Source organism: Geobacillus sp. LEMMY01, from assembly GCF_002042905.1.
Lineage (GTDB): Bacteria > Bacillota > Bacilli > Bacillales > Anoxybacillaceae > Geobacillus > Geobacillus proteiniphilus.
The window spans coordinates 1-46,100 of record NZ_MVKA01000044.1 but is presented as its reverse complement, the minus strand read 5'-3'; the positions used below and the strand labels follow the sequence as shown (position 1 = coordinate 46,100).

The following is a 46,100-nucleotide window of genomic DNA, read 5'->3' as shown; positions in this document are numbered from 1 at the left end:
CCTCTGACTTCCCGAACGCTTGCATCGCCCCCTGAATCGCTTTATACAGCTGTTGAAACCCCTCTTTCGACTGGAAGATCGGGAACGATTTGCGAAGCACGCGCCCCCGGTCATCCACGAAGCAGGCGTAGTGGGTTCGTTTCGCGATATCAATACCCACGACAAGCGTTTGTTCGGTTACTTGATCAATTTTATAGTTTTGTGTACAATTCATCTGAAGTCCTCCTTGGTATGGTGAGTGATGTGGTTGACACCCCTGCATCATACCAAGAGGGCTTTTTTTGATCAAGTCCCCGGAAAAGCTCCTAACGGGAATGCTCCTTTCTGTACACACCAATTCGAATCATACTCCTTCTTTTTGAGGGAGTCAACGCAGCAAACGAAGCGATGGGATGTCCGCTGTCATCAGTTTGCCAAAGAAAGGTGATGATTCGGTGAAAAACGATCGGCGCGAAATGGACGATATGACGCAGTTGCTTGAAATCATCAACGCCAAAGGAGACGAAGGAGAGCTTCACGAGATCGTCTGCAGCGACGAGTTGTTTTGGAAAAGCTTGCGGGCGCAGGCGGAGGACAGTGCGAAAGGAGGGGAGTAAATGGAACTGTTGCGGGCGAAGCGAATTGCTGAAGCTGGGGAGATCGTTCCGGTGATGTATAAAGGGAAACAAGTGGTGATTCAGCACGTCGATGATGAGCGCGAAATGGCTCGCGTTTATTTCACCGATGAGTCGGAACACGAACAAGACGTACCGGTGCGACTGCTTGAGGAACAATGAGAGCTGTGCAAATTGTCGCCGTTTTGTCAAGGGAAAGACGATGACACCGTCCGTTCTTCTATGGTATAATGATTCAAGAAACGACGCTTGAACATTGGAGTGACAAACATGAACATCGGCTTTGGAGAAATTGCGCTCATCGTCTTTTTCGCTTTGCTCATTTTCGGACCGAAAAAGCTGCCGGAGTTAGGACAAGCGGCCGGGAAAACGCTGCGCGAATTTAAGAATGCGACAAAAGGCATCATCGACGATGACGAGACGACAAAAGCGCAAAAATAAGAGGTTGGGCATAGAGGCCTGGCCTCTTATTTTTGTATTTCGTCCGTGACCAGCCATTTCCTCCGCGATGCGGCAAAAAAGAGACAAGCTCTGCCGAAAGGCGCCATATACATATATATGGAGGCATGTTGGCTCGTTGGGATAAGCCGGTGGCGGAGGGGTTTCGTGATGATCAAAAAAATGGCGGCGATCATAGGAGGCAGTCTGCTTCTTGGCGTTGGCATCAACGTCTTTTTAGTCCCTCACCATTTGCTTGATGGAGGGATGATCGGGCTCGGGCTGATCGCCAAATACGTGTGGCACGTTCAGGCTGGGTTGACGATGATCGTCTTAAGCGTTCCGCTTTATGTAGCCGCATGGTTTTACTACCGCCCGTTTTTTTACAACAGCTTGCATGGACTTTTATTTTCCTCATGGGTGATTGACGTATTGTCTGTTTTGCGCGGCGTGGTGGTGTTGGATCCGCTTTTGAGCGCGGTCATCGGTGGGGTGCTGGTCGGCGCGGGCATCGGCGTGATGCTGCGCGAGGAGACGAGCACGGGCGGGACCGACCTGCTCGCCCAGTTTATCGCTAGATGGACGAACTGGAACGTCGGGATCATCATTTTTGTCATTGACGCCTGCATTATTTCAGCTGGGAGCATGATCATCGACTCAGTGCCATTTGTTTACTCGCTTGTCGTTGTCACGGTCGTCGGGGCGGTGACGACGATGTTGACGCGCAAAAAAACGATGGGGGTATAGCCCGAATCCCCATCGTTTTTCGTTTCAGCAGATAGGCGCTCCTCTATGGGAATGCGGCACCGCTTGCCGGCGCGGGCCGCTCGTCACCGAAGGCGCCGTTTCCAGCTGTTTGCTGACTTGATGCTGTGGGGGAGTTTTAACGTCGTTCGCACAGGGGATGAGAATCTTGTCCGTTTGATCTTTCGCAGCGACGGGTTCCCCAATGCCATCGGCGGAAGGAGCATCGGTTATCGCTTAGCCAGCTCGAGCGCGCGATAGACATTGATGAGCCCGTAGCCATAATACGGATCTTTTCCTCTCTCTCCCAAATCGTCAGCGCTTTCGAGAATAATGTCGCGCACTTCATCGTTCGAAAGCCGCGGGTTGACGGAGCGGATCAAAGCGGCGAGCGCGGTGACGTGCGGCGCGGCCATCGACGTGCCGGAAAGGGCGGCGTACCGGTGGCCGGCAAACGTGCTGGCAATGTTCGTTCCGGGTGCGACGACATCCACATAGTCGCCGTAGTTGGAATAAAGCGCATAGGAAAGATCCGGGTTGACAGCCCCAACACTGATCACTTCTGGATAAGCGGCTGGGAAGCTCGCCTGCGACGTGCTGTCGTTGCCAGAAGCGGCGACAAGCACGACATCATGGGCGTCGGCGTAGCGGATCGCTTCTTCGAGCACCGAGGACGGTTGGTAGTTGCCAAGGCTTAAGTTGATGACTTTTGCCCCGTGGTCGACTGCCCAGCGGATTCCTTTCGCTACATCAATGCTCGTCCCATAGCCGTCCGCATTTAATGCTTTGACTGCCATGATCGGGTTGAACCATGTCATGCCGGCGACTCCTTCGCCGTTGTTCGGCTGTGAGGCGATGATGCCGGCGACATGGGTGCCATGGCCGTTTTCGTCATCTGGAGAGCGGTCGTCGGCCAACACGTTATATCCGGGACCAAGGCGGCGGGTTAAATCGGGATGAGTCAGGTCGACCCCGCTGTCGATGATGGCGACAGGCACATTCCGCTTGCCGCGCGACAGCGTCCAGCCGGCTTCGGTATGAATGGCCGGCAAGTTCCACTGGTAGCGGGCGTAAAACGAATCGTTCGGCATTAGTATCGGCTCATCACGCTCGTTTTGCATGTAAATGTAGTTCGGTTCGCAATAATCGACCATCGGAAGAGAGCGGAAATAGCGGCGCATCTCTTCATACGTTTGCCTGCGCGAACGGAATACAAACACGTGATCGACCTGCTTGATGAGCTGGCCGGCGATGGCTGCCTCCATTTGTTTCAAGCGGCTTTCGGACGGCAATGCCCGAAAGCGGACCACGATCTCATTGATGAAATAATGGCTTCGGTCACCGCGGCGGTTATGGCGAATTTCCCGAATGCGCGGGTGCTTGTTCAACTGCTGTTTCAGTTGCTCGCCTGCGCTTAAGCTGTCTAAGGCGACAACGGTTGGATGGGTGGGTGCGACCTCGGCGTCAAACGGCTTCAGCCGCGGTGGAGCCGGGGCGTTTTCTTCTGGAGCCGGTCGCCCCAAGGCGGCTGCGGCAACGAGTAGAGCAACAACCGCGCTGGCCGCGGCCCATATTCGGTATCGGCGTTTCACGCTGTTCACCTCCTTCGTTGTTAGGATGGGCGATTGACGGACAAATCATGAAAAATGGGATTCACCTTTTGCCACGGCGAATCCCATTTTCTTCTTCAGCGGCCGACCGATTGCAACACTTGCTGCGCTGCTTGCAGATCGAGGCGCAGTTGCTCCTGAACGTTCGTCGGATGGTAGTACCCTTTGTTGACCATATATTGGCTGATCTGCTCATGAAACACGATCGCGTCATTCAAATGTTGTTTCAACGTGTTGCGCACTTCTGGGGTGGACGCTTCGGCAATGGCCATCGCGCATCCTTTAATGGCGTTTTTCGCGCTGATCAGGCAATCAGCGGCGATCATTTGATCGTTCAATACGCCGGTCGGTGTCATCGTTGCCTGCATCGTTGTCCCTCCTTTTGTCCTTATGACAGCAAGTTTTGCAAGTCGCGGATGTGTTGCTGTGTCTTTTGCATGTCTTGTTGAATGAGCGATTTCAATTGCGGATCGCTTGCCATTTGCTGCATGGCTGCACTTTTGGCAAGACAGGTGTTTTTAAACATAAGCAGTTCATGCAATTCGAGCGTTTCATGTGTTCCTGTCGCGTTCATTCCTCTCACCACCTTCCGTGACATAGTATGTGCCCGGCTGTTTGCTGTATGGGTGGGGAATGATGGAAAAAGCGGGTCGTGGCGCTTTGAACGGTCGCGACAATCAGGAAAAGAAGGAGTCCGTGTACTCAAGTTTTGCCTAGAGCGGGGCATACTATGGGCGCAATCCGCTTTATGAAGGAGGTAGGGAAACGGGTGAGAAAAACATTCATTGTGCTAAGCATTGCTGTTCTCCTTCTTTTGGCTGCCGGGGCCGTTCTTCTTTTGCGCCGAGGCGAGTATGCGTTTGTGCCGGATGGGAGCGATATTGCGCCGTATGAAGCGAGCAAACAGACTGGAATCGATGTGTGGGGGCGATGGATCGCAGCGGATGACCGCCGCATCCAAGCGTTGTCGGCTAGAAACGGGCATTTGCAAAAAGAGGAAGGGGCGGTTGTCGTCGATGACCGGTTGCTTCGTCTCGGCAAGGAGGTGTTTTATAAGGAGACGTTTGGCAATGAAGTATTTTTGACCGACATCATGGGCATTGTCGACGGGCCGCTGACGCTTGTCAATATGGCCAAAGCCATTGTCGCATTAAAAGGAGAAGGGACGACGAATTTGCGCGTGCCGCTTGCCGAAGATGTGACGATCGGCGGCCGCACATATAAAAAAGGCGAGTTGATCGACACGGGCATCGACGTGCCCAAAGGGTCATACTTGCCGCTCGGGATGCCGATCGTCACCGACGGCGGCCGCGTGCGCGTCGGCATCAGCTGCGCCGCCTGCCATGCGACCGTCGATCCAGTGACGAAAAAAGTGGTGGAAGGGGCGCCGAACAACGATTTGAATGCCGGAATGCTCATGGCGTTGGCGACGAATTCGAGCGCCTATTTTACTCACGCCAATATTCACTCGCTAAAAAAATATATCCGCTCGTTCGATCGGACGATCATCGATTCGCACGGGCGCAAAGCGGCGCTGCCGGATCCGGAGTTGCTTGAGCGGGACGTGGACCGCATTTTTGCCAGCTGGCCGCGCGGCAATTTTGATTCGACGATCGATATGAAAGCGAATCCGGCGCAAATTCCGGATTCGTTTACGCGCGGCGACCATCCGTACGGGTGGAGCGGCTTTGCCGCCGCCGGCTCATTCCATGGCTTGGCCGCTTTCAGCAACAACGTGCACGCGCAAAACGCCGATTCGCTCGCGCAGGCGGAAATTAGCGAAGCGCTGTTTGGCATTGATAAGGAAGTGTATATTGGCACGATTTTGCAAAACGCCGCCCATCCGCGTTTTCGCTATCAGCCGACGACAAAGGAGAAACCGTCCGCCTTTTTCGCGAAAGTCGACCCGACGCCGAAAACGGTCGGCGTTAATCAGTTTGTCGCGCCGCCGCAGTTTCCGAAAGTATCGCTCGTCGCTCCAGATGGGTTGATCGTCAGCGAGCCGGGTTATCGGTTCAATGAGCAAAACAATGCCGTGGCCGCTTGGCAAAATACGCTCAATCCTCCGCCGCCAAATGAACGGATCAGCGAGGAGCGGGCGGCGAGAGGAAGAGAGGTGTTTGTCCGCGCCGGTTGCATCCGCTGCCATGCTGGGGCGTATTTGACGAACAACCGCGTCGTGGCGGCGAATGTCATCGGCACGGAACCGTCACGGGCGAAAGCGCTGAAAAAGACAGAAAAAGTGTTCGGAGAGGCCGTGTTGTACGCTCCGGATACGCCGGTCCCGATCCCAAAGGGAGCGAAAGTATTGAACGTGCCGACGGACCATTTAGATCCAGAACAAATCGGGCTTGCCTTCGCCCACGGTGATTCGCCGGGCGGGTATAAAGTGCCGAGCCTCATCGGCCTGGCGTGGAGCTCGCCGTATTTGCACGACGGCGGCGTGGCGGTCGGGCCGAACGGGGAACTCGGGTTGACGGGCACGGTCGGAAACGGCATTGCTCCTGATGCGCGCAACAGCCTGCGGGCGCTGATCGACCGGACATGGCGCGAGCGCGTCATCGCCGCCAACGCCAAGGACTCCGACTTGCGGACGGTGCATGTGACCGGCGCCGGGCACCGGTATTGGATCGACCGTCAAGCCGGATTTACGAAGGAAGAGCAAGAGGCGGTATTGGACTATTTGTTGTCGCTCACCTCGCGCTGACCGCATCGTGCGTCGTTTATTCTGCGCTCATGCCGATGGGAATAGTTCCCTTGCAACGGCCGTTATAAGACGGCCCACACTAATAGGCAAGGGAGGGAAAGTGATGAGCGAAACATGTTTTTACTGCCAGTGCGAGTGCGATGACAAGGTGCATTACGTGTCGTTCCATACGAATGGCGAAGAACGCGAAGAAACGCTTTGCCCGGAATGTTACCAAGAATGGCTGCAGGGCATGCAAGGTTGACCTTCCTTCCTGCTTTCGTTTCGCTTGGAAGTGGGGCTTCTTCGCTAAATTATGATGAAAAAACCGCACCGTGATCAAACTGGTGCGGTTTTTTCCGAAAGTGGAGGGGTGGCGACGATATCCGCCAAATCACCGTCTTCGTCATAGGCGCGGTAGACAGCCGCTTTCGTCCGCGGAGCGTGGAACGACAAAAACAAAATCCGCTCCTTGCCTTCGCGGGTGACTTTCGTTTCCATTTTCAATGTCGCCTCATTCATGACCAGCGAGTAGAATCGGTACGTCAAGCCGAGCCACGTGCGCTCAGAGCGGACGGTGTCCGGATGGCGGCGGATGAGTTCAGCGAGTTCGGCGAAGGAGTGAGTTTCCTGCTGCAGCCATTCATGGATGGCGGTTGCCGCTTGTTCAAACCAGCTTTTCCAAGACGGTTTCATCAGCATCACCTTTTTTCATCCATCATGCCCATTTCCGCTGTTCATTATGCAGGGAGGCGGATGGAAAACGTCGTCACGTTGTCATCGGAAAAACAGCAGATATCCCCGCCATGGTCCTCGATCACTTTTTTGCAAATGTACAGACCGATGCCGGTCCCGAGTTTTTTCGTCGTAAAAAACGGCTCGAAAATCGTTTCAACAATGTCGGCAGGAATCGCCGGACCGTTGTTGGCGATTTCGATGATGATGCTTCCGTCTTGGCAGCGGGCGGCGATGTTGATCCGACGCGGCTTTTCCCTCTCTTTCACCGCTTCGATCGAGTTGAGCAAAATGTTCACCAGCACCTGGCGCAGCTGGTCTTTATAGGCAAACATATGTATGGACTCATCGATCGCCACCGAAAGGTCGACGTCGCTGTCGACGATCGTGGCGTATAAAAACTCGATAATTTCCTCCAACAGCTGGCGCAGGGAAAACGTTTCTTTTTCGCTTTCAACAATCTCTTTGCGTGAGGCATGCAAAAATTGCGAAATGCGAAATTTCAGCTGCTGCAACTCATGGTCGATAATGTCTAAATAGGGAATATATGGATGCTCAAATTTCAATAATTGAATAAAACCGATAATAGCCGTAAGCGGGTTGCGAAACTCATGGACAAAACTCGATGACATTTGCCCGAGCAACGTCAGCCGGTCTTGATGCGATCTGGCAATGAGCGCGTTTTTTTCATGCAGTTCTTTTTCCTTTAACTCATTGTATTTTGTGACTGCATGAAACAAAAATTGGTCAAACAGCTCGTTCAAATGGTCGATGAGCGGAGCCAGCTCGTCGACCGACAGCGGCGCGGTCAACGCGTGGTTGATGACCAGCCGCCGCCCAAGGTTGACGTTGTAGACGAGAGCGCCGATGCCGGCGTTCATTTCCGCACGTTCTTTAGCGATTTTGTTGGCTAATCGTTCGACCGTCTCGCCAGATAGCGACCGCAACAGCGCTTCTTTGACCAGCTCAAACACTGCTAAGCCGTTTTGTTCGACATGATCGATGTATTTGTCATCGTCGGCAATTTTCATATGTTGACGCCAATAGGCGAGAAAGTTCGGCAAATGGGCTTCTAAATGGGTGACGAGCTGCTGTGCCGCAGATGCCAAAAAAGCCACCTCGCTTTCCATCGTTTATTTTTTATTATAACTCACATTTCGCACCCTGAATAAAAATTCGAAATAAGCCCGATTTGACCGAATAAAAATTAATTATTTTACAATTTTTGTATAAAAAATTATTTTTATGCGAATATCCAGGTTGTTTTTTGTATATTATGCAAAGGTTGCGAAATATGAGTTATAAGGGGGAATATCGGACTAGAACAGGGGAAAAATCGCAATCGGTCCGGCCAAACGAACGTCCTTTTGCTAAAAACGATCGGAAAACGCCCGGTGCTGCGGGCGGGACAGACTGTTTGAACGAAAAAAGAAAAATCATTTATAATGAATGAGGCAAACAAATATTTTGCAAAAGGTTGGGGATGATCGTGAAATTGTATGACTCGATTTTAGATTTGATCGGCGGCACGCCGATTGTAAAGTTGCAGCGTCTTTCTGACCCGGACGGCGCGGATGTGTATATGAAGCTTGAATCGTTCAATCCGGGCGGCAGCGTCAAAGACCGGCCCGCTTGGGAAATGATCCGCCGTGCGGAGGCGGAAGGGAAAATTACGCCTGGAAAAAGCACGATCATCGAACCGACATCCGGCAACACCGGCATCGGCCTGGCCATGGTGTGCGCCGCCAGGGGTTATCGCTGTATCATTACGATGCCCGACAATGCGACGGTGGAGCGGGTGAAAATTTTAAAGGCGTACGGAGCCGAAGTCTATTTGACGCCGGCGGAGAAGCGAATGCAAGGGGCGATCGATGAGGCGAACCGGCTTGCTAGCGAAATCCCTGACAGCTTTATTCCGATGCAGTTTGAAAATCCGGCCAATCCGGACGCGCACCGGCATACAACAGCGGTGGAAATTTACGAAGCATTTGATGGGCAGCTCGATGCGTTCGTGTTAACCGCCGGCACCGGCGGAACGGTGACCGGAACAGGGGAGGAGCTGAAAAAGCGCATTCCGAATTTGCGCATTTACGTCGTTGAACCGTACGGCTCGCCTGTGTTGTCGGGCGGCAAGCCGGGGCCGCACAAAATTCCTGGCACGGGTCCAGGGTTTATCCCAAAAATTTTAAACCGCTCGATTTATGATGACATTTTTTTGATCAAAGATGAGGATGCCCAGCAGATGGCGCGCGAACTGGCGGCGAAGGAAGGCATTTTGGTCGGCGCCTCAGCGGCGGCGAGCGCTTATTACGCCATCAAAGTGGCGAAACAGCTCCCTAAAGGCGCCCGCGTCCTTTGCATGGCGCCTGATTCCGGAGAGCGGTATTTGTCATCCGATTTATTCGCTGATTAAGCGGACGGCCTACGGGCGAAAAAACGCGGCTGTTGGCCGTCCCGCCCGTTCTTTGTCGGGCGTACGAAGGCAAACATTCCTCAAGGGAGGGATGTTTTTGTTTTGGCGTTTTTCGGGTTGATAAAAACAGAGCCGGATTTCATCATGAACCATTTGGCATTCCTCCATTTTTGATGGCTTACTAAACAATATTGTAACGGATATGTTTTTGGTTTTTCTATTTTTTCTTCCTGTTCATACTGCCATCGCTGTGTGCATCGGCCATAGGTGGACGGATGCTTTCGTTATGTTCATGGGGGACAAAAGGCAGAAGGGATTGTTCAATGAAAGTAGTTCACTAAGGTGGAGAGGAAGTGTTCGCTTGGCTTTGGAAAGACAACAAGGGTGGAACAACATGACGCGCATCGCCTTGACGCTGGCGATTGCGTCGTTTGGGGGATGGATGTTTGCTTTGTTCGGCGTTCCGCTCCATTGGATGCTCGGTCCAGCAGCTGCGTTGCTTTTGGTTGGTCGTTTTTTGAAGGGAAAGTTGTATTGGCCGGTCGGCATTCGCAACGCTGCGCTCATTCCGATCGGCTATACGCTAGGGACATCGATGACGGCAGGAACGCTTATGGAGATGGGTCGGCAGCTGCCGGCGATGCTGTTGGCGACGGCGCTCATTTTGCTGTTTAGCTTTTTCGTTTCTTGCCTTGTGGCAAAATGGACCAGCATCCCGCTCCGTTCGATCATCACCGGCAGCATCCCCGGCGGATTGTCGCAAATGCTTGTGTTGGGCGAAGAGCTCGACGGTGTCGATGCAACGATTGTCACGTTTTTTCAAGTGATGCGCCTGATGGGCGTCGTTTTTCTCGTCCCGCTCATCGCCTTAAGCCCGTTCTTTTCCGGCGGCGCCGGGGCGGGGACGGGCGTGGGAAGCGGACAAGGGCCGGATTGGAGCGTCGGTCTTGTCTTGCTGTATTTGGTTGTCACTGTCGCCAGCGCGATCATCGGAAGGCGCATCAAACTGCCGACCGCCTATTTGCTTGGCCCGATCATCGGAACATCGGCTCTGGTCATTGCCGGGGCGCCGGCGCCGCATTTGCCAGCGCCTTTGTTGGATATCGCGCAAATCGCGATGGGGGCTTATCTAGGCTTAATGCTGAAACCGGCTCGCATCGCGGAAAAGGGAAGAGCCGTGCTGGCGGCTGCGGCAACCGGTCTTGCGCTCATTTTGTTTTCCATGGCTTCGGCATTTGTCTTAACGGCTCTGCATGGCGTGCCGTATTTGACAGCGTTCATCGCCTTGGCGCCGGGGGGCATGGATCAAATGGGAATTTTGGCGCGGGAAGCGCATGCCGACCTTGCCGTTGTGACAAGTTATCAAATGTTCCGCATTTTTTTCATTTTGCTTGTCGTCCCGCCGGTGCTGAAAAAACTGTTTGCCGCCCGCTGGTTTCGACGGATCGAACGGCGGCCCATCCGGCATGGTGGACGGTCCATGCAGCCAGCGGCAACCAAAAAGAAAGGGCTGTGACAAGAAACAGATATATGCTAAACTAGAAAGAAAAAGGAGGGGATTGCCATGAACCATTCGACCGTTTATCGTCCGCATAGCCCGGTGGCAAAGTTGGCGGTTTCCTTTTTAGCGGCGCTGGCTGTAGCGACCGCAGGGCTATACGCCGGGCAATGGGTGCCGGCTGGGATGTACTTGCCGCTGTATGGACTGGAACTCGTTTTGCTTTTGGTCATGATGTTCGCCCGCGTGAAAAAAGCCGTCGGCTATCCGCTGATGTTTGCGTTTATGTTTGTCTCAGGGGCGACGCTCTATCCGCTCATCGGCTATTACATTTCCATCATCGGCGCGGCGGCGGTGTTCAAAGCGTTTGCGCTGGCCGTTGTATCGTTTTCCGGCGTTGCCATTTACGCGGCGAGAACGAAAGAAGATTTTTCGTTCCTCGGCGGGTTTTTGATGCTCGGGGCGTTTGCGCTCCTTGGCTTGTTGATCATCCAATGGTTCATCCCATTCTCAAGCGTCGGGCAAATGGGCATCGCCGCTTTGGGAATTTTGATTTTCCTTGGCTTTACGATTTATGACATCAACCGTTTGGCCCGCTACGGTTTTACGGAAGCGGACATCCCGATGATTGTCGTCAATATTTACCTTGATTTCATCAACTTGTTTGTCTACATTTTGCGTTTTTTCGCCAGCGATGAGGATTGAGCGCCAAAAAGGGCTGCCCCCAAAGGAGCAGCCCTTTTTCAATGCCGGCGCCATCTGATCAAAGCGGCAAGTGAAATGGTGCGGCTGATTTTTTACGGCATTAAAGGTGAAACGCGGTGAGGCAGGAATCGGCCAAGGGTGGGGCGAATAAGAGAAAGAAATGGAGAAGAAAGGGGCCTCATGATGAAGTTTGCCGTCAATGTATCGACGATTTTCACGGAAGCGCCGTTTCTCGCCCGGTTTGCCAAGGCGAAGCAGCACGGGTTTTCGCACGTTGAATGCCAGTTTCCGTACGCGGTGGCGCCTGAGGCGATTGCTGATGAACTCGAACAACTTGAGCTGTCGCTTGTTTTGCTGAATTTGCCCGCTGGCGATTGGGAAAAGGGGGAGCGCGGGCTCGCCATTTTTTCTGACCGTCATGATGAATTCCGGCGTGCACTGGAGGAAGGAGTGCGTTATGCGCTCGCGCTCGGTGTACCGCATCTTCATTGCATGGCCGGGGTCGTGCCAAAGGACGTGCCGCGCGAGCGGGCGAAGGAGACGTATATGCATCGCCTTGATGAAGCAGCGGAGATGCTTGCCGTTCACGGCTTGACATTGATGATTGAGCCGATCAATCCGTTGGATATGCCGGGCTACTTTTTAACTGACATCGACGAAGCAGCGGCGATCATCCGCGAGCTCGGCCGGCCGAATGTGAAATTGCAATATGACGTCTACCATATGGCTCGGCTCAGACGCAATGTGACGGCGACGTTTGCCGACTACGCACCGCTCATCGCGCATGTGCAATTCGCTGATGCCCCCGGGCGGCATGAGCCGGGGACGGGAGAGCTTCCGTATCGCGAGATTTTCTCGTTTTTGCAAGAGCACGGCTACAATGGAGCGATTGGGCTTGAGTACATTCCATCAAGGGAAAGCAGCGAGAGTTTTGACTGGTATGATGAATACCGCGGGATGAAAGGGGGAGGCGGACGATGACTCGCGTCGGCTTTATCGGCTTGGGCGTGATGGGCTCGCGCATGGCCAGACGGCTGCTTGAAGCGGGATTCAATGTCACGGTGTACAACCGTACGACAGAAAAAGCGGTTCCGCTTGTCAGCCTTGGCGCCCGACAGGCGGCGACAGTGGCAGAGCTGGCGGGCGAGGCGGATGTCATTTGCACGTGTTTATCGATGCCGGATGACGTCATCGAAGTGTATACAGGCAAAGGCGGCGTCCTTAGCGCGGCCCGTCCGGGGACGATTTGCCTTGATTTTACAACCGTCGGTCCGAAAACAAGCCGGTTTGTCGCTCGGCGCGCCGACGAGCGCGGCGTCGCCTATTTGGACGCACCGGTAAGCGGCGGTCCGGAAGGGGCGGAGCAAGGGGAGCTGACGATCATGGTCGGCGGGGCGAAAGAAGCATGGGAGCGAGTGCGCCCGCTGCTTCGGGTGTTAGGAAAAACGGTTGAATATTTAGGGGAAAGCGGCGCCGGCAGTGCGGCAAAAGTGATCAACCAATATTTAGTTGCCGTCCATTCTGTCGCCGCGGCGGAAGCGATGGTCGCTGGCGTCGCCTACGGGCTGGATGCCGGGAAGCTGTATCGGCTGTTAAAAGAAAGCTATGGAGACAGCCGGATGTTGCGCCGCCATATGGAGCAGTTCGTTTTGCCGCGCCGATTTGCACCAGGCGGGGCGGTCAAATATGTGCATAAAGATGTGCGCTTGGCGAACGAGTTGATGGATGAAATCGGCCTCGGCCACCGTCTTGGCGTTCAGGCGGAAGAAGCGTTCGCTGAAGCGATCGCCGCAGGCCTTGCCGATTTGGATATGTCAGCGGTCATCCAGCCGCTCGAGCAGCGGGTCGGGGTAGTTGTGAAAGAGACGGAATGAACAAAATGGTTGATGAATTCGAAAAATTCGTTGAAAAAATGGATGAGCAATGGTTTAATAGAAGTAGCAGCGCCCTCGTTCAAGAGGGCGCCACCTGATGGAAACAGCCAAAGTGATTCGCTTTTTTTTGAAGATAAAAAGAAACATTGTTTCCTATTGCGGAACAAAGGAGGTCGCTCATGCTTTCAATGGCATGGATTGAGGAGCTGCAGGCGTTTTTGCATCCAGAACAAATCAAACGGAATGAATCGTTCCACCCCCTCGGCAATGATGGAGCGGTGACTGTCTATCCGCAAACGGAGGAAGAAATCGCTGCGGTGCTCCGCTATGCCGACCGTCATGGCAAAAAAGTCGTCATCGCTGGACGCGGCACAAAGCGGGGGTTTGGCGGGCAGCGGGAGCAGGCGGACATCTTGCTGTCATTGGAACACTATGCTGGCATTGTCGAACATGCAGCCGCCGATATGACCGTTACCGTCAAAGCGGGAACGGTGTTTGGCGATTTGCAGCGAGCGCTCGCTCCGTATCGGCAAAAGGTCGCCTTGGACCCGTTTTGGCCGGAGGAAGCGACGATCGGCGGGGTGATTGCGGCGAACGATAGCGGTCCGAAGCGGCTCGGCTACGGGTCGGCGCGCGATTCGGTCATCGGGCTGCGCGTCGTCTATCCGAACGGGACCGTCATCCGTTCTGGAGGCAAAGTGGTGAAAAATGTCGCCGGCTACGATATGAACAAGTTGTTCATTGGGGCGATGGGGACGCTCGGGGTGCTGAGCGAGATTACGCTCAAGCTTCGACCGCTTGCGAAATATGAAAGCGTTGTGTTGTTGTCGTTCCCAAGCGGCGATATTCATGACATTCGTTCGTTTTCCATTTCGTTCCTTGATACGATGATGGAGCCGGTTTGTTTTGAACTGCTCAATCCGGCGCTTTCCGAGCGGCTGACGGGACGGCCGGTTTATACGCTCGCGATCGGGTTTGAAGATGTGGAAAACGCCGTTCATTACCAAGAGCAATGGGTCGAACGACTGCGGCCGAAAGCGGCGGAAATGTCCATTTTAGCCGGCGAGGAGGCGGCGGCGTTTTGGCGGACGTTTTACACGATTGCACCGAACGGGCGTCTGGCGCGGGTGGAAAACGGTGTTGAAGCAGCGGTGAAAATCGGGGTCGTCAACTTGGATGTGCTCTCCATCTTGCGTGAAAGCGTTTTAATCGCTGACCGCTGTCATGTCCGCATCGAGGCGCACGGCGGGTTGGGTCATGGTCTTTGCCAGGCGTATATGCACGGCGGCGAAGAGGGGGTGTCGGCCGCGATCGAGGAGCTGCGCCAAACGGCGGTTCGCCTTGGCGGCTACGCGATTGTGAAGCATTTGCCGCTTTCGTTGCGCCAGCGCGTCGACGTCTGGGGCGGGAAGCCGTCGTACTTTTTCTTGCTTGAAGGCATTAAGCGGAAAATCGATCCGAACAAAACGGTCAACGATCAACGCTTTATTGGGGGGATTTAATGATGAGCACGATGGCCAATGAACGGGCGGACAGCCCGGCGTGTGCAACCGCGAGCCTTGGCAACTATCGGTTTGGCGATTTACCTGACCCGAGCAAGTGGGCCGATTGCGTCCATTGTGGCATGTGTTTGGAATCATGCCCGACGTACGAACAGACGGGTGAAGAACAGCACTCTCCGCGCGGCCGCGTTCATTTGATGAAGTCGGTCGGCGAAGGGAAGCTTGATTTAACGCCGGATTTGCTCGATCCGATTTTTACGTGCTTGGATTGCCGCGCCTGCACGACGGCTTGCCCGGCCGATGTCGATGTCGGCGGGCTCATTGAACAAGTGCGCGGCCAGCTCCGCCAGGCGGTGCCGCTTGCCGGTTGGAAGGCGCTTGTCAGCGGCTTGTTCTTAAAAGGCATTTTTCCGCATCCGTCGCGCCTCGATTGGCTCGGCCGCCTGCTGAAACTGTACCAAAAAAGCGGCTTGCAGACGGTGGCGCGCAAAACCGGATTGTTGCGGGTGATGCCCGATCACTTGGCTGAGATGGAGGCGATTTTGCCTTCGGTCGGCACGCCGGTGCGGAGAAAGTATAAGCATCAGCCGCTCATTAAGGCGAAAGGGGAAACGAAGCGGACAGTCGCGATTTTGACCGGCTGCGTCATGGATGTCATGTTTAGTGACATTAACGAAGCGACGATCCGTGTGTTGACCCATAACGGCAACGATGTCGTCATCGTCCCGAACCAGACGTGCTGCGGGGCGCTTCACGTTCACGCCGGCGACCGCGAAACCGGCCGGAAGCTCGCCAAGCAAAATATTGAGGCGTTTCAAGATGTCGACCATGTCATCGTTAACGCCGCCGGCTGCGGCTGCATGTTGAAAGAGTATCCGGAACTGTTCCGCAATGACCCGGAATGGCATGAAAAGGCGGAGCAATTTGCCGCCAAAGTTGAGGATGTGTCCAAATTTTTGCATGACACGGGCTTCAAACCGCCGAAAGCGGAATTGAACGTGCGCCTCACCTACCATGATGCGTGCCATTTGGCCCATGGCCAGGGCATCCGCCAAGAGCCGCGCGCTTTGATTGAAAGCATTCCGGGGGTGGAAATGGTCGCCATGCCAAACGCCGATCGTTGCTGCGGCAGCGCCGGCATTTACAACCTCACCCATCCGGACATGGCACAAGCGGTGCTTGAGAGCAAAATGCAACACGTGCCGCAAGATGTGGAGCTCATTTCGATGGGCAATCCAGGTTGCATGTTGCAAATGGCGCTTGGCGTCATGAAACATGGACGAAACCAAAAAATCGTCCATACGGTGCAGCTGTTGGATTGGGCGTACCAAAAAGAAGAAGGGAAGGACGTGCGCATATGAGAAAACGGCCGATTGCAACGAACGACCCGCACATTCAGGCGCTCGCCCGCATCGTCGGGGAACAGGCGATTTTATACCGGAAAGAAGATTTGATGGCGTATGACTGCGACGGCTTCACCGTCCATCGCCATTTGCCAAGGGCGGTTGTATTTCCAAACAGCACGGAGCAAGTGGCGACGATTGTAAAATACTGCCATGAGCATGACCTTCCGTTTCTCGCCCGCGGCGCCGGCACGGGGTTAAGCGGCGGGGCGATTCCGCTAAACGGCGAAGTCGTCATCAGCTTAACGCGGATGAAGCGGCTGCTGCACGTCGACCTCGAAAACCGACGCGCCGTCGTCGAGCCGGGGTTTGTCAACTTGAAGCTGACAAACTCGGTCGCCCACCGCGGCTATTACTATGCGCCCGACCCGTCAAGCCAATATTGCTGCACGATCGGCGGCAACGTCGCCGAAAACGCTGGCGGCGCCCACTGCTTAAAATACGGAGTGACGACGAACCATATTTTAGGGCTTGAAGTCGTCTTGCCGAACGGCGAAGTGATTGAAATCGGCGGAAACGGCGTTCCCGACCCGCCCGGCTACGATTTGCTCGGGCTGTTGACCGGGTCGGAAGGGACGCTTGGCATCGTGACAAAAATCACCGTCCGTTTGTTGAAAAATCCCGAGGCCAAACAGACGGTGCTCGCCTATTTTGACGAAGTGGAAGACGCGAGCCAGACCGTTTCCGACATCATTTCCGCTGGAATCGTGCCGGCGGCGCTCGAGATGATGGACCAAACGGCCATCGAGGCGGTCGAAGCGGCCGCGTTTCCGGTCGGGCATCCGAAAGACATCGCCGCGCTGTTGCTCATTGAAGTGGATGGCATTTCCGCCGGGATCGACGAACAAATCAACGATATTTTAACGATTTGCCGCCGCCATCATGTGCGCGAAGTGAAAGTCGCCCAGTCAGAGGAAGAACGGGCCCGCTGGTGGGCGAACCGGAAAACCGGCTTTGGCGCCATGGGGGCGATTTCGCCTGACTATCTAGTGCAAGATGGCGTTATTCCGCGCAGCCGTCTGCCGGAAGTGCTGCGGGAAATCGCCGATATCAGCCGCAAGTATGGACTGAGAATCGCAAACATTTTCCACGCCGGCGACGGCAATTTGCACCCGCTTGTGCTGTTTGATGCGAGCAAGCCTGGGGAGACGGAGCGGGCGCTTGCCGCCGGAAGCGAATGCCTCAAGGCGTGCGCGGCGGTCGGCGGATCGATTACAGGGGAACATGGCGTTGGCATTGAGAAAAAAGAAGAGATGCGCTTCATTTTCACTGACGAGGAAATTTTGGCGCAAACGGCAATCCGCGACGTGTTTAACCCGAAAAACTTGCTCAACGCCGGCAAGCTGTTCCCGACGCCGGGGCGGTGCGTCGAGACGAAACAAGCGTCGTCGACAGTTAAATGAAAATTTTGCAAAAACGATTGCCAGTCATTTCGTTTCATGGTATCATCTTTTTAGAGCAATTAAGAAACGATGTTTTGTAATAAGAAACAAGAAAGGAGAAGAGAACGATGGGCGAATACGTACAAAAAGGGAACATCCAAGTCGCCAAAGTGTTGTACGATTTTGTCAACGAGGAGCTTCTGCCGAACAGCGGGTTGGATCAAGACAAGTTTTGGCGCGATTTCGGCGCGCTCATTGCCGACTTGACGCCGCGCAACAAAGAATTGCTCGCCCGCCGCGACGAAATTCAAGAAAAATTGAATGAGTGGCATAAAGCGCATCGCGGCCGCTTTGATTTTAACGAATATAAAGCATTTTTGACAGACATCGGCTATTTGGAGCCGGAAGTCGAGGACTTTGAGATTACGACCGACAATGTCGACGATGAAATTGCCTTGCAAGCCGGGCCGCAGCTCGTCGTTCCGCTGACGAACGCCCGCTATGCATTAAACGCTGCCAACGCCCGTTGGGGCAGCCTGTACGACGCGCTGTACGGCACCGATGCCATCAGCGAGGAAGACGGCGCCGAGCGCGGTTCGTCGTACAACCCGGTGCGCGGGGCGAAAGTCATCGCCTACGGGCGGCAGTTTTTGGATGAAGCAGTGCCGCTTTCGGGACACTCTCACAAAGACGTCGTTCAATATGCGGTTGTTAATGGCCAGCTTGTCGTGACCATCGAAGGCGGGGCGACGACGGGGCTGAAAGAGCCAGAAAAATTTGTCGGTTTCCAAGGCGACCCGCAACATCCGACAGCGGTGTTGCTGAAAAACAACGGCCTTCACATTGAAATTCAAATCGACCGCGAGCATGCGGTCGGAAAAACGGATAAAGCCGGCATCAAAGACATCGTGTTGGAGGCGGCAGTCACGACGATCATGGACGGCGAAGATTCGGTGGCGGCCGTTGACGCCGAAGACAAAGTGCTCGTTTACCGCAACTTGTTTGGTCTCGTCAAAGGCGATTTGACAGCGACATTTGAGAAAAACGGCAAAATGATGACGCGCGCCCTGAACCCGGACCGCGTATACAAAACGCCGGATGGCGGGGAGCTCGTGCTGCCGGGCCGTTCGCTCATGTTCGTGCGCAACGTCGGGCACTTAATGACGAACAACGCGATCTTGCATGCGAATGGCGAGGAAGTGCATGAAGGGATCATGGACGCTGTCATTACAAGCTTGATTATGAAACATTCGCTCATCGGCAACACGCGCTACTTAAACTCGCGCAAAGGCTCTATTTACATCGTCAAGCCGAAAATGCACGGATCGGCCGAAGTGGCGTTTGCCAACGAGCTGTTTGACCGCGTGGAGGATATGCTCGGTCTCGAGCGGAATACGATTAAAATCGGCGTCATGGACGAGGAGCGCCGCACGTCGCTCAACTTGAAAAACTGCATCTACCAAGTGCGCGACCGCATCATTTTTATCAACACCGGCTTCCTCGACCGGACCGGAGATGAAATTCATACGTCGATGGAAGCGGGGCCGATGTTGCGCAAAAACGAGATGAAATCATCGACTTGGCTGCAGGCGTATGAAAAATCGAACGTCGCCGTTGGGCTTGCCGCCGGCTTCCGCGGCCGGGCGCAAATCGGCAAAGGAATGTGGGCGATGCCGGATTTGATGGCGGAAATGCTGAAGCAAAAAGGAGGCCAGCTCAAAGCCGGCGCCAATACGGCATGGGTGCCGTCGCCGACAGCGGCCACGCTCCATGCGCTTCATTACCATCAAGTGAACGTCGCCGCTGTGCAAAGCGAACTGGCGAACGATCGGAACGATTATCGCGACGACATGTTGCAAATTCCGGTCGTTGACCATCCGCAATGGACGGCCGAAGAGATTCAAGAAGAGCTCGACAACAACTGCCAAAGCATTTTAGGCTATGTCGTCCGCTGGATCGACCAAGGGATCGGCTGCTCGAAAGTGCCGGACATTCACAACGTCGGACTGATGGAAGACCGGGCGACGCTTCGCATCTCGAGCCAAATTCTCGCCAACTGGCTCCATCATGGCATTTGCACGAAAGAGCAAGTGCTTGAGACGCTCAAGCGGATGGCGAAAGTCGTCGACGAACAAAACGCCGGCGATCCGAACTATCGTCCGATGGCGCCGAATTACGATGATTCGGTGGCGTTCCAAGCGGCGTGCGATCTCATTTTCCACGGCTATGAACAGCCAAACGGCTATACGGAGCCGATTTTGCACCGCCGCCGTCAAGAAGCAAAAGCGAAATTTGCCGCCATTCAGCAATAAACGCCAAAAGCGGTATAAGGAACAAGGGATGGACGCCCTTGTTCCTTCCTATCTGCATTAATCAGAAAATTAAGAAAATAAAAAGAAGGGAGGCAGCTCCTAGTTACTACTGGCCGGTTGTCAAAGGCAAAGCAGCACAAAAGGCGGTACAAGGGGATGGGGTAAGGTTAGTAGCTAGGGATCAGTGATGGAACATTTGCGAGAACGAGCGTTGCTTGTCCATCGGCAGGCAAGAGGAAAGCTGTCAGTTGAAGTGAAAGTGCCGGTCGTGAATGCCAATGATTTAAGCCTCATTTATTCGCCGGGAGTGGCTGAACCGTGCAAAGAAATTTACGTCAACCAAGACGAAATGTACAACTATACAGTGAAGGGCAATTTTGTCGCCGTCGTCTCGAATGGCACGGCGGTGCTTGGGCTTGGCAACATTGGCGCGCGGGCGGCGCTTCCGGTCATGGAAGGGAAAGCCGCCTTGTTCAAAGCGTTCGCCGGGATCGATGCCGTGCCGCTTTGCCTCGATACCGAAGATCCGGAACAAATCATTCAAACGGTCAAGTTGCTGGAACCGGCGTTTGGCGGCATCAATTTGGAAGATATCGCCGCCCCTGCCTGCTTTGTCATTGAAGAGCGTCTCCGCCAAGAGATGGCGATTCCGGTGTTTCATGATGATCAGCATGGCACGGCGATTGTCGTGGCCGCTGGGCTGACGAACGCCTTAAAAGTGGTCGGCAAACAGCTTGCCGATTGCCGGGTCGTCATCAACGGCGCTGGCGCCGCCGGGGTGGCGATCGCCAAATTGCTGCTGTCGATCGGAGTCGGCGAACTGATCGTTTGCGACACAAAAGGAGCGATTTATGAAGGGCGCTCGCATGGGATGAACGCCATCAAGGAAGAAATTGCCCGGCAAACGAACCGCCGCCGTATCTCCGGGACGCTTGCGGACGTCATTCAAGGCGCGGATGTGTTTATCGGTGTCTCGGTCGCCGGGGCGTTGACGCCGGCGATGGTTCGGACGATGAACCGCGGGGCGGTCGTATTCGCCTTGGCCAATCCGGTGCCTGAGATCATGCCGGATGAGGCAAAAGCCGCCGGCGCCGCCGTGGTCGCGACCGGCCGGTCGGATTTGCCGAACCAAGTGAACAACGTGTTGGCGTTCCCTGGCATTTTCCGCGGCGCGCTCGATGTGCGGGCGACGCAAATTAATGAGGCGATGAAAATTGCCGCTGCCGAAGCCATCGCCGGGCTCATCCAGCCGGAAGAGCTGACGGAAGAGTATGTCATCCCGAACCCGTTTGACCGGCGCGTCGTCGAGGCCGTCGCTTCCGCCGTCGCCCGCGCCGCCATGGAGACCGGGGTGGCTCGAGTCAAGGAAAAAGTTGAGGAACAAAATCGTGTCAGAGAGGGGTAGCCATCGATGAAATTTGCCCGTTTTCTTGCCGATGGCGCGATTCGCGCCGGTGTGGTGAACGGTGAAGTGATCCGCGAAATCGAAGGAAATATGTTCACCGCTTGGGATTATACGGGAAACGTATTTCGCTATGATCGCGTTTCGCTCGTGGCGCCGCTTGCGCCGCGCCATGTGATCGGCATTGGCGCCAACTATGTGGCCTCAAGTGCACAGCTGCTGGTTGAACTTCCAGATATTCCTGTCTTTTTCTTTAAACCATCCTCATCGGTTGTGGGGCCGGAAGCGGAGGTGGTCATTCCGAGCGGGGTTGGTGAAGTGAAATTTGAATCCGAGCTGGCGGTTGTGATCGGCAAAGAGGCAAAGCAGGTGAGCGAAGAAGACGTGTGGTCGTATATTTTTGGCTATACGGTCGCCAACGATGTCACCGCGCCGCAGTTTTTCCACCCGGACGGCCATTGGACGATCGGAAAATCATTCGATACGTTTACACCGCTCGGCCCGGTCATTGAAACAGAGCTCGATCCTCGGGCTGTATCGGTGAAAGCGCGGGTCAATGGCGAAGAAAAGCAGAACAGCTCGACCGAGCTGATGATCATTTCCATCAGCAAAATGATTTCGTATTTGTCTCATGTCATGACGCTGCAACCGGGCGACGTCATTTTGACGGGAAGCCCGGTCGGCGCCGAGCTTGTCGGCCCGGGGACGGTCATTGAGTGCGAGGTGGACGGCATCGGCACGCTCCGCAATACGTTCATCGCCGCCAAAGCGCCGGTCGTTTCCATCCGACGTTCATAACGAACCTGCGGCATCTCTGGGCCAAACAAGGCATCAGGCGCGTCCTGACGGTGAATACGTTCCGTCCGTTAAGGCGGCGCTGCCGCCGCCATGCGCGCCTGCGCCGCTCTCCCGCCTGCAAAAGCCCGGCTGTTCGTGTATAATGGCGAGCGGAGAGAACAAATCGAGGTGAATGAGATGGAAAGAGAAAACACGGTCAAATCTGTCCGCCGGGCGCTGCAAATTATCGAAATCGTCAGCACGAAAAAGGACGGGCTGGGCGTTACGGAAATCGCGAAACAAATGGACATCAACAAAAGTTCGGTGTACCGCATTTTAACGACGCTTGCCCAATACGGCTATATCGAGCAACATCCGGAAACGGAGCGGTATAAGCTCGGCTACAAGTTTTTAGAGCTCAGCTCAAAGCTGCTTGATTCGATCGATTTGCGCCAAGAGGCGAAGCCCTATTTGCGCCAGCTCGAAAAAGAAACGAACGAGGTTATCCACCTCGTCGTCTATGACCAAGGGGAAGTCATTTATATTGAAAAATTGGAAGGAACGGAGACGCTGCGCATGCACTCCAAAGTCGGCAAGCGGGCTCCGATGCATTGCACGGCGGTCGGCAAGGCTATTTTAGCTCATTTGCCGCCAGCGGTGGCTTCGGAGATCATCGACCGGAAAGGACTGCCGAAGCATACCGATTGGACGATCACCGACCGCGAGGCATTTTTCCGCGAGCTTGAGACCGTCCGGCAAAACGGGTATGCGCTTGACTTGGAAGAAAACGAGTACGGCATCCGCTGTGTTGCCGTTCCGATTTTTGATTATACCGGCGGCGTCGTCGCGGCGATCAGCGTTTCCGGCCCGACGATCCGCATGACGGACGACCGCATCACAGCGCTCGCTGTGCGCATGCGCCAGATCGGCAAAGAACTGTCGGCAAGGCTCGGCTATCGTGGAGCCCATTCCGTCCAGCTGTAGCGGCTGGACGTTTTTTTGTGCGAAGAAGAATGACCCATGTGGACGCCGCCTTGGCGGGGAAGGTGAGAGGAAGGCATCCTTTTTCCAAAACCGTTCAGATACAATCGAAAGTTCTGTCGTTCGGTCGGCTCCGATATATCGGGTGTCTGCCAGTCTTAAACGGGAGAGGACTGCCTCTTGGTGGGCGTTTTTTGTAGTGCAAACAAACGGAATGCATGTAAAATAGAAACGAGGTGATATGCGACGTGAAAAAACAGACGCTTTCGGAATGGATCGAACAGCTTCGCCAAGATCCGAATGTCGTGTATTGGCATGAAATTGAACCGAAAGAAGCGAATTTCGTTCCGTTTCCAGACGAACTCGATCCGCGGTTGCGCGCGGCGCTCAAAGCGCGCGGCATCGCTTCGTTGTATACGCACCAGGCGGCCGCTTACGACGCGATCCAAAGCGGGCGGAACATTGTCGCCGTGACGCCGACCGCTTCAGGGAAAACGCTTTGCTACAATTTGCCGGTGCTTGATGCCATCGCCAAAGAGCCATCGAGCCGCGCCCTGTATATTTTTCCAACGAAGGCGCTCGCTCAAGATCAAAAAAACGAACTAAACGAGATCATCGCCGAGATGGGGGTATCGATTTACAGCCATACATACGACGGCGACACGGCGCCGGCGCTGCGGCAAAAAATCCGTCAAACGGGCCATATTGTCATCACCAACCCAGATATGCTCCATACGGCCATTTTGCCGCACCATACGAAATGGATTTCTCTTTTTGAACAGCTGCGCTACGTCGTCATCGATGAACTGCATACATACCGCGGCGTGTTCGGCAGCCATGTGGCGAACGTCATCCGCCGCTTAAAGCGCATTTGCGCCTTTTACGGAAGCCGACCAACGTTTATTTGCACCTCGGCGACGATCGCCAATCCGAAAGAGTTGGCCGAACGGCTGATCGGCGAACCGGTGGCGCTTATTGACAACAACGGGGCGCCGCGCGGGCGGAAATATTTCGTGTTTTACAATCCGCCGGTTGTCGAGCGGACGATGAACATCCGCCAAAGCGCGACAAAAACGGCCGTTGAGCTCGCAAGACAGCTGCTTGTCAACCGCATTCCGACGATCGTTTTCGCCCGCAGCCGCGTCCGTGTCGAGTTGATTTTAAGCCATTTGCAGGCGGCGGTGAACGAACGAATCGGTGAAACGATGATCCGCGGCTACCGCGGCGGCTACTTGCCGAGCGAGCGGCGCGCCATTGAAAAAGGGCTGCGCAGCGGCGAAATTATTGGGGTCGTCAGCACGAATGCGCTCGAGCTCGGCGTCGATATCGGCCAACTGCAAGCGTGCATCTTAACCGGCTATCCGGGAACGATCGCCAGCACGTGGCAACAGGCCGGGCGCGCCGGCCGGCGCCAGGGCGATTCGCTCGTTGTCATGATCGCAAGCGCAAGCCCCCTCGATCAGTACATCATCACCCATCCAGAATACTTTTTCGCCCGCTCGCCGGAGGCGGCGCGCATCAATCCGGACAATCTGCTCATTTTGGTCGATCATATCAAATGCGCCGCCTATGAGCTTCCGTTCCGGCGCGGCGAGACGTTCGGCGGCGTCGAGGTCGAAGAGGTGCTCGACTTTTTGGCCGAGCAAGGGGTGCTAAACGAACGCGCTGGGCGCTGGCATTGGATGAGCGACGCGTTTCCGGCGCATGATATCAGCTTGCGCTCCGCGGCTCAGGAAAACGTTGTCATCATCGATATTTCCAACACCGCCCGCCATCGCGTCATCGGTGAAATGGACCGCTTCAGCGCCATGACGTTGCTCCATGATGAAGCGATTTATTTGCACGAAGGAACACAATACCAAGTCGAAAAGCTCGACTGGGAGGAGAAAAAGGCGTACGTCCGCCAAGTCGATGTCGAATATTTCACTGATGCCAATCTGGCGGTGCAGCTTGAGGTGCTGTCGGAAGACCGGAGCGAAACGCGCGGACAAATGGCGGTGCGTTACGGCGATGTATCGGTCCGGGCGATGGCGACGATTTTTAAAAAGCTGAAGCTGTCGACGTTTGAAAACATCGGATCGGGGCCGATCCGCCTTCCGGAGGAAACGCTTCATACGTCGGCGGCGTGGATCGAGTGGGGGGCGGTGCCGTCGCGGTTTTCCCCGGCGCTGTTTGAACAACTCCTGGTCGGCATCGCCAATGTGCTTGGTCATCTCGTGCCGGTGTTTGTCATGTGCGACCGCTCCGATCTTCACGTCGTGCCGCAGCTTAAGGCGCCGCATTCCGGACGGCCAACGATTTTCCTTTATGATCGCTATCCGGGTGGAGTCGGCCTGTCGGAGGCGGTATTTGAACGGTATGAAGAGATCATGGAACATGTGAAAGAATGGGTCGAACGCTGCCCGTGTGCGGACGGCTGTCCATCGTGCATCGGCATTTCAAGCGCTGACGGACCGTCGTTGAAGCGCGAACTTGTCCAGTTTTTGGACGAACAACTTGCCGTTTGGGCCGGTCCGTCTGTTTAAGCGTCGTCATGCGCGTTTTTGCCGAGTGTGGGAGAATCAACCATAGAAGCAAGCCGACGTCAAGCAAGGAGGGGGTGAACGGATGAAGCCGAAGTTGGCGCAATGGAAAGAATTGCTTGCCGCCCGGCATAAAAAGGAGAACGATGAAGAAAAAGAAGAAGAGAAACCGGACGGACGGCCTGTGACGGACGTGCCGTATGCCGACGTTTGGCGGGAGTACGGCGCCAAGCCGTATTGGTTTGCCGGCGATTACTGCCTCATTCGGGAAACGATGTATCCGCTTGACTATCAGCACGGCCGCTATCGGCTCGGAGCGCTGTATGAGGTGCACGAAAGATGGCAGGAAGCGCCGTTTTCCCATCCGCTCTCCTGCCGCGGCTTTGCCGTTAGCGACTTATTCTTTTTTGACACGGAGACGATGGGACTTTCAAGCGGGGTGGGAAACATCATGTTCTTGCTTGGCCACGCCCGCATTCTTGGCGATTTCGTCACCATCCGCCAGCACCTTCTGCCATACCCAGGGGCGGAAGTGGCGCTCTATCAAAGTTTTTTGTCTGACGTCGATTATACGACACTTGTTACATATAATGGAAAAGCGTTCGACTGGCCGCGCCTGAAAACGCGCCATGCGCTTGTCCGCGACATGGTGCCAAAATTGCCAGCGTTCGGCCATTTTGATTTGTATCACGCCGCCCGCCGCTTATGGAAAGACAAATTGGATTCGCTGCGCCTTTCGGAAGTGGAGCGGCACATTCTCCATGTCGAGCGGGGCGATGATGTGCCGGGCTTTTTGGCGCCGATGATGTACAAGGAGTTTTTGCAAACGCCCCATCCAGACCGGCTCATGCCAGTATTGCGCCATAACGAGCGCGACGTGTTGTCGCTCATTGCTCTCTACATTCACTTATCCGTTCAGCTGCTTGAAGCGGACCGGCTCGCTGACCCGCAGGAGCAGTTGGCCGCCGCCCGTTGGTTCGAAGCGGTCGGGGAAACGGCGGCTGCAAGAGGGGTGTACGAGGAGGCGAGCGGCAAAGGGGCGAAGGAAGCGCAGGCGGCGAAATGGCAGCTTTCGCTTTTATACCGAAAAGAAAAACGATATGAAGAGGCTGCTCTCCTTTGGCGCGACTTGTTTATCCACGGAAATGGCTATTGGAAGGCGAAGGCCGGGCTTGAACTGGCGAAGGTGTATGAACATTATTTCCGGGATGCGGCCGAAGCGCACCGTTATGCCGTTATGGCATATGAAGCGTGGCGGTCGCTCGCTAGGATGAGCCGACAACATAGCGAGAAAGAAGAAGCGGAATGGCGCAGGCGGCTCGCGCGGCTTGAACGCAAGAAAAACGGGTGAGAACTCGTCCATTTCCCTGGCAAGCGCAAAATATGACAGAAAACAAAAATGTTTCGTCTTTTTGTTGTGAATCTTGTAGAAAAAAGAAAAAACGTGTACAATGGCATCGGAATGAACGAAAACGATGGCAGGGAGAAGAAGACGATGCGGAGCATGTACAAAAAAATTTTGTATCTTTTTTTTATTGTCGTCGGTTTGACGTTTGTCGTGTTCAATTATATCTATTAATGAACGTCAGAGCGGCCGGCGCCGCATAACGGATTCAAAAAGACGAATGACTATGCCAAAACGTCCGAAGCACCGGGGGCGAGAGAGCCGGTAGATTGTTGGCGCGAATGGCTGCTCAAAATGGGTGTTTATACTAGTACGAGTCCACTCCGTTCATCATAGGCTAGTATTGTCAAGCAACAGCCTAAATTGATGAAAGGAGAGGAATATTATGCATTGCCTGCCGAATGTAACGGCGCCGATCGTTCATCCGCCTCGTTGCAACGTTCAGCATCATTTCGAAGCAACGATTGTGCCGCATATCCATCCATCGCATACGACACATGTTTATCATCACCTGTATGAACATCAACATTATTTCCCGCATACGGAATCGGCGGTGGCTCAGGCTGCCAATCGCCATCTGTACTGTCCGGGTCCGGGACCAATGCCAGGATTTGGTCCGTTTCCGCCGTTTCCGCTGCGATAGTAAGGGCCAAAAACAGAAGCCGCTTTGTCGGCTTCTGTTTTTTTACGGATGGAAAACGCCGGCAGCCGGCGGCGTTTGGGCGGGAGGACGGCGTTTCGGCGCCGCCGGGAAGTCTGCGTGGGCGCCATGCGGCTTCCCGATCGATGCGGCAAGCCAACCGTCAATTGACAACCGGCTGAATTTCTGAAAAAATAAAGAGAAGATGATCGTTGAATGCGGATTGAGGTGAAAAGCCATGTCAGCCCATCAAGTGAAACTGACGCCGAAAGACATTTTAGAAAAGGAATTTAAGGTAAGCATACGGGGGTACAACCAAGACGAAGTGGATCAATTTTTGGATCTCATTATTAAAGATTATGAAGCATTTCAGCAAGAAATTGACGAGCTGCGCCAGGAAAACGCCCGGCTGAAGCGGCAAGTCGAGGAGCTTCAAAAACGGCCGGCGATGTCGGCGGGAACGACGAACTACGACATTTTGCAGCGCCTTTCCAACTTAGAAAAGCATGTGTTTGGCCGGAAACTGTATGAATAACCAGCCGGCAGGGCGAAGTTGATGCAGGTGATTTCTAATTTTTTTTTCTTGATTCTCACACCAAGATCAGCTATACTGTAAGATGCTCGCAGCGTTAATCATGTTCGGGTAATCGCTGCGGCCGGTTTCGGCCGTAGAGGAAAGTCCATGCTCGCACGGTGCTGAGATGCCCGTAGTGTTCGTGCCTAGCGAATCCATAAGCTAGGGCAGTCTGGCTTCGGCTGGGCTGACGGCGGGGAAAGAACCTACGTCCGCATGCGGATATGGTTCGATTACCCTGAAAGTGCCACAGTGACGCAGCTCTAAGGGAAACCTTAGAGGTGGAACGCGGTAAACCCCACGAGCGAGAAACCCAAATGATGGTAGGGGCACCTTCCTGAAGGAAATGAACGGAGGGAAGGACAGGCGGCGTACGCTGCCTGTAGATAGATGATTACCGCCGGAGTACGAGGCGAAAGCCGCTTGCAGTACGAAGGTACAGAACATGGCTTACAGAACATGATTAACGCGGTGATTGGAATCGTGGGAAAGCCCTCCTGCATGAAGGAGGGCTTTCTCTTTTGTGTGTTTTCCTTCCATATGACTATAATGGAAGTATAGGCCATGAATGAGGATACATACGCCTATCAGATAGGGGGAACAGGATGACATCGTTTTCGCTGATTGCCACGGCCGCGATGGGGCTCGAATCGGTCGTCGCGGAAGAAGTGCGCCGGCTTGGCTATGAGTGCCAAGTGGAGAACGGCAAAGTGACGTTTGAAGGCGATGCGCTCGCCATTTGCCGGGCCAACCTTTGGCTGCGCGCCGCTGACCGCGTGAAGCTGAAAGTCGGTGAGTTTCGAGCGACGACGTTTGAGGAGTTGTTTGAACAAACGAAGGCGTTGCCGTGGGCCGATTACTTGCCGAAAGATGCCGAGTTTCCGGTGATCGGGAAGTCGGTCAAATCAACGCTGTTCAGCGTTTCCGACTGCCAAGCCATTGTGAAAAAGGCAGTCGTCGAAAGCTTAAAAGCGCGCTATCATTTGTCGTGGTTCCCGGAAACCGGGCCGTTGTATCGGATCGAGGTGGCGCTTCACAAAGATATCGCGACGTTGACGATCGATACAAGCGGCGCCGGGCTGCATAAACGCGGCTACCGTGCTCGCCAAGGGGAGGCGCCGCTAAGAGAGACGCTCGCGGCCGCCTTAGTGTTGCTCACCAATTGGACGCCCGAGCGCCCGTTCGTCGATCCGTTTTGCGGGTCGGGCACGATTGCCATTGAGGCGGCGCTGATCGGCCAAAACATCGCCCCAGGGTTTAACCGGGATTTCGTCTCGGAGCAATGGCCGTGGATCGGGGAATCGGTATGGGAAGAGGCGCGCCAAGAGGCGGAACAGATGGCGCGTTACGACCAACCGCTTGATATTTGCGGGATTGACCTTAACCCACACATGGTCGAGATCGCCAAGATGAATGCAGCCGAAGCGGGGCTTTCCGATCTCATTTCTTTTCGGGAGGGCCGCGCCGAGCAGTTTCGGACCGATGCACAATACGGGGTGATCGTCGGCAACCCGCCATACGGCGAACGGCTTGGCGAACAACGGGAGGTCGAAGCGCTCTATCGCGCCATCGGCCGCGCCTTCGCCGCCTTGGATACGTGGTCGGTGTACATTTTAACCGCCCACCGCGGTTTTGAAACGCATTACGGCCGCCCGGCGACGAAGCGGCGCAAACTGTTTAACGGCTTTATTGAAACGCATTACTACCAGTACTGGGGGCCGCGGCCGCCGCGCGAAGCTCGAAGTTGACTTCTCGGCGGCCATCGATCATAATATTGTTTTGTTACTAGGGATCGGGCGCGCAACAAACTTGTTGCGCGCTTATGCATGATATGCCGGGGGAGTTTATGCCAATTGGAGGGGTGGCGACGATGGGCCATGAGCGTTATCCGTTTGTTGTAGAAAAAAATGAAAACTTTTTTGATAAGTTGAGCCAGTGGATCGGCGATGTTTTTTATGACATTTTGCCGGAAGCCGGCTTTGAGCTGCGCGACGAGCAAATTTATATGGCGTTTCAGCTCGAGCGGGCGTTTCGCGAAAAAAAGGTGATCTTCGCCGAAGCGGGAGTTGGCACAGGGAAAACGATCGTGTATTTGCTGTATGCAGTCTGCTACGCCCGCTATACCGGCAAGCCGGCCATTATCGCCTGCGCCGATGAGACGCTCATTGAGCAGCTCGTCAAAAAGGAAGGCGATATTGCGAAGCTATCCAACGTGCTCGGGCTGGAAATCGACGTCCGGCTGGCGAAATCGCCGGATCAATATTTATGTTTAAATAAACTGGAAGAAGTGACGACGTATGACGATGACGACATCGAGCTGTATGAGCAAATTTACGATGAACTTCCGGCCTTCGTCCATGACAACAAACCGCTGCAGTCGTTCTACCGCTACGGCGACCGAAAAGAATACGCCCATCTGACCGATGAGCAGTGGAAAAAAATCGCCTGGGATCCGTTTCAAGACTGTTTCACGTGCGAAAAGCGGCATCGCTGCGGACAGACGCTTTGGCGCGACTATTACCGGAAGGCGGCGGATTTGATCGTCTGCTCGCACGATTTTTATATGGAACATGTTTGGACGTATGAAGCGCGCAAGCGGGAAGGACAGCTGCCGCTGTTGCCGGAAGCGAGCTGTGTCGTGTTTGACGAAGGGCATTTATTGGAGTTCGCTGCGCAAAAGGCGTTGACATATCGAATGAAAGAGACGACGCTTGAGACGTTGCTGACACGGCTTCTTGAAAACGACATCCGTGAAGAGCTCGCCTATTTAATTGAGGAGACGCTGGAGACGAGCACGCACTTTTTTGATGAGCTGAAAGCGTGCGCGAAAGACGTTCCGGGTTCGAACCGGAAAGAAATTTTGCCGTCGCCGCGTCTTGAACAATGGGCGAAGCGGCTCGGCGGCCAAATGGTCGAAATCGGCAACGAGCTAGTGTTTGAAAGCGAGACGTATACGATCGATCATTACCAGCTGAACATTGTGGATGAGTATTTGGATCAGATTCAGTATTCACTCGATTTGTTTTTGAAAAACGCCGACGCCATTACGTGGCTTGAGTCGTCGCGTCAAGAGGCGACGTTTGTCGTCATGCCGCGCACCGTTCAGGAAGTGTTGCGCGAAAAAGTGTTCAGCAAACGCATGCCGTTTGTCTTTTCATCGGCAACACTATCAAACGGAAAATCATTCCAATATATAGCGCAAAGCTTAGGCATTGATGACTATTTATCGTTCAGCGTGCCGTCGCCGTTTGATTACGACGAACAGATGACGATTTTTATGCCGACGTTCCGCGCGGATGAGACGCTGTTTGCCAAAAAATACGCATATGCGCTTGAAAAATTGCGCGAAACCGGAGGCCGGGCGCTCATCTTGTTCCCGACGCGCGAGGAGCTTCTTCAGTTTAAAGAAGCGGCAGCCGGCGAACCATTTTCGTTTTTGTTTGAAGGCGACCGTGAAATCAGCGATTTGGTCGCCGAGTTTCAGCGTAACGAGGAAACGGTGCTTTGTTCCGAACATTTATGGGAAGGGCTTGACATCCCGGGGCCGTCGCTTTCGAATGTCATTATTTGGTCGCTGCCGTATCCGCCGAATGATCCGGTGTTTCAGGCGAAGCGAAAAGCGTATAGCAACCCGTTTTGGGACGTCGATGTGCCGTATATGCTTCTTCGTCTTCGCCAAGGAGTCGGACGACTCATCCGCACACGCGACGACTGCGGCATCGTTTCCATTTTCGTCACCGACCGGGAAGATGAACGGGTCATTGCGGCGATCAAAGACGTGTTGCCGACAGCGGTGAGGGGAGAATAAGATTCTTCCCTCCTTTTCATTTTGGGCCGAACACAACATTTCACCATTTGCAAGCAGGAAAAAGGCGGTTCATGATGGAAATGATGATATGCCGACGAAATACATAGGGGGACTGAGCGCAATGAAGCAGATCGAAAAGCAGTTTTTGCAATATGTCAAAAAAATGACGGGCTACCGCGAAGCGATTGGCCTCATGTATTGGGATTTGCGGACTGGCGCCCCGAAAAAAGGGGTCGAGCAGCGATCAGAAGTGATCGGCATGCTGTCAGAAGAAGTGTTTCGCATGTCGACATCCGAGGAGATGGCAGCATTTATCGCCAAGCTGTCGCCCAAAGCCGTCTACGAGCAGCTGGATGACGTGACAAAGAAAACGCTTGATGAATGCAAAAAAGAATACGAGCGCAATAAAAAAATTCCAGCGGATGAATACAAAGAGTTTGTCGTGCTTTGTTCCAAAGCGGAAAGCGTTTGGGAAGAAGCGAAAGCGGCTGCTGATTTCGCCCGGTTTCGCCCGTATTTGGAGCAAATCATCGAGTTTCAGCGCCGCTTTATCAGTTATTGGGGGTATGAAGGACACCCGTACAATACGCTGCTCGATCAATACGAGCCGGGCATGACCGTCGATTTGCTTGACGAACTGTTCAGCCGCCTGCGCGAACGCATCGTCCCGCTTGTGCACGCCATTTCCGCCGCGTCCGACAAGCCGGACACGTCCTTTTTGTTCGCGCCGTTTCCGAAAGAAAAGCAGCGCGCTTTTTTGCTTGAGTTGCTTAAAGAGCTCGGCTATGATTTTGGCAAGGGGCGGCTTGATGAGACGGTCCATCCATTTGCGATCGGGCTCAACCCAAACGATGTGCGCATTACGACGCGCTACGACGAGCGCGACTTCCGCACCGCGGTGTTTGGCACGATCCATGAATGCGGCCATGCGCTGTATGAACAGCACATTTCCGAGGCGCTTGTCGGCACTCCGCTTGCGAGCGGGGCGTCGATGGGCATTCATGAATCGCAGTCGCTCTTTTTTGAAAATATGATCGGACGCCACTACGCGTTTTGGAAGCGGCATTATCCGCGCCTGCAGCAATACGCGCCCACGCAGTTCGCCGACGTTTCGCTTGATGCGTTTTACCGGGCGATCAATGAAGCGAAGCCGTCGCTCATTCGTATTGAAGCGGACGAACTGACGTATCCGCTCCATATTATCATCCGCTATGAAATCGAAAAGCAGCTGTTTGCTGGGGAGCTGGAAGCGATCGACTTGCCGGATGTATGGAATGAGAAATATGAACAATACCTTGGCATCCGCCCGCACAACGATGCGGTCGGCGTGTTGCAGGACGTCCATTGGTCCGGCGGCAGCTTCGGCTATTTCCCATCGTATGCGCTCGGCTATATGTATGCGGCGCAATTCAAGCAAGCGATGGAAAAAGAGTTGGATGTAGCTGGGCTGCTTGAAGAGGGGAACATCGCACCGATCCGTGAATGGCTGACCGTTCATATCCACCAGTTTGGAAAAATGAAAAAGCCGCTCGAACTTGTGCTCGATGCGACCGGCGAAACGCTGAAAGCCGATTATCTTATTCAATATTTAGAAGAAAAATATAAGGCGCTTTATCGATTATAGAACAGGCGCGTCAGTGCAAACATCGTTCTTACGCTGTTCGTTTAGTTTTTCTGTCGACAAAGTCCTATTGTGTCTCGGTTTTATGCACATAAAGAGGAAGGTGTCCCGATCGCTTAGGGACACCTTCTTGTTTCACCATAATTTGTATCCTTTCGACCCCGGAGGAGCGTTTTGAATGATGTCGATGATCGGCACCGTATAGGCGATCAAAATGAGCGCAACGACGAGGCCGATCCAAAGCTTCCAGTTTTCAAGCGCCAGCGCAGCCCGTTCATACGGAGCAGCTGCCTCCGCGACCGGAAATTCCGTTTCGCCTTTCGGGGCGAAAAAGGCCAAGTTGATCACGATGACGAGAATCAAAATAATGCCGATGAACAAAATGGTGCCGCCGACCGCTTGCGCGATTTGGTACGGAATCCATTCAAGCGCTTGCGGCGAATTGCCGTACGTGGAGAACGCCGAGCGTCGCGGTGCGCCGAGCAAACCGGCGAAATGCATCGAGCCGGACATGAACGTCATCCCAACCGCCCAAACGATCGTTTGAATGATGGCGAGCCGGTTCATCGCTTTCGTCATCACCCGACCGGTCAAATGCGGAATGAGCCAGTATGACGCACCAAAAAATGTTAGGACGACAGTCGTTGCCACCGTTAAATGGAAGTGGCCGGTCACCCAAATCGTATTATGGACGACTTGGTTGAGTTGGTGCGAGGCGTTAATAATCCCGCCGGTGCCGGCCGGAATGAAAAACAGCATTCCGACAAACGGAGCGAAAAAGCGGGCGTCGCTCCACGGGAGTTTCCGCAGCCAGCCGAACAAGCCGGTCGCTCCCTGCGAGCGGCCGTACGATTCAAACGTCGCAAACATGGCGAACGCGGTCATGAGCGACGGAATGATGACCATGAACGTCAAGACGACTTGCACGTATTTCCAAAACGGCGAAATCCCCGGCTCAAGCAATTGGTGATGGAAGCCGACCGGAATCGAAAACAGCAAAAACAAGATAAACGCCAGCCGCGCGAGTGAATCGGAGAACATTTTGCCGCCGATCACTTTCGGAATGACGGCGTACCAAACCATATACGCCGGCAATAGCCAGAAGTAGACGAGCGGATGCCCGAAATACCAAAACAGCGTCCGGCTCAAGAGCACGTTCACCCGATCCGTGAGCCCAAGCGACCACGGAATAAGCTGGAAGACGACGGTGGCGGCGACGCCAAGCGTGCAGACGAGCCATAGCACCATATTCGTCACTGACATGAACGCCAACAGCGGGCTCACTTGACCGCGGTGCGTTTTCCGCCAGCGGGCATAATGAGCGAACATCGCAAAGCCGCTCACCCAGCTGCCGACGACGACAAGCGCCAAGCCGATGTAAAAGCCGGCGTGCGCTTGCAGCGGCGCGTAAAACGTATATAAGACAGACGCCTTGCCGGTTAAGATGAAAAACGCACTCATGGCTGTTCCGATTGTCATCAGCCAAAAACCGACCCAACCGGTCCGGCGCGAACCGTCTGAGAGCGCCCCGGTTGTGCGGCTGACCGCGGCGAACTGAAAGCCGATAATGAAAAACGTCGTCAGCACGAGTCCAAGCAAGACGCCGTGCGTCGTCAAAATCGTGTAATAGCTGATCCCAGCCGGGAGCTCAAACTTGCCTGAACGGACTAATGTTTGCAATAGGCCGGCGAACCCCCCGAGCGCGAGGGCGGTAAAGGCGACGAACAAATGGGCAAGCGCCAGTTTCGCATCGCGGCGATCGACTTTTTCCAACGGTTGTGCCATGTTACTCCACCACCTTTATGCGCGCCGTCATCATATGGTGGCCGGCGCCGCAATATTCGTTGCAAAGAATCGTATATTCGCCCGGCTTGTCAAACGTGGTTGTTAAGCTGTTCACATAACCGGGTTCGACCATCATGTTCACGTTCGTTCCCGGGATTTCAAATCCGTGGATGACGTCTTTCGAAGTGACGTTGATCGTCACTTTCGCTCCTTTTGGAATTTCGATCGCATTCGGTGTAAAAGAAAACGCGGCGACGACGATGTTCAACTCGTATTCCTTGTCTCCTTTTTTGACGAGCCCCGGATGATCAAACGGCGGGGTCGAATCGACTTTTTCTGGATCGATCGTTGTCAGGCAGCTCGGCGGCTGCTGTCCGGCGGCGAATGCACTTACGCCGACGACCGTCAAAAAGACGATCAAACAGCCGATGCCAAACGCAAGCCAAATTTTTTCATACTTATGGATGTGCATACCGATTCCCTCCCTTGCCGCTTACAGGCGGTGCAAAAATAAAAAGTAGACGCTGACCCAAGAAAAAATGATGAAAAAGCCGAGCAGAAACACAGAGGCCAGCGTGCCTTTGAGCGCCGGCTCTTTTTCCTTTTTCGTTTGCCGGGCCGCTTCAGCTGCTTTTGCCATGTTTGATCCCCCCTTACTTTGTTGGATTCATCCCCCATAACAGCAATTCGGCAGGTGCGCCAAACGGCCAATTTCCCTGCTTTGACACTATCATAACTGTACAAAACTGGGGCAACAGTGACTTTTCTCACAAAAACGATGCTGGAAGTGTGAACAAATGGTGACGTTTGTGAAAAAATGATGAAGACGTCATTTTCTCTCACGGCAGCAGAGCCCGTCAATGTCCTTTTCGCTGGCATGTAAAACGCCGGCGATTGAACAGGCAATGCGATGCAACAAAGGAGATTAAGCCTATCGATCGTTGATGATTTTTTAGCCAACGGCCAAGCGGCGCTCGGAATGGTGGAGATCATCGAGCAGGCGGGGGCTGATATGGTCGGCATCGGCATTGTCATTGAAAAAGCGTTTCAAGACGGCGGCCGGCTGCTTCGTTCGCGCGGCTTCCGCGTTGTGTCGCTCGCCCGCATCGCATCGCTTGATGGTGGCGCCATTCAATTTGCTGACGAGGTGATGAGTCGATGAAGATGAAATGGTGGCAAGTCGGATCGCTCGGCATCCAACATGTATTGGCCATGTACGCCGGGGCGATCGTCGTTCCGCTCATCGTCGGCGGGGCGCTGCATTTAACGAGCGAGCAGCTGACGTATTTAGTGGCCATTGACTTATTGACGTGCGGCATTGCGACGTTTTTGCAAGCGTGGAAAAACAAGTGGTTTGGCATCGGCTTGCCGGTTATGCTTGGTTGCACGTTTACGGCGGTCGGGCCGATGATCGCTATTGGCGGACAGTACGGGATGCCGGCGGTGTATGGGGCGATCCTCTGCGCCGGAGCGGTTGTGGTGCTCATCAGTCCGTATTTCGGCAAGTTGCGGGCGTTGTTTCCGCCAGTTGTCACCGGTTCGGTCGTGACAGTGATCGGATTGACGCTCATTCCGGCGGCGGTCTTAGGCGGAGCGATGATCGCCATGTTTGGCACGGTTGTCGCCTACGGTGTGAAAATGTTAAGCCAAGTCGATTTGACTTCGCAAGAAAACTTGTTGATCATCGCCTGCTCGGTCGGCGTGGGGCTTGGGGTGACGGTGGTGCCGAACTTGTTTGCCGAGCTGCCGGCCGGCTTGCGCATTTTAACCGACAGCGGCATCGTTGTCGGCAGCATGACCGCCATCATCTTAAACGCCGTCTTCCATTTCGGTAAGGCAAGAAAATCGGCTGCACTGCCGCTGCAGGAACAAAAAATCTCATAATTCTGGTCATGGACTTGGTAGTCATCTTCATTTTCCGGGTGTCGCTCGGGAAATGGGGATGACTTTTTCTTGTTTGCGCCTCGATTGACGGGAAGAATGCTAGAAGATGGTGAAAGGCTGATGGTATAATGGAGAGGAAAAAGGAGGTGAAACAATGGACGAATGGGTGGAGCGCCTTTTCGATGAATTGCGGCAAATGCGGACTCAGATGGCGACCAAAGAGGATGTTGCGCGGTTAAACGGGCGCATCGAGCGACTTGAACAGACCGTGACGGCGACGAGAGAGGATGTCGTACGGGCGAATGAGCGCATCGGGCAGCTTGAACAGACCGTGACGGCGACGAGAGAGGATGTCGCACGGACGAATGAGCGCATCGGGCAGCTTGAACAGACCGTGACGGCGACGAGAGAGGATGTCGTACGGGCGAATGAGCGCATCGGGCAGCTTGAACAGACCGTGACGGCGACGAGAGAGGATGTCGTACGGGCGAATGAGCGCATCGGGCAGCTTGAACAGACCGTGGCGGCGACGAGAGAAGACGTCGCACGGACGAATGAGCGCATCGAGCAGCTTGAACAGACCGTGACGGCGACGAGAGAGGATGTCGTACGGGCGAATGAGCGCATCGGGCAGCTTGAACAGACCGTGGCGGCGACGAGAGAAGACGTCTCACGGGCGAATGAGCGCATCGGGCAGCTTGAACAGACCGTGACGGCGACGAGAGAAGACGTCTCACGGGCGAATGAGCGCATCGGGCAGCTTGAACAGACCGTGATGGCGACGAGAGAGGGCGTCGCGGCGTTGGACGGCCGAATCGGGCACATTGAACGGACGATGGCGACGAAAGAGGACGTTGCCGAATTGCCGTTTATTCGGCAAGCTGTCGTGGAAACGTTAGAAACGCTCAATGAAATTTCGGCGATGAAACAAACCCTCACAGAAATGCAACAAAAAGTCAATGAAGCCATTGCCGGACAAGCCCGGCAAGAGCTCGTGCTTCAATCCCTCGCTTTGCACTTGCTCGAGCATGAAAGCGAAATCCGCGCGCTAAAAGCTAGGTAAACGACAAACATCTCTATGTACATCCTCGCTCATGACCATTTTCCTTCAAAAACAGGCCGGCTTTGTCCGCGCCTGTTTTTTGATTGCCGCATGCTGTTTTTTGGGCGCAAAAAAACAAGGGACCGATCAGCTGTTCCCGAAAAAAATTGGTGCACAAACACACTTTCCTCTGCATACCGATTGGCTTGTTGCGCACCCTAATAGAAAAAGAGGAACAGACCGAGGTGTTTGTATGCCGGTTCTTTTATCTGTCGGCACAGCAAGGATGCCGTATACGGCCGCCCAAGACGAGGTGAAGCAGCATGTCGCCGGGCTGTTCGCCGGGCGAATGGCGCGCGCTGAGCGGCTGCTGCAGGCGTTTGACAACAGCGGCATCCATACGCGCACTTTTGTCCAGCCGCTTGCTTGGTACAGCGTGCCGCACGGCTTTGGAGAAAAAAACGGGGTGTATATCGACCGCGCCGTTCGCTACAGCGGTGAGGCGGTCAACGACTGTTTGTGCAAGGCTTCGTCCAGCCATGTTTTGCATGAGGAGATCGATGCGCTGTTTTACATCTCAACGACGGGACTGTCGACACCGAGCATCGAGGCGCGGCTGATGAACGTATTGCCGTTCTCCCCTCATGCTGTGCGTGTGCCGATTTGGGGGCTCGGTTGTGCGGGAGGGGCGGCAGGGCTCGCCCGGGCAGCCGACTATTGCCGCGCGTTTCCGAATGCCAAGGCGCTTGTGATCGCCGTTGAGTTTTGCAGTTTGACGTTTCAACTCAATGATTGGTCCAAAAGCAATGTGATCGGTACGTCGCTTTTTTCCGACGGCGTGGCGTGCGTGCTTGTGGCCGGCGACGGAGCGGCGTCGGCAAACGGCGCGCCGCGTGTCATCGCCGCCCGCTCGGTGCTCATGCCCGGCTCGGAAGACGTGATGGGCTGGGATGTCTGTGACGAAGGGCTGTTTGTCGTCTTTTCAAAAGATATTCCAATGATTGTCCGCACATGGCTGCGCCCGCAAGTCGAGTCGTTTTTGCAGGAACATGGGTTAGGGCTTGGGGATCTTCATTATTTCATCGCCCACCCGGGCGGGAGGAAAGTCATTGAAGCGTACGAGGAGGCGTTCGGATTCGGTCCGGAACAGACAAAAGCCGCTAGAGACGTGCTCGCCCGCTACGGCAACATGTCGTCGGCCACCGTGTATTTTGTGCTCGAGCAGATGATGCGGCAGCCGCTTTCGCCCGGGCACGGCCTGCTTATCGCTCTCGGCCCGGGCTTTAGTGCGGAAATGGTGCTGCTTCAATGGGAGGGATGATCGTGCGGTTTCTGTTCGTGTTTTTGGCGGTTTCCGGCATGCGCGTCATTGAGCTTCGGCTTGCAAAACGGAACGAACAGTATGTGAAAGCGCTCGGGGCGCGGGAGTTCGGCGCCTGCCATTACCCGTTGATCGTATTGATGCATGTCGGTTTCTTTTTGTCATTGGCTGTTGAGGCGCTTCGAAAAGGCGCGCGTCCGTCGCGCCGCTGGCCGCTTTTGTTTCCGTTCTTTCTTGCCGTCGAGGGGTTGCGCGTATGGACGATTTTGTCGCTCGGCCGTTTTTGGAATACGAAAATTTTGATCGTGCCAAACGGCCAAGTAGTGAAAAAAGGGCCGTACCGATGGCTTCGCCACCCGAACTATGTGGTCGTCGCCTTAGAGATCGCGCTGTTGCCGCTTTTGTTTCAAGCACCGATCACCGCGCTTGTCTTTTCGCTTTTGAACGCATTTTTGCTGTCGATTCGCATCGCGGTTGAGGAAAGGGCGCTGGCCGCGCTCACCGACTATCGGGAGGTGTTTCGGGCGCGGCCGCGGTTTTTGCCCCGGTTAAGTGGGGGCTGCCATCCGCAAGATGCGGCAAGCTGAAAGCAGCGGACAAATGAAAAACAGCCCTTGAGCCGTCTATGATGACATCTGTTCGCAGTTCGCCTGCGGGCGGCGCCGGGGCGTTGCCTCTTTCTCTATGTCATCCTGTCGGGTTACGGCGGGATTTTTCATTTTTTCTATTGGGAAACGGGGCGAAATGCAGTAAAATGAATGTAAATGACATTGACGGAAACAAAGGGGTTTTGGTCATGGGGAATATTGCGATTGAGCGGCCGTCATTGCGGTTGTGGCTTTCGAAAATGATCGACATGCACGATCAGCTTCAGTCCGCAGATGACCAGGAGCATGCGGACAAAGTGAAGCAGCTCATCGAAAAAGCGGCATCCGGCGAGCTGATTGTCGCGTTTTGCGGCCATTTTTCCGCCGGCAAATCGAGTTTGATCAACGCGTTGCTCGGCGAGCCGCTTTTGCCGTCCAGCCCGATTCCGACGAGCGCCAATCTCGTCAAAGTGAAAGCCGGCCCGGACTATGTGCGCGTCTTTTTCCACCGCGATGAGCCGGTCGAGTATGAACCGCCGTACGACCCGGACTTGATTCGCGCCCAATGCCGGGACGGGGAGACGATCGAATGGATTGAAATCAGCCGAACGACGGACGCCATCCCGCCGGGGGTCGCTATCCTAGATACGCCGGGCATCGATTCGACCGATGACGCCCACCGGCTGGCGACGGAGTCAGCGCTTCATTTGGCGGATGTCGTCTTTTACGTCATGGATTATAACCATGTGCAAGCGGAATTAAACTTCCAATTTACGAAGCAATTAACAGATGAAGGAAAAACCGTTTATTTGATCATCAACCAAATCGATAAACATCGCGACGATGAGTTGCCGTTCGCTGAATTTCGCGCCTCGGCCGCCGAGGCGTTCCGGCGTTGGGGGGTTGAGGCGGCCCGTTTGTTTTTCTTGTCGCTGAAAGCTCCGTCACATCCACACAACGAATGGCATGAGCTTGTCACTTGTTTGCGCCGGTTGTTTGCCGACAAGGAGGAATGGCTCGTCCGCGGCGCCGAGTCGGCGTTAAAACGGATCGCCGCCGGCCATCTTGAGCATCTCCGCGCACGGCACGAGCCGCTTGAGCAAGAGATTGAGGCGCGCCTTGAGGCGCTTGGCGGCGCCGATGACGAGGCGGCAGCCATCGCGGAGCTCGATCGCCTTGAGGCGGAGCTTGCCGATTGGCAAACAGCGCCGGCGCGGGCAGAGGGGGCGTTCCGTTCGGAGCTTGAGCGCGTGCTGCAAAACGCGTACTTGATGCCGTTTGAGACGAGGGAGCGGGCTGAGGCGTACTTGCAGGCGATGCAGCCGAATTTCAAAGTGGGCCTGTTGTTCGCGAAGACAAAAACGGAGCAAGAGCGCAAGCGGCGGCTTGAGGCGTTTTATGAAAGCGTCAAAGCGCAAGCAGCGGCGCAAATCGAATGGCACGTCCGCCAGCTCCTTGTTCAGTTTGGAAAGGAATGGCATGCTGATGACGCTTGGCTCAGCGAGTGCCAGCAATGGACGGCGGAGTGGGATGAGACGATGCTTGCCGGCCTCGTCAAACAAGGGGCGGAATCAAGCGGCGCCGCGCTATTAAATTATACGGATGAGGTGGCGGCGGCGCTGAAAAAACGCTACCGCGACTCGGCGCTCGCCTTGTTTGCCGAACTGAAGGAACAAATCGCCAAACGGGCGGCCGCCCAAACGGAAACATTGAGCGGACAGCTTTCGGCGGCGCGCGAAAAAGCGGAGCTAATCGCCCGCCTCGCCCGCCTCAGAGCCGAGCGGGACGAGCGCCGGCGTGCGTTCGAGCAGCTGATCGCTGCTCCAAACGAGTCTGCATCGCTTGATGAAAACCGTCTCGCCGTGTTGACGGCGCCGCCAGTCTTCCGGAAAGCGCGTCATGCCGAGGAGGCAAAACCGCAAGCCGCATCCAAGCCAGTGGCAACGAGCCGTCTTTCCGCCAAAGAGCAAGCGCTCGGTCAGGAAGCGGCCGGCCTCGGAGTGAGCGAAAGAGCGGGCGAAGCTCGGACGCCTTCAAGCGGCGGAAAACAGCGGAGCGAAGAGGCGGCCGAGCGGCTTGAGGAAGCGGCGGCTTGGCTTGAACGGTCCGAAATGCTTGGCCGCTTCGCTGGACCGTTGCGCGACAAGGCGCGTCGGCTTCGCGAGCGATCGTTTACCGTCGCCTTGTTTGGCGCCTTCAGCGCCGGCAAATCGTCGCTGGCGAACGCCTTGCTCGGCGCCCCGCTTCTGCCATCGTCGCCCAACCCGACCACCGCCGCCATCAGCAAAATCGCGCCGCCCGATCAAGAGCACCCGCACGGTACGGCGGTCGTGAAAGTGAAAAGCGAACCGCAAATTTGGGCGGATGTGCAATCGTCGCTTCGGCAGTGCGGCCATGAGGCAAATGCATGGGATGAAGCGCTTCGCCTTTGTGCCCTCCTTGCCGAGTCCGGGGCCGAACATCCGGCGCAAAAGCCGCATGTGGCCTTTTTGGCAGCTGCCGCGGCCGGCTATGAGCGGATGACCGGCCGATTCGGGGAGGTCGTCTCCATCGGTTGGGAAGAGCTCGAGACGTATGTCGCTGACGAAGCGGTGTCATGTTTCTTAGATGAGGTCGTGCTGTACGCCGACTGTCCGCTCACCCGCCAGGGGGTGACGCTTGTCGATACCCCGGGGGTGGACTCGCTGAACGCCCGCCATACGGGAGTGGCGTTTCATTACATGAAGCATGCTGATGCGTTGTTGTTTGTGACGTATTACAACCATGCGTTCTCAAAAGCAGACCGCGAGTTTTTGCTTCAGCTTGGGCGCGTGAAAGACACGTTTGCGCTTGATAAAATGTTTTTCATCATCAATGCGGCCGATTTGGCCCAGTCGAAAGAGGAGCTTGAGGCCGTCGTTTCCTATATGAACGGCGAGCTCGCCCGCTTCGGCATCCGCTTCCCGCGCCTTTATGCGCTCTCAAGCCGCTTGGCGCTGGCGGAAAAAACGGGGGTCGAGCCCGGGTCGCGCGGCGTCTTGGCGGACTCCGGCTTGTCTGCCTTTGAAACCGACTTCTTCCGCTTCTTAACGGAAGAGCTGACGGAAGTCGCCGTCGAGAGTGCGTATGCCGAGCTTGAGCGGGCGCGGCGGACGGCGGAGGAATTCGCGCGCGCCGCCGGGCAAAGCGAAGCGGAAAAAGCGGCGAAACGGCAGGCGCTTGAGGCGGTGAAAACGAAGATGCACGCCGTGCTTGCTGGCATTGATGATGCCTACGGCCGGCAGGCGCTCCGCCAGGAAGTCGACGAATTGCTCTATTACGTGAAGCAGCGCGTCTTTTTCCGCCTCAATGATATGTTTAAGGAGGCGTTCAACCCGGCGGTGCTCCGCGACGACCAAGGTTCGGCGCGTCGGGCGCTTGAGCGTTGCCTCGACGAGCTGCTCGCATCGGTTGGCTTTGATTTGGCCCAAGAGTTGCGGGCGACGAGCTTGCGCGTTGAGTCGTTTTTGCACAGGCAGCTGGCCGAGCAGTTCTCGCGCCTGTTCCATGAGCTTCTCCGCTTAGATGACGCGCTTGCGTTCACGCCGCCCGAGCCGTTTGCTTTTTCGGCGCCGGAGTTTGCCAACGCCCTTGGGGATGTGGACCGGGCACGGTTTACCAAGGCGCTTTCGCTGTACAAAAACGCCAAATCGTTTTTTGAGCGCGACGAGAAGCGGCGGATGAAAGAGGAAATTGAGGCAGCGCTTGTCGAGCCGATCGACGGCTATTTGGCTGAGCAAAAAGAGCGGCTTGTGGCGACGTACGCAGAACAATACAGGGCTGCCGTCGCCGCACTTTCGGCCGCCCTTGCGGAACAAGTCGACAGCTATATGGAGGGTTTGCTTGCCGCGCTCGCCGAAACAGCGGACCATGAGGCGCTCGCCCGCATCGAAGCGGCGCTTCGCGGCCTTCTTTCCGGCCATGGCGGGGAGGAGCGGCGATGAACCGGTTTCACGCTTGCGCCACATGCATCCACTACCGTATAGAAAAGCGAGCCGACGGGTTGTACACGTATTGCCGCCGGCTCGGCTATGCGACGAAACCGAACTATCGGTTCAGCTGCTGGACGCCGAAACCAAACGTCCGGCGTTTGATGGAAAAAGAAGCAGGAAAGGACGAGGACCATTGAGCGAAGTGCATCACGCGATCACTGCCCATGTGCAAAAACAGCATGCCATCTTGAAGCAATTTGCTATGCTCGACGCCGAGCGCGAGCGGCTCATCGACGAAGCGGTCGAGCGGTGCCGCCGCGGCGAGCCGTTTACGGTTGATGGGATCAATGAAGTGACGAAGCGGATGAACGAGCTGGCCAAAGGCGGCCTCGTGCCGGCGCGCCGGTACGTGACGCCGGAGATGGTGCGTGAGTACGTGCGCCGCCTTGAAGGGAAAGAGCGATCGTGACGATGGCGTCAGTGCTGGCTGAGCGTGTCGGCGGCGCCGCCGGCGTCCTGTTGATGATTGACTGCTTTCCGTTCTGATCAAGAAGCGGCGTTTGGCGTCAGTAAAAACAAAGAGGGGGGAGAAAATATGGCGTCGCTTGTTTCCCATGAATGGCTCCTTCGCCATTTGCACGACGAAAACACGCGCATTCTTGATTGTCGGTTTTGGCTTGGCGATCCTGCGAAAGGAGCGGCCGTTTACCAGGAGGATCATATTCCTGGTGCAGTGTATATTGACTTGGAACGCGACTTGTCGGGCCCGGTCGGAGAGCACGGCGGCCGCCACCCGCTTCCGTCGGCCGAGCAAGCGGCGGACGTGTTCGGCCGAGCCGGCATCGATGAAACGGTGACCGTTGTCGTTTACGACGACCAAGACGGGGTGATGGCGGCGCGTTGCTGGTGGCTGCTCCGCTATTTCGGCCATGCCCACGCATACGTATTGAACGGCAATTACAGTGAATGGAAGAAGAAAGGGCATCCGGTGACGAACGTCGTCCCTGCTGTAGCGTCCCGCCCGTTTCGGCTGCGCCCGGATCGGTCATGGCTGGCGACGGTCGATGACGTGCGCGCTGCCGTCCGCGATCGTTCGGTCGTGCTCATTGATTCGCGTGAATGGAAGCGGTATGCCGGCCTGGAAGAACCGATCGACCGCCGAGCCGGCCGCATTCCGGGAGCAGTGCACCGGTTTTGGAGAGACGGAATGACGGAAGGCGGCTACTGGAAAAGCGCTGTCGAGCAGGCGGCTCGGTTTGCCGATTTTGACCGTGGGCAGTCGTTGATCGTTTACTGTGGTTCCGGCGTCACCGCCTGTCCGAACGTGTTGGCGCTCCGCGAAGCTGGTTATTACAACGTTCGGCTGTACGTCGGCAGCTTCAGCGACTGGATTTCCTATCCGGACCACCCGATTGAAACGGGTGATCCGTCATCCGATGCTTAGTTTTCTTCGATTCGGGCTGAAACAACATTCGACGCCTCGGTGTTGTCGGATGGAACGTTGTTTCCTTTTCATTTTTCTTCGGTCCGCATGAGGTCGAAGCGTTGTTGATTTTCAGCGATTTTCACCTAGAAGGCCGGTGAATTAATGGGGCATAGACTTCCCTCATGTCGAATTTTGGAGACCATTCTCCCCGCCATTTGGCGCCAAAGGACGGGAAGACGAGCAGGACTTCCTGCTCCAAATTCCGTTTTTGCGCACGCCAAAGAGCCGGTCCCCCCTCGTTTTTTTCGAAACCGGCACAATCGCTTCAGATTTTGCACGACGGCGGTCAACAGCGCCTGTTCTTCCATGGCGTCCAGGCCCCGGCTTCGGGCCCGGTCCAGCCCATGACATTCCTTCCCTTCGGCGAACACATGCTCACAACGCGTGCGAAGGGCTTGA

Annotated in this window: 43 protein-coding genes, 1 other RNA gene and 1 pseudogene; 35 read left to right on the top strand and 10 right to left on the bottom strand. The window is 55.1% G+C overall.

Annotation, left to right across the window (positions count from 1 at the left end):
• The coding region (locus tag B1A75_RS17345; RefSeq protein WP_079936590.1) for an IS110 family transposase at positions 1–214 on the bottom strand (214 nt) is incomplete at its 3' end.
• A 178-nt stretch (positions 215–392) separates the two neighbouring features.
• Between B1A75_RS17345 and B1A75_RS17340 the strand changes: the two genes are divergently transcribed.
• The 4 genes from B1A75_RS17340 to B1A75_RS17325 all read left to right on the top strand — a co-directional run bounded on the left by B1A75_RS17340 (position 393) and on the right by B1A75_RS17325 (position 1,799).
• On the top strand, positions 393–596 hold the full coding sequence (locus B1A75_RS17340) for a hypothetical protein (protein WP_079936589.1): 204 nt from the start codon (positions 393–395) through the stop codon (positions 594–596).
• Entirely contained in the window at positions 597–776 is a 180-nt protein-coding gene (locus B1A75_RS17335) for an H-type small acid-soluble spore protein (protein WP_079936588.1), read from the top strand.
• Between the two features lie 108 nt (positions 777–884).
• Positions 885–1,055, top strand: a complete 171-nt coding sequence (locus B1A75_RS17330; RefSeq protein WP_011231011.1) for a twin-arginine translocase TatA/TatE family subunit — start codon at positions 885–887, stop codon at positions 1,053–1,055.
• A 168-nt stretch (positions 1,056–1,223) separates the two neighbouring features.
• Positions 1,224–1,799 (top strand): YitT family protein, encoded by a 576-nt coding sequence (locus tag B1A75_RS17325; protein WP_079936587.1) that lies wholly within the window; start codon positions 1,224–1,226, stop codon positions 1,797–1,799.
• Positions 1,800–2,026: 227 nt separating this feature from the next.
• Here B1A75_RS17325 and B1A75_RS17320 read toward each other — a convergent pair whose 3' ends face one another.
• The 3 genes from B1A75_RS17320 to B1A75_RS17310 form a co-directional block, all read right to left on the bottom strand.
• Positions 2,027–3,388, bottom strand: a complete 1,362-nt coding sequence (locus B1A75_RS17320; protein WP_074044011.1) for a S8 family peptidase — start codon at positions 3,386–3,388, stop codon at positions 2,027–2,029.
• Positions 3,389–3,483: 95 nt separating this feature from the next.
• The gene (locus B1A75_RS17315) at positions 3,484–3,774 is read right to left on the bottom strand and encodes a spore coat protein (RefSeq protein ID WP_074044010.1); all 291 of its coding nucleotides are present in this window, start codon (positions 3,772–3,774) and stop codon (positions 3,484–3,486) included.
• 20 nt (positions 3,775–3,794) lie between these two features.
• Positions 3,795–3,980, bottom strand: coding sequence for a DUF892 family protein (locus tag B1A75_RS17310; RefSeq protein ID WP_074044009.1), 186 nt, complete (start codon positions 3,978–3,980; stop codon positions 3,795–3,797).
• 195 nt (positions 3,981–4,175) lie between these two features.
• On the opposite strand from B1A75_RS17310, the gene B1A75_RS17305 reads away from it, so the two are divergent.
• Both B1A75_RS17305 and B1A75_RS20070 read left to right on the top strand, forming a co-directional pair.
• Complete coding sequence (locus B1A75_RS17305) at positions 4,176–6,113, top strand: electron transport protein (protein ID WP_074044008.1); 1,938 nt, start codon at positions 4,176–4,178, stop codon at positions 6,111–6,113.
• 103 nt (positions 6,114–6,216) lie between these two features.
• Positions 6,217–6,357: a hypothetical protein gene (locus B1A75_RS20070; protein ID WP_020278855.1), complete on the top strand. Its 141-nt coding sequence runs from the start codon at positions 6,217–6,219 to the stop codon at positions 6,355–6,357.
• Between the two features lie 74 nt (positions 6,358–6,431).
• On the opposite strand, the gene B1A75_RS17300 is transcribed toward B1A75_RS20070, so the two are convergent.
• Together B1A75_RS17300 and B1A75_RS17295 are read right to left on the bottom strand one after the other, a co-directional pair.
• Positions 6,432–6,788 (bottom strand): hypothetical protein, encoded by a 357-nt coding sequence (locus B1A75_RS17300; protein WP_074044007.1) that lies wholly within the window; start codon positions 6,786–6,788, stop codon positions 6,432–6,434.
• Between the two features lie 44 nt (positions 6,789–6,832).
• The gene (locus tag B1A75_RS17295) at positions 6,833–7,936 is read right to left on the bottom strand and encodes a sensor histidine kinase (RefSeq protein ID WP_074044022.1); all 1,104 of its coding nucleotides are present in this window, start codon (positions 7,934–7,936) and stop codon (positions 6,833–6,835) included.
• Between the two features lie 380 nt (positions 7,937–8,316).
• On the opposite strand from B1A75_RS17295, the gene cysK reads away from it, so the two are divergent.
• The 20 genes from cysK (at position 8,317) to B1A75_RS17185 (ending at position 33,649) form a co-directional block, all read left to right on the top strand.
• Complete coding sequence (gene cysK, locus B1A75_RS17290; RefSeq protein WP_079936591.1) at positions 8,317–9,240, top strand: cysteine synthase A; 924 nt, start codon at positions 8,317–8,319, stop codon at positions 9,238–9,240.
• A gap of 361 nt (positions 9,241–9,601) precedes the next feature.
• Positions 9,602–10,756, top strand: a complete 1,155-nt coding sequence (locus B1A75_RS17285) for an AbrB family transcriptional regulator (RefSeq protein WP_079936586.1) — start codon at positions 9,602–9,604, stop codon at positions 10,754–10,756.
• 48 nt (positions 10,757–10,804) lie between these two features.
• A complete protein-coding gene (locus tag B1A75_RS17280) occupies positions 10,805–11,443 on the top strand; it encodes a Bax inhibitor-1/YccA family protein (RefSeq protein ID WP_074044006.1) in 639 nt (212 codons plus the stop codon).
• Positions 11,444–11,626: 183 nt separating this feature from the next.
• The gene (hyi, locus tag B1A75_RS17275; protein ID WP_079936585.1) at positions 11,627–12,424 is read left to right on the top strand and encodes a hydroxypyruvate isomerase; all 798 of its coding nucleotides are present in this window, start codon (positions 11,627–11,629) and stop codon (positions 12,422–12,424) included.
• Complete coding sequence (locus B1A75_RS17270; protein ID WP_074044004.1) at positions 12,421–13,317, top strand: NAD(P)-dependent oxidoreductase; 897 nt, start codon at positions 12,421–12,423, stop codon at positions 13,315–13,317. Before hyi ends, B1A75_RS17270 begins: the two co-directional genes overlap by 4 nt.
• A gap of 179 nt (positions 13,318–13,496) precedes the next feature.
• Entirely contained in the window at positions 13,497–14,819 is a 1,323-nt protein-coding gene (locus B1A75_RS17265; protein WP_074044003.1) for an FAD-binding oxidoreductase, read from the top strand.
• On the top strand, positions 14,819–16,180 hold the full coding sequence (locus tag B1A75_RS17260) for a (Fe-S)-binding protein (RefSeq protein WP_139268064.1): 1,362 nt from the start codon (positions 14,819–14,821) through the stop codon (positions 16,178–16,180). The genes B1A75_RS17265 and B1A75_RS17260 overlap by 1 nt, the downstream gene beginning before the upstream one ends.
• Complete coding sequence (locus B1A75_RS17255; protein ID WP_074044001.1) at positions 16,177–17,625, top strand: FAD-linked oxidase C-terminal domain-containing protein; 1,449 nt, start codon at positions 16,177–16,179, stop codon at positions 17,623–17,625. The genes B1A75_RS17260 and B1A75_RS17255 overlap by 4 nt, the downstream gene beginning before the upstream one ends.
• A gap of 107 nt (positions 17,626–17,732) precedes the next feature.
• Positions 17,733–19,916 carry a malate synthase G gene (locus B1A75_RS17250; RefSeq protein ID WP_074044000.1) on the top strand — a complete coding sequence of 728 codons (2,184 nt, stop codon included), beginning with the start codon at positions 17,733–17,735 and terminating at the stop codon, positions 19,914–19,916.
• Positions 19,917–20,103: 187 nt separating this feature from the next.
• Complete coding sequence (locus B1A75_RS17245) at positions 20,104–21,321, top strand: NAD(P)-dependent malic enzyme (protein WP_074043999.1); 1,218 nt, start codon at positions 20,104–20,106, stop codon at positions 21,319–21,321.
• A gap of 6 nt (positions 21,322–21,327) precedes the next feature.
• Complete coding sequence (locus B1A75_RS17240) at positions 21,328–22,116, top strand: fumarylacetoacetate hydrolase family protein (RefSeq protein WP_079936584.1); 789 nt, start codon at positions 21,328–21,330, stop codon at positions 22,114–22,116.
• Between the two features lie 177 nt (positions 22,117–22,293).
• The gene (locus B1A75_RS17235; RefSeq protein ID WP_074044019.1) at positions 22,294–23,079 is read left to right on the top strand and encodes an IclR family transcriptional regulator; all 786 of its coding nucleotides are present in this window, start codon (positions 22,294–22,296) and stop codon (positions 23,077–23,079) included.
• Between the two features lie 245 nt (positions 23,080–23,324).
• Positions 23,325–25,601, top strand: coding sequence for a DEAD/DEAH box helicase (locus tag B1A75_RS17230; protein WP_079936583.1), 2,277 nt, complete (start codon positions 23,325–23,327; stop codon positions 25,599–25,601).
• 82 nt (positions 25,602–25,683) lie between these two features.
• Positions 25,684–26,949, top strand: a complete 1,266-nt coding sequence (locus B1A75_RS17225; RefSeq protein ID WP_079936582.1) for a ribonuclease H-like domain-containing protein — start codon at positions 25,684–25,686, stop codon at positions 26,947–26,949.
• Positions 26,950–27,388: 439 nt separating this feature from the next.
• Positions 27,389–27,646 (top strand): CotD family spore coat protein, encoded by a 258-nt coding sequence (locus B1A75_RS17215; RefSeq protein WP_074043995.1) that lies wholly within the window; start codon positions 27,389–27,391, stop codon positions 27,644–27,646.
• Between the two features lie 235 nt (positions 27,647–27,881).
• Positions 27,882–28,178, top strand: a complete 297-nt coding sequence (gpsB, locus tag B1A75_RS17205) for a cell division regulator GpsB (RefSeq protein ID WP_011231037.1) — start codon at positions 27,882–27,884, stop codon at positions 28,176–28,178.
• Positions 28,179–28,278: 100 nt separating this feature from the next.
• Positions 28,279–28,675: RNase P RNA component class B (rnpB, locus tag B1A75_RS17200), an RNA gene on the top strand.
• A gap of 147 nt (positions 28,676–28,822) precedes the next feature.
• Positions 28,823–29,965, top strand: coding sequence for a THUMP domain-containing class I SAM-dependent RNA methyltransferase (locus tag B1A75_RS17195; RefSeq protein WP_079936581.1), 1,143 nt, complete (start codon positions 28,823–28,825; stop codon positions 29,963–29,965).
• A gap of 122 nt (positions 29,966–30,087) precedes the next feature.
• The gene (locus tag B1A75_RS17190; RefSeq protein WP_079936580.1) at positions 30,088–32,025 is read left to right on the top strand and encodes an ATP-dependent DNA helicase; all 1,938 of its coding nucleotides are present in this window, start codon (positions 30,088–30,090) and stop codon (positions 32,023–32,025) included.
• Between the two features lie 121 nt (positions 32,026–32,146).
• Positions 32,147–33,649 carry a carboxypeptidase M32 gene (locus B1A75_RS17185; protein ID WP_074043992.1) on the top strand — a complete coding sequence of 501 codons (1,503 nt, stop codon included), beginning with the start codon at positions 32,147–32,149 and terminating at the stop codon, positions 33,647–33,649.
• Positions 33,650–33,781: 132 nt separating this feature from the next.
• Here the strand turns inward: B1A75_RS17185 and B1A75_RS17180 are convergent, their stop codons facing one another.
• The 3 genes from B1A75_RS17180 to B1A75_RS17170 are packed head-to-tail and all read right to left on the bottom strand — an operon-like array spanning position 33,782 to position 36,071.
• On the bottom strand, positions 33,782–35,431 hold the full coding sequence (locus B1A75_RS17180) for a b(o/a)3-type cytochrome-c oxidase subunit 1 (RefSeq protein WP_074043991.1): 1,650 nt from the start codon (positions 35,429–35,431) through the stop codon (positions 33,782–33,784).
• 1 nt (position 35,432) lies between these two features.
• Entirely contained in the window at positions 35,433–35,903 is a 471-nt protein-coding gene (locus tag B1A75_RS17175) for a cytochrome c oxidase subunit II (protein ID WP_011231043.1), read from the bottom strand.
• Positions 35,904–35,924: 21 nt separating this feature from the next.
• A complete protein-coding gene (locus B1A75_RS17170; protein ID WP_074043990.1) occupies positions 35,925–36,071 on the bottom strand; it encodes a cytochrome c oxidase subunit 2A in 147 nt (48 codons plus the stop codon).
• Positions 36,072–36,368: 297 nt separating this feature from the next.
• Here B1A75_RS17170 and B1A75_RS17165 point away from each other — a divergent pair.
• From B1A75_RS17165 to B1A75_RS17125, 9 genes and pseudogenes are all read left to right on the top strand, one after another.
• Positions 36,369–36,593 (top strand): annotated as a pseudogene (locus tag B1A75_RS17165) (type I phosphoribosyltransferase); the annotation flags it as partial.
• A complete protein-coding gene (locus tag B1A75_RS17160; RefSeq protein ID WP_074043989.1) occupies positions 36,590–37,315 on the top strand; it encodes a solute carrier family 23 protein in 726 nt (241 codons plus the stop codon). The pseudogene B1A75_RS17165 and the gene B1A75_RS17160, both read left to right, overlap by 4 nt.
• A 154-nt stretch (positions 37,316–37,469) precedes the next feature.
• Positions 37,470–38,378: a coiled-coil domain-containing protein gene (locus B1A75_RS17155; protein ID WP_079936579.1), complete on the top strand. Its 909-nt coding sequence runs from the start codon at positions 37,470–37,472 to the stop codon at positions 38,376–38,378.
• Between the two features lie 232 nt (positions 38,379–38,610).
• Positions 38,611–39,678 (top strand): type III polyketide synthase, encoded by a 1,068-nt coding sequence (locus B1A75_RS17150; RefSeq protein ID WP_074043219.1) that lies wholly within the window; start codon positions 38,611–38,613, stop codon positions 39,676–39,678.
• Positions 39,675–40,265, top strand: coding sequence for an isoprenylcysteine carboxyl methyltransferase family protein (locus tag B1A75_RS17145; protein ID WP_074043261.1), 591 nt, complete (start codon positions 39,675–39,677; stop codon positions 40,263–40,265). The genes B1A75_RS17150 and B1A75_RS17145 overlap by 4 nt, the downstream gene beginning before the upstream one ends.
• Positions 40,266–40,474: 209 nt before the next feature.
• On the top strand, positions 40,475–44,227 hold the full coding sequence (locus tag B1A75_RS17140) for a dynamin family protein (RefSeq protein WP_079936578.1): 3,753 nt from the start codon (positions 40,475–40,477) through the stop codon (positions 44,225–44,227).
• Positions 44,224–44,412: a hypothetical protein gene (locus tag B1A75_RS17135; RefSeq protein ID WP_079936577.1), complete on the top strand. Its 189-nt coding sequence runs from the start codon at positions 44,224–44,226 to the stop codon at positions 44,410–44,412. The genes B1A75_RS17140 and B1A75_RS17135 overlap by 4 nt, the downstream gene beginning before the upstream one ends.
• Positions 44,409–44,684, top strand: a complete 276-nt coding sequence (locus tag B1A75_RS17130) for a YpbS family protein (protein WP_079936576.1) — start codon at positions 44,409–44,411, stop codon at positions 44,682–44,684. The genes B1A75_RS17135 and B1A75_RS17130 overlap by 4 nt, the downstream gene beginning before the upstream one ends.
• A gap of 126 nt (positions 44,685–44,810) precedes the next feature.
• Entirely contained in the window at positions 44,811–45,659 is an 849-nt protein-coding gene (locus tag B1A75_RS17125) for a sulfurtransferase (RefSeq protein WP_079936575.1), read from the top strand.
• 125 nt (positions 45,660–45,784) lie between these two features.
• Here B1A75_RS17125 and B1A75_RS17120 read toward each other — a convergent pair.
• A partial coding sequence (locus B1A75_RS17120) for a transposase (RefSeq protein ID WP_176202439.1) occupies positions 45,785–46,100 on the bottom strand: 316 nt, incomplete at its 5' end.

Coding starts and splice junctions, on each gene's coding strand:
- B1A75_RS17340 (WP_079936589.1), top strand. CDS start 393: ATGTCCGCTGTCATCAGTTTGCCAAAGAAAGGTGATGATTCGGTGAAA.
- B1A75_RS17335 (WP_079936588.1), top strand. CDS start 597: ATGGAACTGTTGCGGGCGAAGCGAATTGCTGAAGCTGGGGAGATCGTT.
- B1A75_RS17330 (WP_011231011.1), top strand. CDS start 885: ATGAACATCGGCTTTGGAGAAATTGCGCTCATCGTCTTTTTCGCTTTG.
- B1A75_RS17325 (WP_079936587.1), top strand. CDS start 1,224: ATGATCAAAAAAATGGCGGCGATCATAGGAGGCAGTCTGCTTCTTGGC.
- B1A75_RS17315 (WP_074044010.1), bottom strand. CDS start 3,774: ATGCAGGCAACGATGACACCGACCGGCGTATTGAACGATCAAATGATC.
- B1A75_RS17310 (WP_074044009.1), bottom strand. CDS start 3,980: ATGAACGCGACAGGAACACATGAAACGCTCGAATTGCATGAACTGCTT.
- B1A75_RS20070 (WP_020278855.1), top strand. CDS start 6,217: ATGAGCGAAACATGTTTTTACTGCCAGTGCGAGTGCGATGACAAGGTG.
- B1A75_RS17300 (WP_074044007.1), bottom strand. CDS start 6,788: ATGAAACCGTCTTGGAAAAGCTGGTTTGAACAAGCGGCAACCGCCATC.
- B1A75_RS17280 (WP_074044006.1), top strand. CDS start 10,805: ATGAACCATTCGACCGTTTATCGTCCGCATAGCCCGGTGGCAAAGTTG.
- hyi (WP_079936585.1), top strand. CDS start 11,627: ATGAAGTTTGCCGTCAATGTATCGACGATTTTCACGGAAGCGCCGTTT.
- B1A75_RS17270 (WP_074044004.1), top strand. CDS start 12,421: ATGACTCGCGTCGGCTTTATCGGCTTGGGCGTGATGGGCTCGCGCATG.
- B1A75_RS17265 (WP_074044003.1), top strand. CDS start 13,497: ATGCTTTCAATGGCATGGATTGAGGAGCTGCAGGCGTTTTTGCATCCA.
- B1A75_RS17260 (WP_139268064.1), top strand. CDS start 14,819: ATGATGAGCACGATGGCCAATGAACGGGCGGACAGCCCGGCGTGTGCA.
- B1A75_RS17255 (WP_074044001.1), top strand. CDS start 16,177: ATGAGAAAACGGCCGATTGCAACGAACGACCCGCACATTCAGGCGCTC.
- B1A75_RS17250 (WP_074044000.1), top strand. CDS start 17,733: ATGGGCGAATACGTACAAAAAGGGAACATCCAAGTCGCCAAAGTGTTG.
- B1A75_RS17245 (WP_074043999.1), top strand. CDS start 20,104: ATGGAACATTTGCGAGAACGAGCGTTGCTTGTCCATCGGCAGGCAAGA.
- B1A75_RS17240 (WP_079936584.1), top strand. CDS start 21,328: ATGAAATTTGCCCGTTTTCTTGCCGATGGCGCGATTCGCGCCGGTGTG.
- B1A75_RS17235 (WP_074044019.1), top strand. CDS start 22,294: ATGGAAAGAGAAAACACGGTCAAATCTGTCCGCCGGGCGCTGCAAATT.
- B1A75_RS17225 (WP_079936582.1), top strand. CDS start 25,684: ATGAAGCCGAAGTTGGCGCAATGGAAAGAATTGCTTGCCGCCCGGCAT.
- B1A75_RS17215 (WP_074043995.1), top strand. CDS start 27,389: ATGCATTGCCTGCCGAATGTAACGGCGCCGATCGTTCATCCGCCTCGT.
- gpsB (WP_011231037.1), top strand. CDS start 27,882: ATGTCAGCCCATCAAGTGAAACTGACGCCGAAAGACATTTTAGAAAAG.
- B1A75_RS17195 (WP_079936581.1), top strand. CDS start 28,823: ATGACATCGTTTTCGCTGATTGCCACGGCCGCGATGGGGCTCGAATCG.
- B1A75_RS17190 (WP_079936580.1), top strand. CDS start 30,088: ATGGGCCATGAGCGTTATCCGTTTGTTGTAGAAAAAAATGAAAACTTT.
- B1A75_RS17185 (WP_074043992.1), top strand. CDS start 32,147: ATGAAGCAGATCGAAAAGCAGTTTTTGCAATATGTCAAAAAAATGACG.
- B1A75_RS17180 (WP_074043991.1), bottom strand. CDS start 35,431: ATGGCACAACCGTTGGAAAAAGTCGATCGCCGCGATGCGAAACTGGCG.
- B1A75_RS17175 (WP_011231043.1), bottom strand. CDS start 35,903: ATGCACATCCATAAGTATGAAAAAATTTGGCTTGCGTTTGGCATCGGC.
- B1A75_RS17170 (WP_074043990.1), bottom strand. CDS start 36,071: ATGGCAAAAGCAGCTGAAGCGGCCCGGCAAACGAAAAAGGAAAAAGAG.
- B1A75_RS17160 (WP_074043989.1), top strand. CDS start 36,590: ATGAAGATGAAATGGTGGCAAGTCGGATCGCTCGGCATCCAACATGTA.
- B1A75_RS17155 (WP_079936579.1), top strand. CDS start 37,470: ATGGACGAATGGGTGGAGCGCCTTTTCGATGAATTGCGGCAAATGCGG.
- B1A75_RS17150 (WP_074043219.1), top strand. CDS start 38,611: ATGCCGGTTCTTTTATCTGTCGGCACAGCAAGGATGCCGTATACGGCC.
- B1A75_RS17145 (WP_074043261.1), top strand. CDS start 39,675: ATGATCGTGCGGTTTCTGTTCGTGTTTTTGGCGGTTTCCGGCATGCGC.
- B1A75_RS17140 (WP_079936578.1), top strand. CDS start 40,475: ATGGGGAATATTGCGATTGAGCGGCCGTCATTGCGGTTGTGGCTTTCG.
- B1A75_RS17135 (WP_079936577.1), top strand. CDS start 44,224: ATGAACCGGTTTCACGCTTGCGCCACATGCATCCACTACCGTATAGAA.
- B1A75_RS17125 (WP_079936575.1), top strand. CDS start 44,811: ATGGCGTCGCTTGTTTCCCATGAATGGCTCCTTCGCCATTTGCACGAC.